Source organism: Isoptericola sp. NPDC055881 (genome assembly GCF_053615895.1).
Genome location: NZ_JBSHCR010000004.1, coordinates 47,138 through 102,420, shown reverse-complemented (window position 1 = coordinate 102,420; position 55,283 = coordinate 47,138). Strand labels below are relative to the sequence as shown.

Genomic DNA, 55,283 nt, shown 5'->3' with positions numbered 1-55,283 from the left:
CCACGGGGCCACCTTGCCAGCCTCCGGGCATCCTCTGGTGCGCCACGGCCCGGCAGGAGGGCGACGGCCGAGCTGTTGTCTCGGGCGTGCATTGACGCTATGGCCGGACTACCGTCCGAATGGGAGGCCAACCAGCCATCCCGTCAGATCGGAGGGAACGGGAGAATCGAATGAGAGATCACCTGCCCCGGGGCGTCACCGCATTGACCGCTCTCGGAACCGCGCTCGTCCTGGCCGGCGCGACAACGGTCACCGCCACCCCGGCAATCACAGAGACGCCTCCGACCGGCGTGCCCCCTGCGTCGGCGCCGACCGTCGCGACCACCGGCTACGACGCTGTCATCGACGGCACCCCGCCCGCGGAGGACCCTGACACCATCGGGTTCGCGGTCACGGGCGACACCACGATCGAGGACGTCGTCGACAGCATCGTGAAGCAGGAGGGGAAGCGGGCAGCCGCCGCCTTCTTCGACGAAGCGGCGGACCAGGGCCTCGCGTTCCCGGGCCTGAGCGCGGTGGACAGTACCGACCAGCTCGACGCCATCGCGGACTCCCTGACCAGCGACACCCCGCTCGACTCGGACGTCGCCGACCGGATCGTCGGCCCCGGTTCGGCACCCGTCGACGAGTTCGCGCCCGCGGAGCAGCCGACGGCCGTGGCCGCGACGTTCACCGACGCGCCGTCGTTCCAGTCGGACCCGTACACCTCGGGCGCCGCTACCACCATGGCGATCGGGCCTGGCGTGAAGACGAACCACGCCACCTCGAACGGGTACGCGTGGCTGATGAAGGACTACCTCGCGTACTACACCTGCAAGATCGGGGGCATCCTGTTCTGCACGATGCAGGACCGGATCGACTTCCGGTTCACGATCAACCCGGCAACGAGGACCACCAAGGTGGACGAGAACTTCAGGCGGGTGGGCAACCGGAAGATGAGCCGATACGTCACGGTGAAGGCTCAGGCCTACGCTGTTTCGAAGTTCCGCGGCACCGACTACGACGAGTGGCGCACCCCGGGCGACGCGATCCAGTGGGTCCGCACCTCCAGCAGCATGGGAGGGAAGAAGGTCAAGTTCAAGATGACCTTCACCGGCCTCACGCCTAGCGGCACGATCACCGGCAGCGGGTGGACCAACTACACCAAGCCGTGCAGCAAGAAGAACTGTCGCTGGCCCTCCTAGGATCAAAGCCATGACCCGTGAGGACGACCTGCGTGCCTGGGCGCGCTCCGCCGATATTGAACAGCGGTTCGCGGCCGCAGACGCCGATGACCTTCCTGTCGCGGTCATGCGCGAACTCCTGCACGACCCCGACCCGGAGGGACAAGTAGTGATGTCGCTGCTCGCGAACTACGCCGTCCCGCGCGAGGTGCTCGACGAGGCGCGAAATTTGCCCTTGAGCAGCGCGCGCATGGGGCAGATCGCCAACCATCCGAACGCGCCGTTCGACCTCGCCGAAGCGCAACCGCTGTGGAAGCACACCTACCTGTCCATCACCTCATACTGCGAGGGGAAGGGGCTCGGGGAGGACGTACGCGACCGCATCGCGGAGGTGTGGGCCGACCTCGTGCCCGGACAGGGCGGCACCCTCGCGGAGGCGGTCGCCGCCGCGCGCTGACGACACACGCGCGCGCCCCGCCCCCGCCGTTGCAGGGGACGGGGCACGCCCGGCCGGGGCTCGGTGGTCGGTGCTCGGGTCAGAGCTGTGTCGCGACCTCGCGGGCCACCAGGTCCAGGTGGTCGAGGTCGTGCAGGTCCAGCATCTGCAGGTACACCCGCTGGACGCCCTGGTCGCGCAGCGTCCCGAGCCGGTCGACGGCTTCCGCGACCGTGCCGGCGACGCCGTGCTCGCGCAGCTCGGCCGGCTCGCGCCCGATCGCCGCGGCACGACGCGCGAACTCTGCCTCGTCCTGGCCCACCGCCAGCACGAGCGCCACGGACTGCACGATCGAGTCGGGGGTCCGGCCCGCCTCCGCCAGGGCGTCGTCGATCACCGTGATGCGCGACGCCACGGTGTCGAGCTCGGGGAACGCCTGGTTGTACTCGTCGCCGAACCGTGCCGCGAGCGCCGGCGTCCGGCGGGGACCGCCGCCGCCCACGATGACGGGGATCTTCGCCTGCGCCGGCTTGGGGAGCGCCGGGGAGTCGGTGAGCGTGTAGTGCTCGCCCTCGAAGGAGTACGAGCCGCCCACGGGCGTGCCCCACAGCCCGGTGAGGATCTCCAGCTGCTCCTCCAGCAGGCCGAACCGCTTCGCGGGGAAGGGGATGCCGTACGCCTCGTGCTCGCGGGCGAACCAGCCGGCGCCCAGGCCGAGCTCGACGCGGCCGCCGGACATCTGGTCCACCTGCGCGACCTGGATCGCCAGCACCCCCGGGTGCCGGAACGTCGCGGAGGTGACGAGGGTGCCCAGCCGCACGGTGGACGTGTCGCGGGCCAGGCCGGCGAGCGTCGTCCAGGCGTCGGTCGGGCCGGGCAGGCCGTCGCCGCCCATCGTCAGGTAGTGGTCGGAGCGGAAGAAGGCGCTGAAGCCGAGGGTCTCGGTCGCCTGGGCGACGGCGAGCAGGTCGTCGTAGGACGCGCCCTGCTGGGGCTCGGTGAAGACACGCAGGTCGAGGGTCACGGGTTCGCCTCTCGGGTGGAGCGGTGGACGGCGGGGATGGCGCGCGGGTCAGTCGAAGGTCGGCGAAGAGGTGCGCGAGCGCTTGAGCTCGAAGAAGTCGGGGAACGACGCGAGCGCGACCGCTCCGTCGAAGATCCGCACCGCGTCATCGCCGCGGGGCACGCGCGTCAGCACGGGGCCGAAGAACGCGACGCCGTCGACGTGGATGGTCGGCGTGCCGACCTCCTCCCCCACGGGCTTCATGCCCTCCTCGTGCGAGACGGCGAGGTCGGCGTCGTAGTCCTCGGACGTCGCGGCGTCGGCGAGCGCGGCGGGCAGCCCGGCCTCCGCCAGCGCCTCCCGGGCGACGGCGTCGAAGTCCGTGCGTCCGCCGGGGTGGATGCGCGTGCCGGCCGCCGTGTAGAACGCGCTGAACGCCTCAGGGCCGTGCTCCGTCTGGACCGCGGCCGCGACGCGGCCGATGCCGCGCGACGCGTCGATCTTGGCCCGGTAGTCCGCCGGGAGGTCCCGGCCCTCGTTGAGCAGGTACAGGCTCATCAGGCGGAACGTGAGGCGCACGTCGCGGTGCTCGGCCACCTCCAGCGCCCAGCGGGACGTGATCCAGGCGAACGGGCACAGCGGGTCGACGTAGACGTCGACGACCGGCACGGTCGACGGGGCGGACGTGGTCTCGGGCGCGGTCTCGGGGGCCGTGGCGGTCGCGGAAGTCACGCCCGCCACCCTACCCACGCCCGCCCACGCCGCCCCGACACCGCCGCCCGGGCACGCGCAGCGGTAGCCTCCCCCCGTGCGCAACGTGCGGTGGGCCAGCGTCTGGACGGTCTTCGGCGCGTGCGTGGTCGCGGTCGCGATGCTCTCGATCGTCCTGCGCGGGCGGCTGTGGGCGTGGATCCCGTTCTTCCTCGCCGTCGGCGTCGCCGTGCGCGAGATCCGGTACCTGCAGCGCTCCCGCCGTCCTGCCGACGCCCGGTTCGACGAGCCGCGACGCGACCGGCGGGACGACCGCCGCAAGCACGGCTGACGCACACGGGCCCGGGGGGCGAGCGGACGTCCGCGGGTGGGGACGCGCCGCCGGAGTAACCTCCGTGACATGACCGCCGTCCGGACGCACACCCACGCCCAGGCCGTCGACGCCGCGATCGACCTCTTCTCCCGGCAGGGCTACGAGCAGACCACCGTCGAGGAGATCGCCGACGCGGCACGCGTCAGCCGTGCCACCTTCTTCCGCCGCTTCCGCTCCAAGGAGGACGTGGTCTTCGCCGACCACGAGCTGCTCCTCGAGGAGGTCGTGGTGATGCTCGCCGAGACGCGGCCCGAGGCCCGCGCGAGCGAGGAGTCCGGCCGCGCGCCCGAGCGGGCGTGGGACCCGGCCACCGACCCGTACCTCGAGGTGTGCCGGGCGGCACGGCTCGTCTTCGACCACCACGTGGGCCAGCGCGAGACGTCGATCGCCCGCCACCAGCTCCTGCAGCAGGTGCCCGCGCTGCGCGACCGCGAGCTCGTCACCACCCACCGCTACGAGCGCGCCTTCACCGCCTACCTGCGTGACACGCTGCCCCCGGACCGTTCCACCACGACGATGTCGATCGCGTTCGCCGCGTCCGTCGTCGCGGTGCACAACGCGATCCTGCGGCGCTGGCTGCGCCACCCCCACCTCGACCTGCGCCCCGAGCTGGAGGAGGCCTTCGCCGACCTGCGGCGCGCGGCGATCGCCCCCTTCCCGCACACGGACGAGCAGCTCGCCGCGGCGAGCGAGGTGCGTGCGGGCGAGACGGCCGACGCCGCCGACGCCGCCGACGCTGCGCCCCGCACGTCCGCGACCGGATCCGACGGGCGGCGCGTCGTCGTCACCGTCCTGGAGCCCGGCGCGGGGCCCGACGACGTGGCCCGCGCCGTCCGCGACGCGCTCTCCTGAACACGCCGGAATGACCCTGTGGCATCCTGCGTTGTGCAGGACGCCGCCGGGACCTCCGGCGGTGGAAGACACGCACGTACGTGCTCCGGGGTCGGTGAAATTCCGAGCCGGCGGTGACAGCCCGCGACCCGGCCTCCTTCGGGAGGCCGGCTGACCTGGTGAGATTCCAGGGCCGACGGTCAAAGTCCGGATGGGAGGAAGCACGTGCGGCACGCGCCCGGCCACGGGTGGGTGCCGCCGGGCGTCGTGTCGTCGGCGACGGCCGTGAGCCGTCCTCGGCGAGCGTCAGCCCTCACCCCGGACGCCCGCACGCTCGGACCGGGAGAGTGAACGATGGACGCGATCGACGCGTTCTTCAACGCCACGCTGACCATCGGCGACCAGCAGATGTCGTGGCGAGAGATCGTCGGCAACCTGTTCGGCCTCGCCTCCGCGCTCGGCGGCATGCGCCGCAAGGTGTGGGCGTGGCCCGTCGGCATCGTCGGCAACCTCGTGCTGTTCACCGTCTTCATGGGCTCGTGGTTCGGCGACTCCAGCCGCGCCGACATGCTCGGCCAGGCGGGCCGCCAGGTGATGTTCCTGATCGTGTCGATCTACGGCTGGGTGCAGTGGCGGCGCACGCAGCGCGCTGACCTCGACGTGCGCGCTGACGGCAAGGTTCCCGCCGAGGGTGGTTCGGCGGTGCACCCGCACTGGGCCTCCTGGCGGGCACGCGTGGGGATCGTCGTCGTCATGGTGGGCGGCACCCTGCTCCTCACGCCGCTGTTCCGCGCGCTCGGCTCCTACGAGCCCGTGTGGTCGGACGCCTGGATCTTCATGGGCTCTCTGGTCGCCACGTACGGCATGGCGAAGGGGTGGGTGGAGTTCTGGCTCGTGTGGGTCGCGGTCGACGTCGTCGGCGTGCCGCTGCTCTGGTCGGCGCAGTACTACGCGACCGCGCTGATGTACGTGTTCTACGGCGCGTTCACGCTGACCGGGTTCTTCGTCTGGTGGCGCGTGCACCGTCGCGAGCAGGCCCAGGCCACCGCGGCCGCCGTCGCGCCCTGACCATGATCGGAGCGGCAGTTCGTGTTCCGGGCGGCAGTTCGAACTGCCGCGCTGTGACCGAACTGCCGCTCTGACGCCGTCGGACGCGATACTGCGCGGGTGCGGATCACCCTGCTCCGGCACGCCGAGCCGGAAGTCACCGCGGACGCCCTTCCGGAGGCGTGGCCGCTGACGTGCGCTGGTCGCGAGGCGGCACGCCGCCTCCGGCTCCCGCAGGACGCCCGCGTCGTCGCGAGCCCCGAGCGCAAGGCGGTCGAGACCCTCGCCCTGGCCCTCGGCGTCGCCGACGTCCCCGTCGACCCGCGGTTCGCCGAGGTGCGGCGCCCGGCCGAGCCGGTCGCTCCAGGCTTCCGGACGGTGCGCCAGGCCTGGGTCCAAGGCGCGCACGACGGGCGTCACGACGGCTGGGAGACCACGGCCGAGGCGGCACGGCGGTTCGACGACGGCGTCCGCGACCGCGCGGGCGGGCAGGACCTGGTGGTCGCGACGCACGGCATGGTGCTGACCGCCTGGCTCGTGTCGGTGGGCCAGGTGGCGGCGGGCGCTCCGGCTGCCGCGTTCTGGGACGCCCTCGCGCTCCCGGACGTCGTCACGGTCGACCTCGGACCCTGACTCCTCCGCGCACGACGACGGGGACCCGCGCGGTTGCGCAGGTCCCCGTCGTGGTGCCGGTCGGGTCAGGTCAGGCGAAGGCCGAGACTCCGGTGATGTCGCGGCCGACGATGAGCGCCTGCATCGACTCGGTGCCCTCGTAGGTGTGCAGCGCCTCGAGGTCGGCGAAGTGCCGGGCGACGCGGTTGCCGAGCAGGATGCCGTTGCCGCCGAGCATGTCGCGCGCGATGGAGGCGACCTCGCGCGCCTGCCGCGTCGTCGTGTACTTGGCGAGGGAGGCCTGCTCGCCGGTGAGGGTGCCGGCGTCCGCGAGACGGGTGATCTGCGCGACCAGCAGCTGCATCTGCGTCACGAGCGACAGCATGCGGGTCAGCCGCTCCTGCACCATCTGGTTCTTGGCCAGGGGGCGGCCGAACTGGATGCGCTGCGTGGAGTAGGCGGCCGCGGCCTCGTAGCAGGCGACGGCGTGCCCGACGGCGGACCAGGCGACGGCGAGGCGGGTCGCGAAGAGGACGGCTGCGGTCGCCTTGAACGACGTCGCGCCGGGGAGGGCGGCGTCCGCGGGGACGAACACGTCGTCGAGCACGATGTGCGCCTGCCAGATGGCGCGCAGCGACACCTTGCCCTCGATGGTGGTGGCGGTGTACCCGGGGGCGTCCTGCGGGACGATGAAGCCGTGCACCTGGTTGTCGCCGTCGTCGCCGACGAGCCGGGCCCAGACGACGGTGATGTCGCCGCAGGAGCCGAAGCCGATCCACTTCTTCTCGCCGTCCAGGACGTAGCCCTCGACGCCGTCGCGGGTCTCCTTGCGGGCCGTGGTCTCCAGCGAGACCGAGTCGGAGCCGTGGGTGGGCTCCGTGAGCGCGAACGCGCCGAGGATCTCCCCGCGCGCCATCGGCCCCGCGTACCGCTCGACCTGCTCGGGCGAGCCGTGCATGACGATCGAGCGGAGCGCGAGGCCGCCCTGGACGCCGCAGATCGTGGCGACGGAGCCGTCGCCGCGGGACATCTCCATGCTGGCGAGGCCCTCGGCCATGAACGACACGGAGGGCCGGCCGGGCACGTCGACGCCGTCGCGCAGGAAGTCGCGCTCGGCGAGCTTCTTGACGAGGTCGAACGGCACCTCGGCGCGCTCCCAGTAGCCGTCGATGACGGGCAGCACCTCGTCCTGGACGAACTCGCGGACGGCGAGCTGGTGGGCACGCTCCTCGGGCTTGACGTCGGCGAACGCGCCCACGTAGTCGAGGTCCAGCGGCTGCGAGACGTCGTAGTCGGGGGCGGTCACGCCGGGCATGACGGGGGCGGTGCGGGTCATCGACGACCTCTCTCTGCGCGGGGGTCCGTCGTTCCGGGCCCGGGAGAAGGACGACCGGCGCCGCCAAGGCTGGTGGATTGGCGCCGCCGGTCTTCCCCCATCGTGACCCGCGACGGCGTCTCACGTCAAGCGATACTCGGTCTCAGCCTGTCTGGGCGAGGATGCTGAGGGCATGGCGACGACCAGCGCGGGCCTCCTGCTCTACCGGACCACGTCCGACGGAGGGCTCGAGGTGCTGCTCGGGCACATGGGCGGGCCGTTCTGGGCGCGCAAGGACGAGGGCGCGTGGACGGTCCTCAAGGGCGAGCTCGAGCCGGACGAGGAGCCGCACGCCGCCGCCCTGCGCGAGGCGGCCGAGGAGCTGGGCCTGCCGCTCCCCCCGCCGTCGACCCCCGACGTCGACCTCGGGGAGGTGCGCCAGAAGTCCGGCAAGCGCGTCCTCGCGTGGGCGCGCGAGTGGCCCCCGCCCGGGCCGGACCTGGACCAGGTGCGCAGCAACACCGTCGAGATCGAGTGGCCGCCACGGTCGGGCCGTCGTATCGAGGTGCCGGAGATCGACCGCGTCGCCTGGTTCGGGCCGGACGACGCGCGGCGCCTAGTCGTCAGCGCCCAGGCCGCTCTCGTCGACCGGCTGCAGTCCGCGCTGGAGGGCTGACTACCTCGGCACGGAGTGAACTACCTCGGCACGGCTCGCACTACCTCGGCACGACCTGCACTACCTCGGCACGGCTCGCACTACCTCGGCACGGCCCCAACTACCTCGGCAGGGCGGGGACTCCCTCGGGGTCAGGTGGTGAACGTGAGCCAGAGGAGGGCGACGTTGAGCGCGACGATGACGGCCGCGACCGCCCAGGCGGCGGCCTGGGTGGCGACGCCGTTGCGGAACCCGCCGAGCAGGCCGGCGTCGCGGGTGATGCGCACCAGCGGGACCATCGCGAACGGGATGCCGAAGCTCAGCACCACCTGGCTCACCACCAGCAGCCACGTGGGCGAGACTCCCGTCGCGAGCAGGATGATCGCGGGCACCAGGGTGACCAGGCGCCGGGCCAGCAGCGAGACGCGCACCCGCAGCAGGCCTGCCATGATCTCGGCGCCGGCGTACGCCCCGACCGAGGTCGACGCGAGCCCGGACGCGAGCAGCCCCACCCCGAAGAGCACGGCGACGGTCGGGCCGAGCGAGGCCTCGATGGCGGCGTGCGCACCCTCGATGGAGTCGGTGCCGGCGCGCCCCGGCAGGTTCGCGGCGGCGAGCAGCAGCATCGCGATGTTCACGCCTCCCGCCAGCACCAGCGCCGCGACGACGTCCCACCGGGTCGCCGTGAGCAGGCGGCGCACGGTCGCCGTCGAGGGCGGGCCCGGCTCGACGGCGTCCCCGTCCGCCGCACCGGCGGCCAGCAGGTGCTGCTGCCGCACGCGCGCGTCGTGCCGCACCCGGTCGCGCGCGAGCGAGGAGTGCAGGTAGATCGCGTGCGGCATCACCGTGGCGCCGAGCATGGAGGCGGCCAGCAGCACCGACTCGGGGCCGTCGAGCCGGGGCACGAGCCCGCCGAGCAGCGCGCCCAGGTCGGGCGGGGCGAAGAAGAGGCCCGCGCAGAACCCGACCGTCAGCACCACGAGCATCGACGTCACGACCGACTCGAAGACGCGCTGGCCGCGCCGCTGCTGCACGGAGAGCACCACCATCGACACGACACCGGTGATGAGGCCCCCGAGCACCAGCGGCACACCGAACAGCAGGTGCAGGGCGATGGCGCCGCCGATCACCTCGGCGACGTCGGTGGCCATGGCGACGACCTCCGCCTGCAGCCAGTAGGCCACGCGCCCGCGGCGCGAGAGGCGCTCCCCGAGCACCTCGGGCAGCGACCGGCCGGTGACCACGCCCAGCTTGGCGGACAGGTACTGCACCAGCACCGCCATGACGTTCGCGACGACGAGCACCCACACGAGCAGGTACCCGAACCGGGCGCCGGCCGTGAGATTGGCCGCGACGTTCCCCGGGTCCACGTACGCGATGGCCGCGACGAACGCCGGGCCGAGCAGGGCCACCAGCCGCGCGGGACGCACGCCACGGCCCGCACGCCCGGGCGGTGCCGGGGCGACGGCGGGGGCGGGCTCGGGCGGTCGGGTCACGAGGTCCTCCGGTCAGCAGGTTTCGGGTGTCCGAAACTCTAGACGTCCATCACCGTATCTCGCATCCTCCTCGCCGTTCCGGGGCACCGCCGAGGAGGGTCTGTCACCATGTCGCTCGTGCCACCCACGACGACCGCCTCCGCCCGCCGCGCCCCGGGTCCGCTCGGCGCCGCGCTGCGGTCCCGGTGGCTGCTGGCGCTCGGCTTCGTCGCCGTGCACGTGTGGGTGGTGCACCAGGCGATCCGCTGGGGAAACACCATCTACGGCGACGTCACCCTCTACGAGTGGTGGGCACGTCACGGCCTCACCACCGGGCAGTGGCCCGTGCTCGACTACGACTGGGTGTACCCCGTCGGCGCGCTCGTCCCCGTCACCCTGCCCGCCCTCGTCTCGGGCGGCCTGCTGGGGTACGAGATCGTCTGGACCGCGATGGTCGTCGTGCTCGACGCCGTCGCCACCGTCGTGCTCGTGCGCGCCGCCCCGCGCGGCGTGCTCGGTGCCTGGTGGTGGCTCGCCTTCCTCGTCGCGCTCGGCCCCATCTTCGTCGGCCGGCTCGACGGCGTCGTCGCGCCGCTCATCCTGATCGCCCTGGTGATCGCCTCCCGGCGTCCCGCGCTCGCTGCCGCCGTCGCCACCGCCGGGGCCTGGATCAAGATCGCACCGGGCGCCGTCGTCGTGGCCCTCGCCGCCACCCGCGCACGATGGCGCGACCTGTGGCGGCAGGTCGTCGTGCCGGGCGCGGCCGTCAGCGCCGTCGTCGTCGGCCTCGCCCTCGCCGGCGGCGCCGGGCAGCGCGCGTTCTCCGTCTTCGGCCAGCAGGAGGCCCGCACCCTGCAGGCCGAGTCGGTGTTCGCCACCTGGTTCAGCGTGGCGCGGCTCTGGGACCCGTCGGTGACGATCGAGTACAACGACGTCATCTACACGTACGAGGTGCAGGGCCAGGCCGCGCAGCGCGTGGCCGAGCTGCTGGACGTGCTGCTCCCCGTCGCCGTGCTGCTGCTCGCCGCCCTCACCTGGTGGACGGCGCACCGGCGCCCCGACCACGCCGGCGACATCCTGCTGCTCAGCACCGCCGCCCTGCTGCTCTCGCTCATCGTTTTCAACAAGGTCGGCTCGCCCCAGTTCGTGGCCTGGATCGGCCCGCCGCTGGCCGCCGCCATCGCCCTCGCCGGCCCGGGCACGCGCCGCATGTGGGCGCCGCCGGCCGTCGGGGCGCTGCTCGCCGCGCTCGGCACGCAGATCGTGTACCCCGTGGCGTACGGGGAGTTCCTCGCCGGAGAGCCCGGCATGATCACCGTCGAGGGCCTGCGCAACCTGACGCTCGTCGTGCTGCTCGCGGGCGCCGTGTGGCGGATCGTGCAGCTCGGGCGCGACGGTGTGCGCGAGCCCGTGCGCGCCGACCCGGCCGCCTGACACCCCCGCCGCCAGGCGTTCACCGGCAGTCCGGCGCCCGTTCACCGCCGACTCCCCCGGCGGTCATCCGTCCTCCCTACCGTCACCCCGACGGCGCGCCGCTGCGCGCCCCCGGCCGCCACGGAGGACCTCTTGCGCACCGCCCGCACCCCGCGACCTGCTGCCCCCCACCCCGCACCCGAGCCTGCCCGTCGTCGAGCCGTCGCCGGCACCTGCGCGACGGCGCTCGCCGTCGCGCTGACCGTGCCGGTCGCGCTGACCGCGTCGGCGCACCGTGACGCCCAGCCCGGCGCCGGCGTGGTCGCGCAGCCCGTGGTGCAGTCCGCCGACGGCGCCCGGGTCGCGCTCTCGCCGCTCGGCTCGTACGCCACGGGCGTCTTCGACCAGTCGGCGGCGGAGATCGTCGCCTACCACGCGCGCTCGCAGCGCCTCTTCTCGGTGAACGCGCAGGCCGGCGAGGTCACGGTGCTCGACGTCGCGACGCCGTCGGTCCCGCGCAAGCTCTTCGCCCTCGAGACCACCGGCGTCCGCGCCGCGGACGGCTCCACGGTGCCCGACGGCGCCGTCGCGAACTCCGTGGCCGTCCGCCCGGACGGGCTCGGCGTGGTCGCCGTCGAGTCGCCCGACAAGGTGTCCGACGGCTGGCTCGTGCTGTTCGACGCCGCCGGGAACGGTCAGGCGCTCGGCGCCTGGCGCGTGGGCGCGCTGCCCGACATGGTGACGGTCACGCCCGACGGGCGCAGCGCCGTCGTCGCGAACGAGGGCGAGCCCGCCGACGACTTCAGCGTGGACCCCGAGGGCTCCGTGTCCGTGGTCGCGCTGCCCGACCGCCTCCCCGGGAGGAAGCAGACGCCGGCCGTCCGGCAGTCCGCGGTGCGGACGGCCACCTTCCATGCGTTCGAGGGCGCCGCGCTGCCCGACGGCGTGCGCGTGTTCGGGCCCGACGTCGCCGGTCCGGACGGCTCGCTCGACCACCGCGTGTCGCGCAACCTGGAGCCCGAGTACGTCACGGTGTCGAAGGACTCCCGCACCGCGTACGTCGCGCTGCAGGAGGCGAACGCCGTCGCCGAGGTCGACCTGCGCGCCGCCCGCACCACCGACCTGTGGTCGCTCGGCAGCAAGGACCTCTCCGTGCCCGGCCAGGGCATCGACCCGTCCGACAAGGACGGGGTCGCCGCCGTCCGCGAGGTCCCGGTCCGGGGGCTGTACATGCCTGACGGGATCGCGTCGTACACGTCGCGCGGGCGGACGTATCTCGTCACCGCGAACGAGGGCGACGCCCGGGAGTGGGGCGACTACGCCGAGCCCGCGCGCGTCAAGGACCTCGGCAAGGGCGGGCTACCGCCGGTCTGCGCCGGCTCCCCCGCCTCCGGGCTGCGCGGCGACGCGGACCTCGGGCGGCTGAACGTCACCACGGCGTCCGGCCTGCGTGCCGACGGGTCGTGCTACGAGCAGCTCTACGCCTTCGGCGGCCGGTCGTTCTCCGTGTGGACCACCGACGGCGACCTCGTGTTCGACTCGGGCGACACGTTCGAGCAGGTGACCGCCCAGGCCCTCGGCGACGCGTTCAACACCAACCACACCGCGACGTCGTTCGACGGCCGCAGCGACGACAAGGGCCCGGAGCCGGAGAACGTCACGATCGGCGAGGTCGGCGGCCGCACCTACGCCTTCGTCGGGCTGGAGCGTGCCGGCGGGGTCATGGTCTACGACATCACCCGACCCGAGCGCTCCGAGTTCGTCACCTACGTCTCGAACCGCGATTACTCCGTGTCGGTCGAGGACGCGATCGACGACGGCGCCGACCCGGCCGCCGCCCTGTCGGGCGCCGGTGACCTGGGGCCGGAGGGCCTGACGTTCGTCGCGGCGGCCGACTCCCCCACGCACCGCCCGCTGCTCGCCGTCGCGAACGAGGTCTCCGGCACGACCACCCTCTACCAGGTCGACCGGCTCACCGGCCGCCGCTGAGCCCCGCCCGGCCGCGTCCTGCGGCGGGAGCGCGAGTACCGTGACCTCATGACGCTCTCTCGGTACCTCGACGAGTGCGCCGTCCGCGCCGCGAGCTCGCTCGACCACGGCGTGGAGGCGAGCGTGAGCCTGCGCGAGCACGGCATCTCGCTGAAGGCCGGGAGCAGCACTCCGGGGGCCGGGCGGTGCGACCAGGCCGAGGCCAGGGCCGACACCGGCCCCTGCATCGACGCGATGCGCCGCAAGACGGTGCTCACGACCGCGATCGCCGACGTCGTGCCCGGGTGGGACGCCTGGCGGGACGCGGCCGCGCACGAGGGGTTCGTCCAGGCCCTCGCCGTGCCGGCCGAGGTGGGACCCGGCGTGGCAGTCGCGATCAACGTGTACAGCCGTCACGCCGGGGACTGGCCGGCCGGGCTCGTGGACGCCGCCGTGGGCCACGCCGCCCTGACGGCCGACGCCGTGCGTCTCCAGCTCCAGTTCGCGGACCTGGGGGACGCCGTCGCCGGCCTGTACCGCACCATGTCGGACCGGGCGGCGGTGCAGCAGGCGGTCGGCGCCATCATGGCGTCCAACGACTGCCCGGAGGACGAGGCCCGGCGCACCCTGCAGGCCGCCGCCGACCGGCGCGGGCTCAGCGAGCGGGACGTCGCCGAGCTCATCGTGCGGACGCTCGTCCTCGGCGACGCGGGCGACACGATCGGTGGTCTGGACCGCTGAGGTTGCCGATCCGGGCACGGCGCCGTGTCGTGCATCGCGTATCGGTGGAAAACTGGCCGGACGCGACAGGACGGAGCGATCGGTGAACACCTCCGAGGTGCTAGGCCTGCTCGCCCGGACCCTGGCAGGCCTCGACGCCAAGTCGTCGGTCGCCGCACGGATGTGCCGCGCCTGCGCCACGATCCTCGGCGCGCAGGGCGGGAGCCTGACGCTCTCGACCACTCAGGGCGAGCGGATGACGGTGACCAGCACCGACGCGACGGCGGCGGGCATCGAGAGCATCCAGGACGTGCTCGGCGAGGGGCCCGGCCGTCGTGCGCTCGACGACGACCGGATCGTCTCCGCCTCCCTCGACGGTGTGCCCGACGACGACCCGTTCCCCGTGTTCTCCCAGCTCGCCGCGAACTCCGGCGCGCACGGGACCTGGTACGCCGTCCCGATGCGGGTCGGGGGCCAGCCGGTGGGCGTGCTGGGCCTCGTCGTCGCGCCCGGGGAGGTGCTGGGGCGGGACCTGGAGGACGCCCAGTTCCTCGCGGACGCGGCCGGGACCGCGCTCCTCGGCGAGATCGACCAGATCGGCTGGGCCGCCCGGGCGCGCGTGGACCAGGCGACGGGCATGGTGTCCGCGCAGCTCCGGCTGCGCCCGGCCGACGCCCTGGCCGTGCTGCGCGCGCACGCGTTCGGGCGCGGCAGCACGCTGGACGAGGTCGCCGAGGACGTCGTGGCGCGGCGGCTCAGCTTCGCGGACGACGCCGGCGCCGTCGAGCCACGGCGGTTCGAGGACGGCTGAGCCGCCCGCCCGTCACGCGGGCGGGCCGCCGAGGAGGCGGGCGGCCGTCGCCTTCCGGTCGATCTCCGGCCGGTGGGCCAGGTCGACGATCTGCCTCGCCAGGTCGCGCACCGCCACGTTGTGGTCGTTCGACGCCTTGCGCATGAGCTCGAAGGCCGGGTCGGTCCCCATGTCGTACAGGACGGCGAGCACGCCCTTCGCCTGCTCGATCACGCCGCGGGTCTCTGCCGCGGCGCGGATGTCCGCGAGCGCGCTCTCGCGCACCCGCTCGGCGACGGCGGACGTGAGGTCCACGAAGTAGCCGACCAGCGCGAGGGGCTCGGAGTCCGAGGTGGCCTTGCGGGGCCGCCCCACGACGGTGACGGTGCGCTCGCGCTCGGTGGCGGTGAGGATCCGGTGCACGCTCGAGAACGGCTTCCCGGCGCGCCCGGCGCGCGACAGCGTCTCGCGGACGGTCTCGCGGTCGTCAGGGTGGGTGTGGGTGAGCACGAGCCCGGTGGTGGGAACGACCTCGTGCGGCTTGAAACCGTGCAGGTCGTACATCTCGTCCGACCACGTCCAGCGGTCCACGGCAGGCTCAAGTCGAAAGCGGCCTACCAGGCGGGTCGGCCGGAGCGCCGACGGTTCGTCGACCTCTGGGGCGTCTGCGGACACGGTCGCCTCCGGCAGTTGGAGCAGACCAGCCACTTCTTGACCGGCGCCCACGACAATAGCAAGCACACCGCAGACGTCGACCGCTAGGTTGAGCGGATGCCGAGGCCGACGTCGCCCTCCTCCCCTGTCCTCCCACGCGCCGTCCCGGGTGTCCTGCTGGCCGTCGCGCTGGTGAGCGTCTCCTCCGGCTGCGGGGTGGTCGATGCGCTCGGGCCGACGGCGTACTGCCGCCCGAACGACCCGGTCGTGGTCCCGACGAGCGTCGTGCCGGGCGACGAGCTGGTCGTCCAGATCGACGGGGTGGGCCGGCACGAGGAGTGCTCGTCGGACCTGCCCCGCGGGGCCCGGTACGGGGTCTCGATCCGTTCGCGCGTGGACGGGACGGGCAACAGCGACGACGGCAGCCACTACTACTCGGCCGACCTGGTCATCCTCGACCCGGATGACGACGGCGCGGCGCACAGCACCGTGCGCGTCCCGGACGACATGCCGGTCGGGCCCGCGGAGATTTCCGTCGACCTGGAGGGTGCGTCGACCCTGTGCGAGATCGACCCCGCGATGTCGTGCGGCCCGGACCCCTTTGCCCTCATCGAGGTCGGCTGACGCCTCCGGGTCCGACCTCGGTGCCGCTGCTAGGTTGCCCCGGTGCGCAGGGTGTCGGTGGTCGGGGCAGCAGGGTCGGGCAAGTCGACGTTCACCCGGCACCTGGCGGCGCACCTCGGGGTGCGGCCGGTCGAGCTGGACGCCCTGTTCTGGGGTCCGGGCTGGACGCCGCGGCCGCGGGACGAGTTCCTGGCGGACGCGCGCGCCGAGCTCGCCGGCGACGCCTGGGTGATCGACGGCAACTACTCCGGCCTCCAGGGGGAGATCTGGGCGCGCGCCGACACCGTCGTCTGGCTGGACCTGCCGCGGCCGGTCGTCATCTCGCAGGTGTACCGGCGCACGCTGGCCCGAGTCCTGGACCGGACGGAGCTCTGGCCTGGCACCGGCAACCGGCAGCGGTGGCGCGACGTCCTGCTCCCCTGGCAGAAGGACTCCATCGTCCGGTGGTCGTGGGACCAGCTGCAGCGACATCCCGAGCGTTACGGCTCCGCGATGGCCGACCCCGCCCATGCGCACCTGGCGTTCCACCGCCTGCGGTCGCGCCGCGAGGTCGCCGCGTTCCTCGCTCGCTGACCCGCGGGGGCCGGTCAGAACGGCGCGAGCGCCTCGAGCAGGACGACGGCGGCCGTCGCGCCGATCGAGAGGGACACCACGATCGCGGGCGCCTTGCGCCGTCTGCGGAGCGCGCCGACCTCCGCGCCGGCCACCCCGACGAACAGCGCCGCCGTCGCCAGGTGCCACACGACCCCGCCCACCGTCGGGGAGTCGACGACGCGCTGGACGTGCCGCCACCACGCGCCGAGGAAGAGCCCCGCGACTCCCGCCTGGATCAGCGCGAGGCCCGCGACCGCCGCCACCCGCAGCAGACGCTCGGTGGGGTCGTCCGCGCTCGTGCCCGCGAGCTCGTGGCCGTCCGTCACGTGGCGCGTTCCCATCGTCGGTGTCTCCTGGGTCGTCGTGCGGCGCCGAAATACCGGCGCCCGGCCGCCAGTGTCCGGCGGGCCCGCCGGGGAAGTAAACCAGCAGGGGGTGCTGTCCACCGAGCCCGCCCACGACCAGTCGCACACCGCCACAAAGTTCGCCCGCCGCGTCGCACGGCCAGGGCGTTGCGCCGGGCACCTTTGCCGCTACTGTCTGCCTCGTGAGCGACGACGTGGTCGAGTTGAAGGTCCGGGTCCGACGCCGGAGCGCGAGGATCGCGGCCGTGGCCCTGGCGGCGCTGGTCCTCCTCGTCGGATGGTGGTTCGTCTCCGCGAGCGCCACCGTGGTGACGGGCTCGGCGTCGTCGACCGGCGCGGGGCACACCGACCAGTGCGCCTACCCGGACGACGACATCTGGGCGGTGTTCGCGAAGGACGAGACGCCCGTCGTCGTGCAGACCGTCCGTAACGACGGCCGCTGGCCCGTCGAGGTGATCAGCACCCGCCCGGAGGCGTACCGCTTCGGCCCCTTGGCGGCCGACCGTCGGGACGACGGCACGTTCCCCGACCCGGCGCTCGGCCCTCCCGCGGACGGCGAGACGTCGGACCGGGTGACCATCCCGCCGGGCCGCGAGGTCCCGATGTGGGTCATCGACCCGTTGCACCCCACGGACCCGCTCCAGGGCAGCGCCGCGCAGGTCGGCTTCAACGCGCGGGACGGCGTGGAGAGCGCGCCGGTGCGGGTCCGCTCGCTCGGCCTCCTGCACGACGCCGACATCCCGCTCTACTCCACCCTCTGGCAGAGCGAGCTCACCACCGACTCCCCAGACTTCCAGGACGAGCTCGCACAGCTCTGCGACGCCTGACCCGAGGCCCGATCACGTCGGGCCTTCCCACCTGCCAGCAGAAGGGCGATGCGGACATGGATCTGGTGATGGGTGGCGTGCGGGTCCGGGCCGACATCTCGGCGGGACCTGAACCGCGCTCCCTCGCCGTCGACATCGCCTGTTTCAAGGACGAGACGTTCGTGGCCGGAGAGAAAGGGCCGACGTCGATCGACCTTCCAGCACCGGTGGTGGGGTCGATGTCGGTCGCAGACTTCCCGGCCTACGGCTTCGCCTACGCGTGGGGGCTCTTTGCCTCAACCGTCGAGCAGATCACTGCGTCGCCCCGCTGCACGGTCGGAGCACGTCGGGTCATGCTGGCGGACGGCGTCGAGTGCCAGGTGTTCGTGGCGCTGGTGCTCGGTGGGGATCTGGCCGAGCGGCGTGCCGCGTCTCTCCGGCTCTGGGAGGCGGGCGCCGTCGTCCAGGAACTCCCGCTGCGCACGTGACGGGAGCCCGATCGCACCCGCAGTGCGAGGGCTCCTCTCGGCCCCGGCCCGGCTCGAACGGGCAGCCACCCTCACCAAGCTGCGGGCAGGACGCGCCAGTACCGGCTTTGGACGCGCCTTGGGCGGAGTGGGTTGAGCGTAGCGGGGCGACGGTCGGCGGACGAGACTTTTCGACGGCCTACGACGCCACGCGCGCATGACACAGAACAGTCTCTCGGTGCCGCTACTCTCGGCCTCGTGAGCGACGATGTGGTCGAGTTCAAGTTCCGGATGCGGCGCCGGAACGTCAGGATTACTGCCGGCGCCATCGCGTTGCTCATCGTCCTCGTCGCGTGGTGGGTCGTCTCCGGGACCGCGTCAGTGGTGACAGGCTCCACCACGTCGGCCGGCGCGGGCCATGGCGACCAGTGCCTCTGGGACGACGACCACTTCTGGGCGGTGTACGCGAAGGACGAGGCGCCCGTCGCCGTGCAGACGGTGCGGAACGAGTCTCGGTGGCCGGTCGAGGTGATCAGCACCCGTCCGGACGCGTACCGCTTCGAGCCGTCGGCTCTCGCATTGGACGAATCGATCCCCGACCCGAAGGCGGGCCCTCCTCCGGAGAGCGAGACATCGGACCGCGTCACGATCCCGGCCGGCCGGGAGGCGGTCATGTGGATCATCAACCCGTTCCGGGCGGAGGGCTCGACCGAGGCCGACCCTCCCATCGGTGACGGGGCACGAGTGGGCGTCAGCGATGCGCCGCTGCGTGTCCGATCCCTCGGCCTCGTACACAACGCCGTCGTCCCGTTCTACGCCACCCTCTGGAAGAGCGGGCTTCCCAGCGACTCGCCGGAGTTCCAGGCCCGGCTCGCAGAGCTCTGCGAGACCTGATCCGTCGCCGGGTACGCGGCCACAGGGATCGTCGGTTCGTCAACGCCTAGAAGTAGTTCAACCGGGCGGCCGCACGCTCCCGCGAGGACGCACCATGGCGTGCATCGCGAACGACTGCGGGGCAACGAGCCGGTAGATCACGGGCGCAGAGCGCGGGACTACGGCCGATCCCACGCGAGTCGGCACAGCTCGGAACCCGGCTTCTGCTGACCGTGCTCCACCTCGTACACGCAGTCGCCGCACACACCTTCGCAGTCGTTGCCCGAACCGGCGTGCTCATCCCAGCGATGGCCGCACTCGGGACAGTCGCCCGGGACTGCCGCCAAACGGGCCGCCCGGCGCGCAGCGATCCACCTGGCAAACCCCATGTCGGCAAGCCTAGGACCGGCGCTATCGGCAGCGAGAGCTTGGATCCGAAGCAGGCGGGCACCGCTGACGACGCAGGGGAACGATGAGCAACACCAACAGCGTGGTGCAGCTGCGGCGTACCCAAGGTTGCGGGGCTGCACTGAGGACGGTCTAGAAGAGCCCGACCCCCTCAAGGAGTACCGCGAAGACCAGCCCTCCGGTCGCAATGGCAGCGACGCGAACGGAGCGCATGCGGCGACGGACCAGCATGACTGCCTCAGTCACGACGATTCCGCCGTGAAGTGCCCCGGTGAACGCCCGGAAAATCACGGGGAACGCAGTGGGGGCTTCAGCGATGTTGCTGACATGCCACCACCACAACTCCAGGAAGAGGCCACCGATGGCCGTCTGGATGAACAGCAGGGAGCACACAGCGACGACCTGCAGGACACCCTTGGTCGATCGCGCGTCAGTCGGTACGGCAACCTGCCGATAGGGATCTTCCAGATCGTTCAACTCCACTCGGTTCGCCTCTCAGGGTGCTCGGGGTGGTTCGTCGGACGGGCCCGACTTCACTGAGCAAATTCTGACGGGCGCGAACAGCTCTCCGCGCCGTCACGGACACCAGACGACAAGTTCACCCACACACCCGACCATTGGGTGCCGCGTCACCTGCCTGCGCGTCGCGCTTCAGCACCTCGGTCAAGGGATGCGACCTCCGGTGGCGGTACCGGTGGGCTTCAAAACGGCGCGTTGGCCCACCCAGCTCGCTCGGGTCATTCTGGCATCTGACCTGGTCTTTTACGGCGCAACCCGTTGGATCGGGTTACACCTGCCGGCACCGGTCCGCCCTTCAAAACGGAGGCAATCCGGCGACCTGTCGGCACCTCGGCCGGTGGGGACACTCGGAGGCGCCGTACCGATGGCGGAGCACCAGGGGTCGGCAAAGGTCCGGGTCAAGGGTGGCCGCGGGCCATCGCGCAGCGACGCCGTAGGCGCCCTTGACACGGACCGGAGACGGCCGGATGCTCGGCTGTCGGTGCGGGGACGGGCTCAGTGTCACGCGGAGCCAACCGCACGCCATTCCAGCAGGGCGGGTGAGAAGCAGAGGATGACTTTGGTGAAGGTACTCTCGGGTTCGGTGAACAACGTCGTCGTCGTCACCGATGGCCGGAGGCTCCCCGGGCTGGTGGTTCAGGGCGACCGGCTCCACGAGTGGTTGAGGCTCGTCCAGGAGGGTGGTGCCGACTCGGTGGAGATCCTGGAGGAAGAACTACGGCTGTCGGTGGCTGAACTGGAACGCGTCAGCAAGCAGGAGGGCTATCCGGCCCCGTGAGCTATGCGGCACCTCGCGCCGGTCATCGAAACGCTGAACAAGACCCCGCACTGGTCGGCCCCGAAGGGATCCGAGGCCGTGTATCAGGACGTGATTGACAGTTCGCCTTCCATGGGCGAGCCCGTGTCGCGAGGAACGATTCACGCATCACCATGGGCCAGGCGCTAGACGTGTTCAAAGCTCGAAGGGTCGGTCGTTCGTCGACCTGGAACTGGACCTGTTTCAAAGCGCCGATGGTCGCGCCGGCATCGTCGACCAGGACGAGTTCGACGAGCTGGCCTTGTCCGGGTACCTCACCGACACCCTGGTGACGACCGCAACCGAGGTCGCACAAGCTTTGCTACCTCTGGTGCAGTCGGAGGCAGAGCCCTTCGCCGGCGCGATGAGAGCATGTCTGCGCCCGCTTCGCTCCTGACGGTTTCCGTCAGTCCCGCCGGGCTAACGATGAACCGCAAACGGAGTGAAAGGAGTGCTGGGAACGGCGAGCGGCCCCAACCGCAGCACTGCGGGTGAGGCCTTCGGGGGGCGGTAGCGGTGGGCTTCAAGACGGCGCGCTGGCCCACCCTGCTCGCCCGGGTCTTTCTGGCATCTGACCTGGCCCTTTACAGCGTCGCCCGTGGGATCGCGTTGCACCCGCCGGCACCGATCCGCCGACCAAAACGGAGGCAATCCGGCGACCTGTCGGCACCTCGGCCGGTGGGGACACTCGGAGGCGCCGTACCGATAGCGGAGCACAAGAGGTCGGCGGAGGTCCGGGTCAAGGGTGGCCGCAGGCCATCGCGCAGCGACGCCGCAGGCGCCCTTGATGCGGGCCGGAGTCGACCGGATGCTCGGCGGTCGGTTCGGGGCCGGACCGCACGTGAACTTTCGACCCGGCCGAAGCCGCACGCCTGCCCCTACGCTTCGCGTGTGACCAACGGATACGAGGAAGGTTCTGAGATCTGCTTCCTGACGGACGGGCGCATCTATGAGCCGCGAGGCAGCCGAGTCGGTGAGTACATCGCGGTGTTCGGAGAGCTCCGCTCGGGTCCTCGGTTCCGCGCCGGACTCGAGGTGCCGTTCACGGCGTGTCTCGCGCTCCCCACCGGCCCACGTCTGTACGCGAAGCTCGTCTCGACTACCCGGCCGATCCCGACCTGGTGGAGGAGACCGATTTCATGGTCTTGCTCTTCGGCCTCACGCCGGCGGAGATCGAGCGAGGCACCCTGATCACGTCTGTTGGCTAATCAGAGGGGCCGGAGCATGACACATAGACGCAGTTCGACCCTCGCCCCTACGATCACGGCATGCACACCTCCACGAAGGGACATGCCGCGTAGGCGCCCATCACAGCTGCGCATCGACGCGCTAGCGAGAACACAACCAGTTGCCCACCATCCGAGGCGCCGCCTCGGCGGAGGGAGGCTGTCAGGAACAGCCCGTAGCGCGGTCCTGCGCTACGAACGGCAGTACGGGCACTGGCGCGGTGATCAACTTGCGGCGCTGGATGCCTGGCTCAGTGCCAGTCGCGTAGCCATCGATCCCGACCCGAACTCCACCGATCTTCCGTGCTGCCCCAGGACCACCTACCGCCCCGCGCCCGAGACACGCGAGGAGATCGAGCGACTCCTTCGCTGGGTCCCACCGGAGGCGGGCCGCGAGTTGCGCAAGCTGGTGCGTGCGGCCGACGCCAGGATGGTCGGAACCGTCGACGGCTTCTGGTGGCGGGACCTGCGGTACGAGCCGTAGACCGCCGCAGCACAGGATGAGGCGGCCCCGGACTGACCCGGGGCCGCCTTCGCCTTGCGGTAGGGGAGGCCGGGTGGGGTGCGCGAAGCGAGCGCAGCGAGCGAAGCGCGGGGCCCCGACCGGTCGACCTACCAGCGCGGCGGAGCCGCGCCTTGAGTCAGTAAGGAAAACCCTCACCATCCTGAACCCGCAGGGTTGGTCCAGATAGTCCCGACCGGTCGCCACCAGCTCCGTCACCCGCATGGCGCCCTGACATACGGTATAACAAGGGTGTGCCAGAGACGGTTACCTCCCAGTGTCCCGGTCGGCGTGGACGAAATATACCCCGACCGCTTGTGACGCAATTGCTAGCGGAATCAGCGAACAGATGCCCAGCTCCCGACTGCGAAGCCCGGCTTTGGGTGCACGCCGGAGGCTCAACGGTTCGCCTCGCAGAAATTGCTCACATCATCGCAGCCTCGGAAGACGGTCCCCGGGCAGATGCAGGAGCGTCGAGCGAAAGTCTAATCAGCGAAGAGAACCTAATTGTAGTATGCCCCAATACCCACACGGTAATCGATAGGGCGCCCGACGATTTTCCCGTCGCTACCCTTCAAGCCTGGAAGGTTCTACACACCGAGCGCCTCGACGCAGCCTTTGGCGTCCGTCGATTCGACACCCGAAGTGATGCCAGGAACGAAATCGAACAACTACTAGAAGACAATCATGCAATCTGGGTCAACTACGGGCCCGAGTCTAAGGCCGCATCTCGGCCCGATTCCGAAGCCTATCAACTCTGGGTGGCTCGTGCACTCGACAGTGTTATACCGAACAATAGAACGATTCGACGGATACTAGACGCCAATCGGCATCTGCTAACCCCAAGCGAACGCATTATTGCTTCCGCGTTCCGACAGCACGAACGGGCGTTCGCCGCGCGCCACATATCGGCCGAGTTTGACCCGACCGGAACCCTCTTTCCGCGCGAGATGAATTCAATTCTACTGGACCAGTAAAGGCGAGATCGTGAAGATTGCTAGAAGCGAAAGCTGGAGTTGGCTGCTTGCCAGACTCCAGAATCACTCGGCAGTGGCAAGAGCAGAGCGGGAAGGAAACTATCTTGTCCGCATCGAGAAGACAAACGGTCGAGAACTTCTTGTCCTCTTCTGCAACGAATACATGGTGAGCCTCGAAACGCTCGACGATGCCCTCAACATTGCGCCAAACCTGAGCGCAATTGTGACGAGCAGCGCGTGGAATCGATACAGCAGAGAGGCCAAGGAAGAGGGGAAACAACTCGGAATTGGAGTCTTCCGTGGACCAGAGATTCTCGGGGCCCTGCACAAGGATGGCGGGGAATTCCTTGAACACCTGTCCCGTGATCAGCTCGATGCGATACGCCGCGGACATGATCCCTACTGAATGGCCCATCTACCTCTTCGGCAGCGCAAATGAATGCCGCGGCAGTTGCCTTAGAGTCAAGCCGCAGGATATCGACGTCATCGTGGTCTACCCGGACCAATGTCGAAGCGATGCGGGAGCGCTAGCACGAATGCTTCGACGAGACACTACCGCGGCACTACGGCTCGACGTCGTCGCGCTCTCCGCGTCAGAAGCGGCGGGAAGTTCATTCGTGAGCGACGTCGGCGCGAAGCCCATCCGCGCAATCTAAGGGCCCCTAAGAACCTCTTCACTTGACCAATGAATCGCGAGAAGAAGCGAACACCTCCGCGGCCGACCATGATTGCCAGTAGTTCTCAGCGTCCATGTTCGCGAGCGCAAAGTTAAACTTCGGCGAATCCGTGAGTGCCCGGGCCACTACCTGAGACTCCGCAATCTTTAGAAGGAGCGCAAGGTGGAGAACCCATTTTCCAGAAACCGCGAGTATATAGTACTCAGATATCTCGCACTCAAAGAACGTGTTCACCGCGTCGAGCTGGTGGCTTTGATCGTTGCGAATCCGCTTCATCGTCCGCACCCATGCATCTGGATCTGGCCCAACAAGTCCTGGCGCAACATTCAGAACCGGAACAAGCATCTCGGCGAGCCGTTCCGAGTAGCTCAACTGGTCCAGATGATTGAGTGTCCCGGAGACCCGCCTTGCCGCACCCTCTAAATCGCTCCAACCAGCGTCCTTTAGCACCGCTACCGCAGCTCGGCGCGCCGCGTCATGGACTTTGCGCATGCGGCTCTTCGACAGAGGAGCGAACGGTCGCGAAGAGGAGTACAGCCGGCGATGCGCGCCTTCAAGAGCTGTGGCGAGTACCAAGGCGCTGACCTGTAGAACTTCCTGCCCAGCTGTGGCGATATATGGCAGAGGGCCGAGTTCGTCGGCCAGTTTAAGCCACGACGCTGCGGTCTTGATCCGCAGGATGCCTGGACTCAGCAGGTCCGCTCGGCGCCATTCCTTGCCATCATGCAGCGGCGGGCTGTATCCATGCCATGTGTCGGCAGTGTCTGGCCTGATCTCGATACTGGATTGCCGTGCGGCATTGCCTGTCCACAGATGAACAAGTTGCGCGAGCGACCCAACCAAGACCTGGATCGCTTCCACAAGGACAAGTGGCTCGTCAGGCACAAATGAGAATCCCGGTGCGCCGCGATCCTCCCATGGGGAAATGGTGCCGGCTGTGGAGGGACCATCGACGCGCGCTGGGGCGTCGCTGAGCCATCCCGCTTGGCCAGCGGGAATGTCAAATGACACACGGAGTCCCGTCACAAGGGCTTGCGCGTTACAAAGGTGGACACCCATTACATACCGATGTCCATCAAATTGCTGCGCAAGCAATCTTCCGACGTCGACGCTCATTTGCGCGTCAAGAAGCGTTAGAGCGGTGCCATCGTTGAGCTCACCAAGAACCACTTGGGGCGCATAATCGGCCGCGATCCGGCTGGGCTCCATCTTGTGGATTGTTGTGGTTGATCCGTTCGCCGAATGGACTGACACCTGAGAGGCCGAAGTTATCCATTTGTCAACCAGGAGATGAAACGATCCCGGTCTCATATATGCGGTGCCTGTTGATGCGCGGTCGGGGGCGCCAGGCGACCAAAACGTGCCTTGGAGTTCTTGAGGATCTTTGCTCAACGCGGTTCCTATGATTCGAGTGAGCGCGAACGGCTATTGTCACATGACCTTCGCACCCTTTGCGCGGTTGTCTCGCCAGCAAAGCGTTTGAAGATTGTCGGGCGTGCTCAGACCGCCCCTCGACACTGGGACGATGTGGTCCACCTCCAGCAAGAGGTACGGGTGCTCGGAGAGTGTGATCCCGCACTGACGGCAGGCATAACCGTCGCGTGCCTTGATTTCGTTGCGGAGCCTCGCAGTCATCAGTGAGCGTTGCGCTGCCGCAGACTTTGCCCACTTGATTTTTTGGTCGAGTGTTGCTGACAACGCGTCGATCGTCTCCACGTTGAGAATGATGTCTGCGGCCTGGCCTGAGTTCCCGCCCGCCGAGGTGTACTGGAACCTGTATTCGGGATAGGGAATCGTGATGGGAGCCACGTGTGCGCCGAGCTCGGTCCAGAACAGGTCCTCGTAGTGCTTGGTGATGAATTCTGGAGGCTGAACCGAGCCCTTTATCGCCGCCTCTCGTCTGGCGAGGTTGTCAACCGCACCTTCCAGCCTCGAGATTGATTCTCCGAGTTGTTGCACGCCGCCAAGCGTTTCCTTATCGGCGGCAACGTTGAAGTACTTGATGAGATACTTAATTGGGTCCATACTCGCGTTTCGGACCACCTGGAGCGAAGCGTTGTGGACGTTGGGTGCGTAGACAGCAACGTTGCGATCCCTGCGATAGTTCCAGTTCGAGGTGTTCTCAAACGACGCCAGATGCGCGTATTGCCCGGTTGCTGACGCAAGCGTAAAAGCGCCAGATGCTTCGATCTCCTTAGCGTACCTGGTCATCTCATTATGCTCGGCTACGAACGACGCGATCTCGGCCTTCTTTGCGGCGAATTCGTCACCGCCAAAGTACTTCCGCATTCTGTTGTGCCGGACAATGGGTCCAACGAGAGGCACTATGCCCACAAGAAGGCTGATTACCGCGACGGGTGGCACGGCAAAAGCCCAAATAACCGTCCAGAGTAGGGACCAGGCAAGCCAACCCCAGTGGCCGCCGCGAATCTGTGGGCTGACGTCCGTGTAGCGCACCACAACTCTCCATTCTGGACTTGGGCCTTCGCCAAGCAGACGTGAACAGTACCCCGTGGCAACGTTCCCGACAACGGTCGTCCTGGGGGATTTATTGTCGCCAGCGGGTGATTTTCGAACGGTGTGACGGGTCACTCCGTTAGTGCAGTGACGGTGTCTGCGAGAGCGTCTGCCCCGGCGGCTTCAAGTTCTCGCCCGCGCTGTGGGGTCTTGGCGTAGCCGAGTGACCGGACGCCCGCAGCACGTGCCACCTCGACGTCCGAGACAGAGTCACCGAAGAGAACCGCTTCCGCAGGCTCGACCTGCGCAATCCGTAGCGCGGCTTCGACGAGGTGAGTGTTCGGTTTCATGAGCGCCGGTTCGCTCTCCGGTCTGCCGATGACACCGCGCACCTTGCCAGCAAGGTGCCACCGTTCGAGGTAGGTCAAGGCGGCCTCGGCGGCGTTGTTCGTGACGATGACAACGGGCACGTCGGCGCGGTGGAGCGCATCGATCAACTCGTGCGCACCCGGCGTCGGCCGCGAGATTCGCGCGGCCTCGACCTCTGCTTCGATGCACACAGCCTCTACGTCCGACAGCGCGTCGGGCGCGTGGGAGCCGGCCCAGCGGATGATCGCGAGGTGATCGGAGGTCTCGCGTAACTCCGCGGGTTTGATGCCGTGTCGGGCAAGGACAGCACGCGCGGTGTTCGCAGCTGGATGTTGAGCGGCGCGAGCATGAGCGGCGTGACAGGGCCGTCGAAGTCGAGCAGGACTGCGCGTGCTGACCAGAGCAGGGTGCGGGCGTGGGTCACTTGGCGTCCTCGACGGCGATGGTGTTCCAGACGCTGTCGAACCATGCCCTCGTCTCGATGACGAACTGGGAATCTACGGCTTCGATGTCGCCGTCGTCGGTCCAGTGGAACAGAACGGTGTCCTTGCCCATGGGGTCATAGATGGACACCTGGCGGCCGGAGGTTCGGACGTCATGCTTGACGACCGGGTAGTAGCCGAAGAAAGCATCCGCGCCGTTGATGACGTACGCCTTGAACATCGGCGCGCCCGCGAAGCGTCGCGTCTCGACCGTGGCGTCGGGGACCAGGCCGAGGTCTGCGAGCTCCTGCACCGCATCGGTGACACCGCCGATGTACATGGCACCAAGGTCGGCCATGCGCGCCCGGGCAGCAGCGGAGTCACGTTCGACGCCGTCTACTGCCACGGGCAGGGCGAGGGGCTGGGTCATGTCGGAGACGAGGACGCGGATCCGGATCGACTTCGGCGTGAGCCGACCCGCGCGGATCTTGTCGAGGGGTTCGGCGATCGCGCCGTGCAGGGTCTCGGCCGTGTAGCCGAGAAAGTCGATGCTGACCTCGTCGGGCTCGAACGCCTTCTCGATGTGGGGCCCCAGGCCGGCAGGCTTCTCCGTACGTTCGCGCGCGAAGACACCACTCCCCTGGCGGGAGACCACGAGCGACTCGTCCTTGAGGACGCGCAGCGCCTGCTGGATCGTCATCCGCGAGACGCCGTAGCGCTCGGCCAGCTCGTACTGGCTGGGCAGCTTGTCCCCCGGCTCGATCTTGCGCGTGAGAATCGCAGCACGGAGCGCCGTCGCCACCTGGAGGTAGGGCGGTCGCGGGTCGTCGGGATCGAGACTCGTGCCGTCCACCCCGGGACTCGTCGTCCACCCCAGTCAGCCAACATTGCCCGGTCCGCTGCCATGACTATCTGTGCCGTTCCGTCCTGAGCGAGGTGCCCCCATGACGAGTCAACCTAGTCCCGAGTCGGGCCCTCCCTCGATAGCACGCCGCGCTCCCTCGCCGGCATCCGCCACCAGCTCCGCGACGCCCAGGACGCCACTCGACCACCATCGCCCAGGCGACCGCGCTGCTCGGCCACGCCGACGAGGGCACCACCGTGCGGCACTCCGGTGAAGCGCACCCACGTGGCGCCAGATCTGCAGGTCGTCTCCGACCAGCTGGTCACTCAGGCGACAGCGGCAAGGTTGAGGCCCTCTGACCCGCGCCAATTCAATCGGGGCGAGGCGCGGTGAATAGGCTCGATACTGGCGCCATGACACGCATGAGTGCTGCTCAGCTCGCCGACGTCGACGATCCTGCGTGGCCGAGACTCCTGGAACGCATCAATGCTGTGCCCGGCGCGACGGCTCTGCCCATCTCGCGCGCCCAGGGGCTGCGCACGCTGGAGTCTCTGCAGGTCTCGGCTCGTTCAACTCTCGGCGCCCTCGCTCTCAACTGCGCTGCGGTCATTGCCGACCACGGGTGGTTCCGTCTCCTGGGCGGCGGCGGAGACGGCCTGCCGGACCTCGCAAGCAGCAACCGACTGAGCCCCGACACCCACCCGCAGTCACCCCCGTTCCTGCTCATCGGGTGGGACGCGCTGGGCGGCCGATTCGCCATCGACGGGGGCGGTCTGGGTGTGGCGCCCGGCGAGGTTTGCTACTTCGGTCCCGACACTCTGCAGTGGGACGGACTCGGGGGCGGACACTCTGCGTTCGTCGAAGCCGTGCTCAGCGGAGCGATGGGCGAGACGTTCGCCGACCTTCGTTGGAGCACGTGGCAGCGCGACGTCGAGACCATGTCACTCGACCAGGGGTTCAGCACCTGGCCGCCGCCGTTCAGCGAAGAGGGCCGCGATCTGGACCACGTCTCACGCCGGCCAGTGCCCCTCTCGGAACTCTTCTACTTCTACGACGAAGCCGCGGCACGTCTCGGACTCTCCGGCGAGTCACCCGAGCCTCAGCTCGCACCACCCTCGAAGCGGTCGGCCGGCAAGACGGAGTGACAACGGAGTACGGGGAACGGCGAAGGGCCCCACATCCGCAGTGCTGCGGGTGGGGCCCTTCGGGTGGCGGTAGCGGTGGGATTTGAACCCACGGTGGACTTTCACCCACACACGCTTTCGAGGCGTGCTCCTTAGGCCGCTCGGACACGCTACCTCGCCGGTCGGACCGGCCCACCGAGGATACCCAATGGAGCGGCAGACCTGAAATCGGGCTCAGGTGCCGTCGTTGCCGGGGTCGAAGACGCGCTCGTAGACCGCGGCCGCCTCGTCCACGACGGCGGGGTCCATGGACGCGACGGGGGCGAACGCGCCCAGCAGGGGTTCGCAGTCCGGCCCGCGGCCTGCCAGCTCGCCGGTCAGCACCCACGGGAACCGGTCGGGCGTCATGAGGTGGGCGTACTGGCACAGCTGCCGCGCCACCCAGTGCTCGGCCGGGCGGTCCCACCACGGCTCGGGGTCCAGCGGGTTCACGCTGAGCCCCGGGAGCACGCACCCGCTCTCGTGGTCGCGGCTCTCGGCGGCCGCGTCCGCGACGGGGCCTGCGCTGAACCGCACGTAGAGCGGCCCGACGACACCGAGCAGCCCGACGACGTCCCCCAACGTGCGCAGTCGGGGGACGTCGTCGAGCGTGGCCGGCGCGCCGGGCAGGTGCAGCATGTCGCCCCTCCGGTCCCGAAGGTGTCAGAACACCGGCTTGCCGCCCGTGACGCCGAGCACCGTGCCGGAGACGTAGCTCGCGTCCCGCGGGGACGCGAGGAAGACGAACGCACCCGCGAGCTCGGCCGGCTGCCCGGCCCGCCCCAGCGGGGTGTCCTTCCCGAACTTCTCGATCTTCTCCTCCGGCTGGGTCGCCGGCTGCAGCGGGGTCCAGATCGGGCCCGGCGCGACGGCGTTCACGCGGATGCCGCGCGGGCCGAGCTCGGCCGCCAGGTTCACCGTGAGGTTGTTGATGGCGGCCTTCGTCGACGCGTAGTCGAGCAGGGACGTCGACGGCTGGAACGCCTGGATGGACGAGTTGTTGATGATGCTCGAACCCTCGCCGAGGTGCTTCAGCGCGGACTGCGTGATCCACATCAGCGCGTACAGGTTCGTCTTGAGGACCCGGTCGAGCTCGTCGGTCGTGACGTCCTCGATCGACTCGCGGCGCGCCATCTGGAACCCGGCGTTGTTCACCAGGACGTCGAGCCCGCCCAGCTCCTGCGCGGCACGCTCCGGGAGCGCCCGGGCCGTCGCCTCGTCGGTGATGTCGCCCGGCAGCAGCGCCGCCTTCCGGCCCGCCTCGCGCACCCAGCGCGCCGTCTCCTGCGCGTCGTCCTCCTCCTCGGGCAGGTACCCGATGGCGACGTCGGCGCCCTCGCGCGCGAACGCGATCGCCACCGCCCGGCCGATGCCGGAGTCGCCGCCCGTTACCAGGGCGCGCAGCCCGTCGAGCCGCCCCGACCCGCGGTAGCTCTCCTCGCCGTGGTCGGGCGTGGGCGTCATCTCACCGGTCAGCCCGGGCGGCTCCTGCTGCTGGGCGGGGAACGACTTCTGGTCGTCGGTCATGCGGACCTCCTCCGTCGTGCGGTGTACGTCTGGCACGACCCCAGAGCACGGGGTCAGGTCAGGTCGGTCAGGTCGATCAGGTCAGGCGGCACGACGGCGCGCGAGCTGCGCCTCGTGCACGTGCGGACGCTTCGCGGGCTTCACCGCGGCCAGCGCCTCCTGCACGGCCTCGCGGGCGTCGGGGCCGAAGCCGTCGCCGGCCGAGAGGTGCGCCATCATCTGCGTGGCGGCCTCGCGGAGCGTCGCGCCGGACGCGCCCGCAGCCTCCGTCAGCATGCTCTCCGCCGCAGCGTCGTCCACGCCGTGCAGGGCCATGAGCACACCCTTGGCCCGCTCGATGGCGGCGGCGGAGACGAACGCGCTGTCGAGCGCGCGGCGCACGTCCCGCTGCACGGCCTCGCGCTGCACGGGCGTGACGTCGACGACGTAGCCGGCCACCTCGGGCGGGCCGTCGTCGCGGGACCGTCGCGCCTGCGCGGTGACGAGCAGGGTGCGCGTGCGGCCGTGGGCGTCGACGACGCGGCGCGCCGTCACGACGGGACCGCCGGTCGCCAGGGCGCGGGCGGCGCCGTGCACGGCACGGTCGCGGTCGTCCGGGTGCAGCCTCGCCTCGAGGGCCTCCGGGCCCGGCTCGACAGCGCCGGGCTGCTGGCCGAGCATCACGTCCACCTCGTCGGACCACCACCAGCGGCCCGTCGCCTCGGCCCGGTAGGACCCGGTGAGCAGGTGGGTGCCGACGGCGAGCGCCGAGGTGAGGTGATCGGTGTCGGCGGGAGTCGTGGTCGTCATCGTGACCTCCGAGTGGGGAGGGGCGGTGCCGCTTCCTGACGCCGGACCTTCACGCTAGCGCGCGCGACGACGAGGGGCCACCTGGGTCGCCGGGCACGTCGACGCGTGCCCGGGAGGAGGTCTCCCGGGCACGCGTCGGCGACGTCTGCGCGGTCTGTCACCCGGCGTCGAAGCGGTCCTCGCCCTCCTCGTCCGGGTCGTCCTTCGGCGCCTCGCCGGGGACGGTCTCGACGTCGGCGGACTCGCCGTCGTGCACGGCCCGCTCCCGCTCCGCCTGGTGGCGGGGGTCGTCCTCGTCGGCTCGCTCGCGGTCGGTGGGGATCTCGCTCATCGGTGCTCTCCTCAGCTCTCGGGGAACGGGGGTACGGGGTGCGCCCGCAGGGCGGTGGCCGCGGCGTGCAGGTTGTGCGCCATGAGCCGGCCGGTGCGGTGGGACCACTCGTGGCCGTGGTCGGTGTCGGGGTACTCGTCGCCGGGGCCGGGGCCCTGGTTCCAGTACGTCCATGCCTGGCCGGGGATGGTGTACCCGATGTCGGCCAGGCCGCCGCTGATCTCGGAGATGACGTGGTGCGCGCCGTCCTCGTTCCCGGTGACGACGACGCCCGCCACCCGGTTGTACGCCACCGGCGTGCCGTCCTCGGCGGTCTCGGACAGCATCGCGTCCATCCGCTCCAGCATCCGCTGGGCGAGGGACGACGGCCGGCCCACCCACGTCGGGGTGACGACCACGAGGATCTCGGCGTCGAGCAGCCGGTCGTGCACCATCGGCCACTGGTCGCTGCCGCCGAGGTCGGTCACGACCCCGGGCGGGACGTCGAGGTCGGCGAGCCGGACGTGTCCGACGTCGACCCCGCGCTCCTCCAACGCGCTGGCGACCACCTGGGCGAGCAGCTCGGTGTTGGACTTCTCGGGCGACTTCTTGAGGGTGCAGCTGACGAACAGTGCTCTCATCGATCTCTCCGCGTCGGCGGTGCGGCCCGATGCTGGACCGACCGCTGCCAACCTAACGCGCGTCGACGCTCCTCACCCGGGCGGGCGAAGGGCGGCGGCGTGCCCCGGCGAGCAGGCCGCGACAGCCCTACGGTCGAGGGTGCGGCGTCGAGACGTGGCGCCCGACGACGCCCTGAGGAGGCACGATGCCCGCCCAGCCCGCACCCTCGTCCCCTGACCTGCCGCTGCCGCACGTCGCCGCGCGGCTGGAGCAGGAGGAGCGCCTCGACCGTCTAGCCGGCCTGTACGAGCGGATCTCGAGCACCGTCGTCCCGTCGTCGGGCCCCGTGCGTGACGAGCTGCGCGGCCGGTCCGTCGGGCACCCGGTGCACAGCGTCCTCACCGACCTGCCGATCGGCCTGTGGGCCAGCGCCGTCGCGCTCGACCTCACGCGTCCGGACGGCCACGCCGACTCCGCCCGCCGTCTCGTCGGCCTGGGCCTGCTCGCCGCGCCGCCGACCGCCCTCACCGGGCTCGCGGACTTCCGGGCGCTCAGCCCCCGCGGCCGCCGGGTGGCCGCCGTGCACGCCACCTGCAACGGCGTGGGGACGCTGCTGGCGCTCGCGTCGTGGCGCGCCCGCCGCAGCGGGCGGCACGGGCTCGGCACGCTCCTCAGCCTGGTCGGCATGGGGGCGGTGGGCGCGGGCGGCTATCTCGGCGGTCACCTCGCGCAGGCGATGCGCGAGCCCCGGCACGTCCCGGGCCAGGACGAGGCGACCGACTAGCCGCGCCCTGCCCAGGACTGGCCGGGACCGGCCGCGCCTAGCTGACCCCGTCCGACGTGCCGGAGCGGAGCGTGAGCAGGTCTGCCAGCGCGCCGGCGACCAGCCGCATGTCGCCGTTGCTGCGCGCGGCGAGCTCGACGACTCGCGCGGACACCTCGCGCAGCGGCACGTTGGCGTGGTTCGACGCCTGGCGGAGCCAGCCGAACGCGCCCTCGATGTCGGTCCGGACGGCGCACATGACGATCGCCTTCGCCTGCTCGATCGTGGCCCGGTTGGCGGCGGACGCCCGGATGCTGGCCGTCGCCCGCGCGTCGGCGATGCGTGCCACCGCGGGCGTGACGTCGGTGAAGAACCCGACGAGCTCGGTCACCGCGCCCGCGTCGTCCGTGCGCCCCTCGCCCACCACCGCGAGCGTCCGCTCGTCGCCGTGGGCGTCCATGATGCGGTGCACGCTGCTGAAGGGCTCCCCCGTCACGCACGCCTGGTGCAGCACCTGGCTGACGCGGTCCCGGTCGTCGGGGTGCTTGTGCGCGAGGATCAGCTCGGTGGTCGGGACGACGTCGCCCGGCTCGAAGCCGTGGATGCGATACGTCTCGTCCGACCACCACCACCGGCCGGTGGCGAGGTCGTGCCTGTAGCGACCCACAGGGTGGCTCGCGCCGAGGGCGAGCGTGCCCTCGATATCCCCAACTGTCGTGTCGGTCATGTGGTTCCTCTCTTCGTGACGCACGTCATCCAAACCGTTCGCCCCCTGGAGATGAGCCGCCTCATGACTCCCCTCGACCGTAGCCCTCTTCGGTCCGAGGGGATAGTTGCCCGCTGTCCTTCCAGGTCACGCGCCCGCCCGCCTCGCCGCGGGAGCGCCGGGTGGCGACCATGCGAGAGCCCTGGGCACCATCGACGTGCGGCGCCCGCCTCGCGGTCGTCGCGGGCCGGACGTCCAGCAGCGCGGCGGCCGGTTCCCCCAGGAAGGACGAGCGGTGCGAGCACTCACGTGGCAGGGCAAGGAACGGGTCAGCGTCGAGGACGTTCCGGACCCGCACGTCCAGGAGCCGACCGACGCCGTCATCCGGGTCACGTCCACGGCCATCTGCGGGTCCGACCTGCACCTTTACGGCGTGCTGGGCATGTTCCTCGACGCCGGAGACGTGCTCGGGCACGAGGCGATGGGCGTCGTCGAGGAGGTGGGGGACGACGTCGGGAACCTCGCCGTCGGCGACCGCGTCGTCGTCCCCTTCGGCATCGCCTGCGGGCACTGCTGGATGTGCACGCGCGGGCTGCAGAGCCAGTGCGAGACCACGCAGGTCCACAGCCAGGACAAGGGTGCGGCGCTGTTCGGGTACACCCGCCTGTACGGGCAGGTGCCGGGCGGCCAGGCCCAGTACCTGCGTGTCCCGCAGGCGCAGTACGGGCCCGTCGTCGTCCCCGCGGACGACACCCCGGACGAACGCTGGCTGTACTTGTCCGACGTACTGCCCACCGCGTGGCAGGCCGTGGAGTACGCCGACGTGCCCGACGGCGGCAGCGTCGTCGTGCTCGGGCTCGGGCCGATCGGCCAGATGGCGGCCCGCATCGCCCGGCACCGCGGGGCGGGCACGGTCATCGGCCTCGACCCCGTCCCCGAGCGCCGGCTCATGGCCCAGCGGCACGACATCATCGCCTTCGACCCCACGGCGTCGGACACGCGCGACGCCGTGCGCGAGCTGACCGACGGTCGCGGGGCCGACGCCGTGATCGACGCCGTCGGCATGGAGGCGCACGGCTCGCCCCTGGCGCACACCACGCAGAAGCTGGTGGGACTGCTCCCCGACGCGGTCGCGGCGCCCCTGACCGAGAAGGGCGGGGCGGACCGGCTCGCCGCGCTCCTCGCCGCGTTCGCGCTCGTGCGCCGCGGCGGCACCGTCTCCCTCTCGGGGGTCTACGGCGGGGCGAAGGACCCGCTGCCGATGATGCAGCTCTTCGACAAGCAGCTCACCCTGCGCATGGGCCAGGCGAACGTGCGGCGCTGGACGGACGACCTGCTCCCCCTGGCGCAGGACCCGCGCGACCCGCTGGGCGTGCTGGACCTGCGCACGCACCGCATGTCGCTCGAGGACGCCCCCGAGGCGTACCGCACGTTCCAGCGCAAGGAGGACGGCTGCATCAAGGTGGTCCTCGACCCCTGGGCCGCCCAGGCGTAACGGGTCAGCAGCCGCTCAGTCCGTCGTGCGGAACGCGCGCCGGCGCGCGTGCTCGTGGAGCCGGTCCAGGGTCGCGAGCTGGTCCTCGGCCAGGACGCCGAGCTCGTGGAACTGGGCCGGGTCGAGGCCGAGCTCCGCGGCGTGCTCCTCCAGGGTCCGCCAGCCGCCGATCTTGCCGACGACGGCGGAGCGCATCAGCTCCGTCTCCAGCACGACGGACATCGGCGACCGGGAGACCACCCGCCCGTTGAGCTTGAGCCGCCCGAACCGCTCGCCCACGGCCGCGACGAGCTGCCGGTACGGGCGGCGGGGCAGGCCGAGGCCCCGCATCAGCCGGCGGTAGAGCTCCCGCTCGCCGCGGATCTGCTCCGCGACCTCGGCCAGCTCGGGGTGCAGCGGCAGGTCCTGGTAGTCGGCGACCATGCGCTCGATGCGGCCGAGCCCCGCGGTGGCCCCGGACAGGTGGTCGGAGAGGTACAGGCCCAGCAGGTAGCGGTCCACGCCCGGCGGGACGGCGGCCTGCTCCGCCCCGCGCGGTGCGGGCGAGAGCACGGGCGGTCGCGTCGGGGACGGGCGCATCGGCGCCGAGCCGACCCCGTCACCCTCGGACATGCCGCGCACGACGTCGAGCAGCGCCTGCGCCGCGGTGCGGCGCGCCGCCCAGCCCAGCTCGGCCTCGACGCGACCGGTGTCCATCAGCGGGGCGCCCATCGCCATGTCCACCCACCCGGGGTCGGCCGCGACCAGGCGCGCCTGGTACGCGAGCGCCACCGCCGCGCGGACGGCGAGGGGCGGCACCTCCACCAGCCGTCCGTGGTCGACGAGCCGCGCGAGGTCCTCGCCGCGCAGCACGTCCGGCGCCGCCACGTTGAACGCACCGCCCGCGCGGCGCAGCAGCACGCGGACGTACGCGTCGGCGGCGTCGTCGGCGTGCACCGCCTGCAGGCGCAGCCCGGCGGGCAGCGGGAGCAGCGGCGGCCGGCCGTACCGCAGCAGCCGCACCGGCAGCAGCCGGCCCACGAAGTACCGGGTCACCTCCGCCCCGGCGTCCTCCTGGAACACCAGCGCGGTGCGGAGCCGGGCGACCACGACCTCCGGGTGGTCGCGTTCGAGCTCGTCGAGCACGTCCTCCTGGGCGGCCTTGTCCACGCTGTAGTGCGACGTGGGCATCCCGTCGGCGGGCCAGTCCTCGGCGCGGGGGACGTCGTCGTCGACCGGCGCGTACGCCCCGACGGAGGACGCGACGACGAGGTGCCCCACTCCCGCGGCGACGACGGCGCGGGCGACGCGCCGTGTGCCCTCGACGTTGACGGTGCGCAGCAGGGTGCGGTCGCGGTTGGGCTGGACCAGCCAGGCGAGGTGCACGACGGCGTCGGCGTCCCGGAACAGGTCGGTGAGCCGCTCGACGACCTCCGCCTCGTCGCCCGCGAGGTCCGCCGCCGCCCACTCGGCGTCCCGGTACGGCTCCGCGTTGCGGTCCGGCAGCCGTCGGGCGACGCCCAGCACCGACGTCACCTCCGACTCGGCCACCAGGGCGCGCAGCAGCGCCGTCCCGACGTTCCCGGTCTGTCCCACCACGACGACTCGCATGCCCCTCACCGTGGCACCGGCCGCGGATGCCCGCAGGCGGGCCGCGTCAGTCGAGCGCCGGTGGCCGCTCGGTATAGCCCGGGGCGAGGCGCACGTACCGCGCCGCGTCATCGTCGCCCGCCGACGCGATCTCGGCCGTGGCGACGTCCTCCCAGCCCACCAGGAACGTCCCGCGGTGGCGCCGCCGCACGAGCTGCGGGATCGGCCACGGCGACCGCACGTCCTTGCGCTCGTAGCCGTGGAAGGAACCAGCGCCGCGGGGGCCCACGAGCAGCCCCACCAGGCGGGCGCGGCCGACGGCGTCGCGGCGCGCCCGCGCGCTCAGGGGCGGCTCGTGCTCGGCCTCCTCCCGGTCCTCCCCCTGGCCGGGACCGCCCTCGGGCTCGTCGACCACCTCGAGCGCCAGGCGCACGTCGACGACGACGCCGAGCACGGCGCCGTCGGGCCCGAGCACCCGCACGTCGAGGAGGTCGCCGACGTTCATCCCTCGGCCTCCGGGTCGTGCCGGCCACCCGGGATGCGGCCGATCAGGCGGTCCCGCAGCCAGTGCTCCACCCAGTCGGCGTCGAGCCGGTCCGAGGACACCGTGAGCTCGACCGCGGTGCCGACGTGCCCGACGTCGTCCCAGGCGATGCGCGGCAGCCGCGACGCCGGGACGCGCCCGCCGAAGAGCCGCGCCGCGAGCGCGGAGCCGACCAGGATCGCGGCCACGTGCGCCTCCTGGCCCGCCTCGACCGGGCCGCCGTCCGGGCCGGCCAGCTCCAGGTCGTCCACCGTGAGGACGGGCTCGCCGTCGTCGTCCAGCACCTGGCGGCTGAGCAGGTGCAGGCGGGCGTCCACGAGGCGTTCGGTCATGGCCCCGCTCCCGTCGCGATCATCAGGGGGATCGCCGCGACGGCCGCGACGACCACGATCACCAGGTACACCGTGCCCAGCGCATTCGTGACGCGCCCGTTGACGTGCTCGCCCATGTACTCCGGGTCGTTGGCGACGACGAGGATCGGCACGTACGTCAGGGGCAGCGCGACGGCGGAGAAGACCACGGACATCTCGGTCACCGCCACCGGGTCCACGCTCGTCATGAGGATCCCGACGGCCATCAGCAGCGCCACGATCATCGTGAGGTGGAAGCGCGCGGCCCGGGCGGGGCGGCGGAACTTGCCCCACGACCACCCGAGGTACTGGGCCAGCGAGTACCCGCTGGAGAGGGCGGTCTCGAGCGCGGCACCGAAGGTGGCGGCCACGATCCCGACGATGACGATCGCGAGCAGCAGCACCCCGCCGGCCTGCGCCACGGGCAGCACGATCTGCGACAGCGTGGACACCTCGATGCCGGCGGGCAGCAGCACGACGGCCGCGCAGCCGGCGATCGCGAGCGACAGGAGGCCACCGAGCGGGAACCCGATCAGCACGTTGGTGCGGTTGGTCGACAGGTCCTTCGCCGTCCACCGCTCCTCGATCGCGCCGGAGGAGAAGAAGAACACCTCGTACGGCGTCATCGCGGCGCCGAACAGCGCCACCGCGTAGTACCAGTACGACGCCGGCGACTCGGTCCCCGGCGGCGACGGCGGCACCGCCTGGCGCAGCAGCTCGCCCCAGTCCGGGCCGAGCAGGAACAGCGCGACGGCGAACCCGACGAGGAGCAGGCCCAGCAGGCCCGCGACGTTCTCCAGGATCTGGAACTTCACGCGCCACAGCACGAGCCACACCGCGAGCGCCGCGACCGGGATCCACAGCCGGGGCTCGACGCTGCTCGCCAGGCTCAGCGCGAGCGCGATGCCCCCGACCTCCGCGGTCAGCGTCAGCAGGTTGATCGCGAACGACGCGACGAGGTTCGCGCCGGCGGCGCGCGGTCCGAGGCGCTCGCGCACGATCTCGAACGTCGCGCGCCCGCTCACGGCCGCCACCCGGCCGGCCATGCTCGCGAACAGGCAGATGCCGACGATGCCGAGCAGCACGACCCACGCGAGCGACATGCCGAACCGGGACCCGACGACGGCGTTGGTGACGAGGTCACCGATGTCGACGAACCCGCCGATGGCGGTGAGGATGCCGAGGGCGGCGGCGAGCAGCTTGTTCATGGTCCGCCCGCCTCGGCCAGGACGGCGTCCGTCTTGTCGGTGGCGGCCGCGAGGTCGGCCTGCAGCTCGTCGGCCGACGTCGGCACGTCCTGCGCGCCCGCAAGGTTCCCGCCGGACCGGGCCGCCACCCAGGCGCGCGCCGCGACGAGGGCGTCCGACACGTCACCCATGGCCTTCAGGCCCGCCGTCCGGTGGTCCGAGGACGCCGTGTCGGGCGGCACGAGGGTGGTGAGCGCGGACTCGGCGTCGTCGAGGACGCGCAGCTGGTCCAGCAGGGCCGTGTCGGCGATCGGCCCGGTGATCCGTCCCTGGTCGAGCAGGCTGACGGTGAGGCTGGCCGTCTCGCCGACGGAGCCCGCCTGGGCGAGCGCGTCGGCGACGGCCGCCGTCGCCTGACCCGGTTCCTGCCGGCTCGCGACGCATCCCGCGCACGACGCGGCGACGAGGATCGCGGCGACGGCGACCGCTGTCCCGCGCGCGCCCGTCCGTCGTCCTGTCACGTGCCGATGTTGACCACGGGACGGCGTGTTCGCACGTCGGAGGCGCGCGCGCCTCTCAGCGGGCCTTCACGGCTCGCAGCGCATTCCCAGTTCTCCCCCAGTGGACGCCGGAGGCGGCGGTGTCCACTGGGTGACGTCCCCACCAACGGACCGGGAACGGTCCATCCACGACCCCGGAGCCCCCATGCCCCCCGTCGCCCTGTACGCCGTCGACCTCGTCGCCGTCGCGATCCTGACGTTCGCGCTCTACTTCCCCCGGCACCGCCGCCGCGACCTCGTGGTCGCCTACCTCGGTGTCAACGTCGGCGTCCTGGCCGTCTCGGCCGTGCTGTCGTCGAGCACCATCGCCGCCGGCCTCGGCCTGGGGCTGTTCGGCGTGCTGTCGATCATCCGGCTGCGTTCCGACGAGCTGTCGCAGCGCGAGGTCGCGTACTACTTCGCGGCGCTCGCGCTGGGCCTGCTCGGCGGCATGGGCACGTCGACCGGGTGGCTCGGCCTCGCCGGGTCCGCCCTGATCCTGGTGGTGATGGCCGTGGCCGACCATCCCCGCCTGCTGGCCCGGCACGCCGCCCAGACGATCGTGCTCGACCGCGCCGTCGTCGACCGCGACGAGCTCACCGCGCACCTGGAGGCCCTGCTGGGCGCCCGCGTGCACTCCGTGAGCGTGCAGTCGATCGACCTCGCGAACGACACGACGCGCGTCGAGGTCCGCTACGAGCTGCCCCGCCCCGGTGCCCGGCAGGTCGCGCCCACCGGCGCGCACGACCACCTGACGGTGACCCGATGACGGCGGCGGCCGTGGGCGCGACGGCGCAGGACGTCGTCACCCGCGGGCTGGCCGGTGCCCGTCCGGTCACGCTGGAGGAGGTCGACGCGACCGCCGCGCTCCAGACCCGGGTGGACCGCAAGTACGTGCTCACCCCCGCGGAGGTCGCGGCCCTGCTGGCGGCGCTCGCCGCGCAGGCCGAGCCCCGCGTGCTGGAGATCGGCGGCGACCGCGCCTTCACGTACGCCTCCACCTACTACGACACCGCCGACCTGCTCACGTTCCGACAGGCCGCGCGCCGCCGGCGCCGCCGGTTCAAGGTGCGCACCCGCACCTACGTCGACACCGGCAACACGACGTTCCTCGAGGTCAAGACGCGCGCCGCGCGCGGCGTCACCGTCAAGGAACGTTGCCCGTGGGAGCTGTCCGCCCCGCTCGGGGGCGCCGGCCTGGAGTTCGTCGACGACCGGCTCGCCGCCGCCCGCCTCGACGCACCGCCGTCGGCCGACCTCGTCCCCGTGCTCCGCTCGGTGTACCGGCGCACCACGGTGCTGCTGCCCGACGCCCGCATGACCCTCGACTCCGGGCTGCGCTGGCGGCTCGCCGGCCCCGACACCGGCCCTGAGACTCTGCACGGCGACCGCACGGCCGACGTCGGCGACCTCGTGGTCGTGGAGACCAAGGCCGGCACCGCGCCGTCGTCCGCCGACCGCGCCCTGTGGCGTGCCGGCCACCGCCCCGACCGCATCTCCAAGTACGCGACCGGGCTCGCCACCCTGCGACCCGACCTGCCCGACCATCCCTGGCGCCGCCTGCGGCGCGAGCGGCTGGGCGTCGTCTGACCTCCCTGCACCCTGTCCCCTGAGAGGACCCACCATGCGCATCCCCCGCCCCCGCACGCTCTGGACCCGGACCCTGGCCGCCGCGGCCGCCGGCACCCTCGCCGTCGGCGCGCTCGCCGCCTGCGACGCCGGCTCCGCCACCTCTGCCGCGACGGAGGACGCCGGCACGACCGCCGCCGAGATCTCCGCGACGGACAACTCCGGCCGGTCCGCGCAGGACGTCCTCGCCGCGAACCTGTCGTCCGACGACACCGCGGCCCTGGCCGACGCGACCTGGGACACGGCCGACGAGGTCGCGGTCTCCCTCGACGGCGACACCGCCTCCGCCTCCGGGGACGGGGTCACCGTCGACGGCTCGACCGTCACGATCACGCAGCCCGGCACGTACCGGGTCTCCGGCACGCTCGACGACGGCCAGGTCGTGGTCGACTCGTCCGCCGACGGGGTGGTGCGCCTCGTGCTCGACGGCGCGGACGTCACCAGCTCCACCGGTGCCGCCGTCGACGTCCAGGACGCCGACCAGGTGTCCGTGGTCCTCGCCGACGGCTCCACCAACCGCCTCGAGGACGCGCAGGAGTACGCGGACACGACGTCCGACAACGCGGCCAACGCCGCCCTGTACTCGACAGCGGACCTGGCGATCTCCGGCACCGGTGCGCTCGAGGTGGTCGGCAACGCGAACGACGGCATCACCGGCAAGGACGGCCTCGTCATCGCGGGCGGGAACATCTCCGTCACCGCCGCGGACGACGCGGTCCGCGGCAAGGACTACCTCGTCGTGTCGGGCGGCACGGTCGACGTCCAGGCCGGCGGCGACGGGCTCAAGTCCGACGCCGACGACGACGCGACGGCCGGGTACGTCGCCCTCACCGGCGGCGACGTGACCGTCGACGCCGCGTCCGACGGCGTGCAGGGCTTCACCGACGTCGCCATCACCGGCGGCACCCTCACCGTGACCCGTTCCGAGGAGGGCATCGAGGCCGCGACCATCGCCGTCTCCGGCGGCGACACCGACATCACGTCCACCGACGACGGGCTCAACGCGACCGTGAAGGAGGCGGAGGACTCGACGTCCGACACGACCGATGACACGGCGACCGACGACCAGCAGGCCCCGCCGCAGGCGCCGGCGGACGGACAGGCGCCTGCGGACGGGGGCCAGCCGCCCGCGGACGGCGAGATGCCGCAGGGCGGGGGCGGCGGCATGGACGCGGTGCAGGAGGGCGCGTCGCTCACGATCACGGACGGCACGCTGCACGTGGACGCCGAGGGAGACGGGCTGGACTCCAACGGCGTGGCGGCGATCAGCGGCGGCGACGTCGTCGTCGAGGGCCCGACGAACGGCGGCAACGGCGCGCTCGACTCCGCCGGCGGTCTCACCGCCACGGGCGGCACGCTGCTCGCCGTCGGCTCGTCGGGCATGGCCGAGGCGCCCGAGACGGACTCGACGCAGGGCTGGGTGGCGCTGACCGCCGACTCGACCCTGGAGGCCGGCACCGAGGTGGCGGTCGTGGACGCCGACGGCGCGCAGGTCGCCACGATCACGCTCACCAAGAGCGCCCAGTCCGTCGTCTACAGCGGCCCGGAGATCACCGACGGCGCCACGTACACCCTCACCGCCGACGGCACCGAGGTCGGCACCGCCACCGCCGGCGACGCCCCCGCCGGCGGCATGGGCGGCATGGGCGGCGCGGGCGGCGGCCAGCCGGGCCAGGGCAACCAGACCGACCAGTCGTCGTCGAGCACCACCACGAGCTGACCGCGAGGTAGTCCAGCACCAGCCGAGGTAGTTCCGAACATGCCGAGGTAGTTCACAACGTGCCGAGGTAGTGGACCAGTCCACTACCTCGGCACGTTCGCCACTACCTCACGGAGCCGAGGACTACCTCGCGAGGCCCGCAACTACCTCGCGGGCCCCGCAACTACTTCGCGGGCCCCGCAACTACCTCGCGAAGCCCGCAACTACCTCGCGGAGCTGGGAACTACCTCGGCAGGTGGGGTGGCGCGCGTGGGCCGGCGCTCCGCGTCGTACGCTCGAAGGCGTGCAACCCGTTCCCCGGCCGCTCGCCCCGACGTACCAGGACCGGCGCTGGGAGCTCCCGCCGGACGCGGTGGTGCACCACGGCACGGTGGACGACGCGGTCCGGCTGCTCCACGGCCGCACGATCACGGCGCTGACGGGCGCGGGCGTCTCCACGGACTCCGGCATCCCGGACTACCGCAGCCCTGACTCGCCGAAGCGCGCGCCGATGACGTACCAGCAGTTCGTCGCCGACGAGGCGTTCCGCCGTCACTACTGGGCCCGCAACCACGTGGGCTGGCAGGTGGTGCACCGGACGGAACCGAACGCCGGGCACCGCGCGCTCGCCACGCTGGAGGGCCGGGGCGTGGTGCGCGGCGTCATCACGCAGAACGTGGACCTGCTGCACGAGGACGCGGGCTCCCGGCACGTCATCGACCTGCACGGCCGCTACGACCGCGTGATCTGCCTGCAGTGCGGGCGCGTCATCAGCCGTGCGCACCTGGCGGAGCGGCTGGACGCGCTCAACCCGGGCTTCGTCGAGTCGGTGCTCGCCGACGGCGCGACGGTGGCGGACATCGAGACCGCCCCGGACGCGGACGCCGTCATCGAGCAGACCAGCCACTTCGTGCCCGCCGCGTGCGAGTTCTGCGGCGGGGTGCTCAAGCCGGAGATCGTGTACTTCGGGGAGAACGTGCCGCGGGAACGGGTGGAGCGCGCCTACGCGCTGGTGGACGACGCCGACGCGCTCCTGGTGGCGGGCACGTCGCTCACCGTGATGAGCGGGCTGCGGTTCGTGCGGCACGCGGCCAAGGCGGGCAAGCCGGTCGTCATCGTCAACCGCGGCGAGACGCGCGGCGACCCGCTGGCCACGCTCAAGGTGGACGACGGCGTCACCGAGACGCTCGTCACGCTGGCCGAGCACCTCTGACGGTTGGGCGAGGGAGGCATCGTGCTGGACGCGGTCGTGGTCGGGTCGGGCCCCAACGGGCTCGCGGCCGCCGTCACGCTCGCTCGCGCCGGGCTGTCCGTGACGGTGCTGGAGGCGAACGCGACGGTCGGCGGCGGCGCCCGCACCCTCGCACCCGGGGACGACGGCGACCTGCTCGCCGGCCTGCCGGAGGGCGTCGTGCACGACGCGTGCTCCGCCTGCCACCCGATGGCCTGGGCGTCGCCCTTCTTCCGCGCCTTCGACCTCGCCGCGCACGGCGTCGAGCTGCTCACGCCGGAGGTGTCGTACGCCCAGCCGCTGCCGGACGGCCCGGCGGGGGTCGCCTACCGCGACCTCGACCGCACGGTCGACCGTCTCGGCACGGACGGACCCGCGTGGCGCGCGCTGATGGGTCCGCTCGCCGCGCAGTGGGAGGCCGTCGTCGCCCTCGCGATGGGCGACCACCGGTCGGTGCCGCCCGGGGTGCTCGACGCCGCCGACCCGGCGCGTGCCGTCCTCGCCGCCGCCCGGTTCGGCCTCGGGCTGGCCGAGCAGGGCACGTACGCCTGGGACGCGCGGTTCACCCAGGAGGCGGCCCCGGCCCTGCTCACCGGCATCGCCGCGCACACGATCGTGCCGCTGCCGTCCCTCTCCGGCGCGGGCACGTCGCTGCTGCTGGGGGCGCTGGCGCACGCGACGCCGCGCCGCCCGGGTGCAGGGTCGGGTGCAGGGTCACAGGCGGGCTCCGCCGAGCTCGCGTTCGACGGCGGGTGGGCGATCCCGCGCGGCGGGTCGGGCGCGATCACGGCCGCTCTCGTCGCGGACCTGGAGGCGCACGGCGGCACGGTCGTGACGGGCCACCGGGTGCGCACCCCGGCCGACGTGCCCGCGGCGCGCGTCGTGCTGTTCGACACCTCGCCCCGCACGCTGCTCGACGTCGTCGGCGCCGCGGTCCCCCCGGGCCTGCGCCGCGCGCTCGAGGCCTACCGGTACGGCAACGCCGCCGCCAAGGTCGACTTCGTGCTCTCGGGGCCGGTCCCGTGGGCCGACCCGGAGGTGGGTCGCGCGGGCACGGTGCACGTGGGCGGCACGCGCGCCGAGCTGGCCGAGGCGGAGGGCGAGGTCGCGGCGGGGCGGCACGCCGCCCGGCCGGTATGCCTGGTCAGCGACCCGACCGTCGTCGACGCCTCCCGGCGCGTGTCCACGTCCGGCGGCGAGCTGCGCCCCCTGTGGACGTACACGCACGTGCCCGCAGGCTCCGACGTGGACGTCACCGAGACCGTCACCGCGCAGATCGAACGGTTCGCCCCCGGCTTCCGCGACGTCGTCGTCGCGTCCCGGGGTGTCCCCGCCGCCGAGATGGCGGCCCACAACGCGAACTACGTGGGCGGCGACATCTCCGCCGGCGCCGCCACGATGTGGCAGATGGTCGCGCGCCCCGCCCTGCGCGCGGAACCGTACCGGGTCGCCGGCGGCGTCTACCTCTGCTCGGCGTCCGCCCCGCCCGGCCCAGGCGTGCACGGGATGGGCGGCTGGCACGCCGCTCGCCGCGCGCTGCGCGACGTCTTCGGCATCCGGGTCACCGCGCTGTGACGACCGTCAGCCCGCGGCCCAGCGGGTGCTGCGCTCGCGCAGGTCGGTGACGCCGACCCGACCCGTGGGCGAGAGTGTCGCCACGCGTCCCCGCGGGCCGAGCCCCGACCGGTAGCGCTCGGCGAGCGCGGCCTCCGCGTCGGCGTCGCCGCCGTCGGCGGCCACGAGCAGCGCGGCGAGGGCGTCGGTGAGGGTGTCCCACGCGTCGTCCGACAGCGGCACCGCGGGCACGTACCCGGGCGGCGAGGCGGCGGCGAGCGCCGTCAGGCCCGGGTGGTCGGGCAGCGCGCCCCAGAGGTCCCACAGCAGCACCTCCTCGCGCATCCGGTGGGCGAGCTCGAGCAGCACGTAGCCGCGCACGAAGTCCTTGCCGCCCAGCTCGGGCAGCTCCGGGGCGACGCCGTACGACGCCGGGTCGACGTCGCCGGCGCGGATGGCGCGCCACACCTCGGCGGCGGTGGGGAACGGTGACGACGGGCCGGTCGGCATGTCGTGCACGTCGAAGCCCCAGGACCCGTCCGGCGTGAGCTCCGGGTCCCAGCGCACCCAGCGTCCCCCGCCGTCGTCGGTGGCCTCCCAGTGCTCGACGACCACGTGGTCGTGGAAGAACGGCGGGTTGAAGTACCCGGCGAAGCCGATGCGCGAGCGTGCCGGCACGCCGTGCCGGCGCAGCACGCCGAGCGAGAACAGCGTGTGGTCGCGGCAGCACCCGGCGACGAGCTCTCCCGGCTCGCGGCCCTGCGTCAGGGGTCCGGGGCGGCGCTCGACGGCGGCGTCGAGCGTCGACTCCAGCCACCGGCGGTCGATGTCGGCGCGCTGGTCGTCGCGCAGCGGCACCCCGTCGGCGCGGTAGTGCACGATCGTCGCGCACGCGGCCCGTCCGACGTCGGCCGGCACGGGCGGCACGGCGGCGAGCAGGTCGCCGTGCGGGCCGGGGTCGGAGTAAGGGCTCTGCCGGGCGTAGTCGGCGAGGGTGGGGGCAGCGGTGTCCATCCTGGTATGACCTCCGTCGGCGGCGAGAGTCGTCGCCGTCAGCGGCGGGACTCGAAGAAGTCTCGCAGGATCCGCCCGCACTCCTCCTCGCGCACGCCGCCGACGACCTCGACGGCGTGGTTGGCGCGCTGGTCGCGCACCAGGTCCCAGACGGACCCGGTGGCGCCGGCCTTCGGGTCCCACGCGCCGAGCACGAGGCGGCGCACCCGCGCCGCGACGAGCGCCCCGGCGCACATCACGCACGGCTCCAGCGTGACGACGAGGGTGCAGCCCTCCAGCCGCCACTCGCCGCGGGTCGCCGCCGCCTGCCGCAGCGCGAGCACCTCGGCGTGCGCCGTCGGGTCGCCGGTCTCCTCGCGGCGGTTGCGCCCGAGCCCGACGAGCCGACCGTCCGCGTCGAGGACCAGCGCCCCGACGGGGACGTCGTCGCTGGCGAGCGCGTGCGACGCCTCGTGCAGCGCCAGGCCCATGAGCGCGTCCCACACGGCGCGCCGACCGCTGACCGTCTGCGGGGGGAACTCGCCGTCGGCCCAGGGCAGCGCGAGACCGCGCGGCCCGCGCCCAGCGCCGTCGTCGGCCATGTCCCTCCCCCGTTGTCAGACCCACGCCAGCGTATAGAGCGACGTGGGTCTGACAACTCCCGGTACCGTGGGGCCCATGCGCCTGCACGTCGCCGACCACCCGCTGGTGGACCACAAGCTCACCGTCCTGCGTGACGAGAACACCCCGTCGGCGACGTTCCGTCTCCTCGTCGACGAGCTCGTGACCCTGCTCGCCTACGAGGCGACGCGCCACGTGCGCACCGAACCCAAGGAGATCCGCACCCCGGTCACCACGACGACAGGCGTGCGCCTCAGCGACCCGAGCCCCATCGTCGTGCCGATCCTGCGCGCAGGGCTCGGGATGCTCGAGGGCATGACGCGCATGATCCCGACGGCGGAGGTCGGCTTCCTCGGCCTGCAGCGCGACGAGTCCACCTACGAGGCCGTCACCTACGCGAACCGCCTGCCCGACGACCTCACCGACCGGCAGGTCTTCCTGCTCGACCCGATGCTCGCCACCGGGGGCACGCTGGTCGCGGCGATCGACTACGTGCTGGAGCGCGGGGCGCGCGACGTCACCGCCGTCTGCCTGCTGGCCACGCCCGAGGGCCTCCAGGTGCTCGAGAACGCCGTCGGCTCGCGCGTCGACGTGCAGATCGTGGTGGCCGCGGTGGACGAGCGCCTCAACGAGCAGAAGTACATCGTGCCTGGCCTCGGCGACGCCGGGGACCGGCTGTACGGCATCGTCTGACCGGTTCGGAAGATCAGGACCGGGCGGTCAGGATCTGATCAGGCGGTCAGGATCAGGCGGGCCCGCTCAGCGGTACTCGCAGTCCCCGATCCGCTCCCACCTGGCGTGGTACCCGCTGCTGCCGGCCCAGCGCCCGGCAGCCTGGTTCCCCTGGGAGTCCTGGCCGTTGCCGTTCCCGTTGCCGTTCCCGTTGCCGTTCGCGCCGTTGCCCTGGTTCCCCTTGCTGCCGGTGTCGGCAGCGGCCGCGTCGCCGGCACCCTGGCTACTCTCTCCGCTGTTGGCCTGCGCGCCCACGTAGCGGTAGTTGCCACCGCGCCAGGACGCGACGTCGCCCACCTCGTGACCGGTGCCCCAGCGGTGCGGTGCGGCGCACCAGCCCGAGGTGCCGGTGAACGGGTCGACGACGAGGTCGGAGGACCAGTCGCCGGAGCTCACGGTGAACGTCGCCCCGCGGGGGCCGTCGACGGTCCCGGCTTCCGCGCGCACGCTCTGCCGGGCGGGCACCGTCGTCGTCACGCGGGCTCCGTTGGTGCCTTCCACGACGAAGTCCTGCGGGACGGACGAGCCCGTGTTGTCGAGCACGACGGAGACGGAGCGGGTCGACGCCGACCGCCAGCCGTTCTTCGTGACCTGGACGTCGCCCGGCTCCTGCCGGGCCTGCGGGGCGACGACGACGCACGACACGGCGTCGTAGGCGACGGTCCGCTCGACGACGAGGTCACGTTCCTCGACGGTCCGCGTCAGCCGCACGGTCGCCGATCCGGCGTCGGCGTTCAGGCCCCCGACGGACGTGGTGAGCGTGGCGGCCGACCCCGCAGGGACGCGCGACGGGTCGCCGTCCCCGAGCCGCGCCCTCCACCCGACCGCTCCCCGGTTGCGCACGGCCACGGCGACCTGCGCCTGGTCGTCGACGCACTGGGTCGCGACGCTCAGGTCGACCGCGTCGTCGGGCCACGTCGCGGTGGCGCAGCTCTCGAACGCCGGCACGTCCACGCTGGTCAGGCCGCGGCCGTCGGCGGTCACCGCGACCTTCTTCGTGTTCCACGGGACCGACACCTGGAGCTGGCCCTTCGCGCCGGCCGCGAGGACGGCCGCGCGGCCCTCCCCGGTGCCTTCCGACGCGGCGAACCGCACCGGGAACGTGGACCCCGAGTTGTCCACGGGGATGGTCACCGTGCGCCACGAGGTGTCGGCCGAGGAGTCGAACCGGCACTCGGCCGCGGTGAGCGCCGCGGGACCGCCCACGGCCGGGGCGAGCGACGCCGCCTCGTACCGCTTGACCGGCGCCACGGCGGGCACCACGCCCTGCGCGGGCTCGTCGCCGTCGGAGTCCGCCACCCAGCGGTACAGCTGGAACTCGGCGGTGCCCGCGTCGAGCGCCGTGCGGTCGGTCGGCACGACGAACGTCGCGGTCTCCCCCGGCGCGAGGCGCTTCTGCTCGGTGACCCCGCCGGCGGCGGACATGCCCGCCCGCATCGGCTCGTCGCTGATGTTGGTCAGCGTGCCGCGCACCTGCATGCGGCCGTCGTCGTCCGTGACCACGGCGGTGCTCGAGACGTCCCAGCGCGGGTCGTAGCAGTCGACGGCCTGGTGCGGGCCGCCCGGCACGGTGGTGCGGTAGGTCTGGCCGCCCAGCGTGGTGGACACGGCCCACGACGCCGCACCCGACGGCACGCGCAGCCCGTCCGGCACGTCCGCGGTGACCGACTCTCCCGGCGCGAGCTCCCTGGACGTCGGGCCGGAGCTCCCTGCCGCGTCGAGCCGCACGGTCACCACCTGGTCCGTGAGGTTGACGTACGTACCGCGGACCGCGGCGTTCGCCATGCCCACGCCGCCGGACGCGAGGCAGAGCGCCTGGACGGACCGTGCCCCGCCGGCGGCCCCCGCCCACGGCTGGGCCACCGTGACGGCGGCAGCCCCGGACAACGTGTGGGTCGAACCCGGCAGCTGGGGCGCGGCGGCGACCGTCACCGCTCCCGGCGTGGCAGTCCCGTCCGCGATGACGCGCAGCCGCACCGACCGCTGCTCGCCCGGTCCCAGTGGCGCGGCGTCCGCGGCGGCGACGCAGGTCCAGACCGTGCCGTCCGCCGTCGTCCCGTCCGTCGGGGGCAGGCACGTCAGGTCGCCGTCGGAGGCGACGGGCCGCAGGCCCGGCGGCACGGTCAGCGCGACGGACCAGCCGACGGCCGCCTGGTCGCCCGTGTTCCGCACCGAGACCGGCACCCAGGCGGAGCCAGGGTTCGACACGGGGACGACGTCGCCCGTGGATGCCGTGAGCTCGGCGCCGTAGGGCAGCACGGTGGTGGGCGGCAGCGTGAGCGCCTCGGGCGCGACGCCGGCGGCCCACACCGACCCGCCGATCACGTAGGCCCCGCCCGCGCTCGCGCGCACCGGCAGCGACCCGGTGACGGACCCGCCCGCCGGGATCGTGCCGAGCGTGCAGCGCGCCGTGCGGCCGGTCGCGTCGGTGGGGTTGCAGGCCAGGGCGTCGGCGGCGATCGTCCCGACCGTGGTCGCCCCGACGGACGCGACGGGCAGCGCCAGGTCGACCCCGGCGGGCAGCGCGACCTCGACCACCGCCTCGTCGGCGTCGGCGCCGCCCGTGTTCGCGACCGTGAGGACCAGGGGCTGGCTGGTGCGCGGCTGGAGCGGCGTGGCCGCCGCAGAGACGGCGAGGTCGGCGACCGGCGGGAACGGCGTGGTGGGGAGCAGGTTCACGGGGTTCGTCGGGTCCGTGCTGGGGTCGTCGGCGTCGCCCGGCTCGTCCGTCCTGACCTCGCCGGGCTCGACCGCGACGTCCGTCGTGTCGCCGGGCGCGGCCCACGGCCGCCCCTCGACCGTCACCGGGGCGGTCGGGGCCGCCGCCGGGGGCTCGTGGCTGGTGCCGATCGCGTTGAGGACGGTCACGACGCCGACCGTCGCGACGGCGACGGCGCTCGCCGCGGCCGCCACCCCCGCCGTCGTGCCCATGACGGCGCCCGCGGCCGCCGCGGTGCCCGCCGTGGCCGCGGTGGCCGCCGACCCGGTGGCGACGCTCGCCGTGGCCGCGCCGGCCAGGGACGCCGCGCCACCCGTGGCACCGCTGGCGGCGGCCGCCGTCGAGCCTGCCGCCGCCCCGGTCGAGATGCTCGCCGCGCCGCCGGCGCCCGTGGCGCCGACGGTCGTCCCCGTGACGCTGCCGGTGACCGTGCCGACGGACGTCGCCCCGGCAGCCGCGCCGCTGCCGGCCGCCGCGCTGCCGACCGCTCCGCCCAGCGCGCCGACCGTGCCCCCGATGGGCAGCGCCCCCACGACGGCGAGGCCCGCCAGCCCGACGATGAGGGGCGCGACGACGGCGCGCATGCCGTGGGCGACGTCGCCGAGCTCGAGCACGAGCGAGCGGCACTCGCTGCACGACTCCAGGTGGGTGTCGACCTTCGCGACCTCGCGCCGCGCCAGGCCGCCGCGCACGTACGCGCCGAGCAGCGGGTTCACGGCCCGGCACCCGTCGGTGGGTGCGTGCGTGAGGTGCTCCTGCAGGTACCCGACCCGCAGTCCCTCGCGGGCGCGGTAGGCGAGGGCGGAGACGCCGTTGGGCGTCAGGCCGAGGATCGGCGCCACCTCGGCCGGCGTGCGGCCCTCGATCTCCGTGTACCAGAGCACCGCCTGCCAGCGCTCCGGGAGCGCCTGGTAGGCATTCTTCACGACGGACCGCTCGAACCCCTCGAACGTGGGGACGTCGGTGGAGTCGACGAGGCCGAGCGCGGCCTCGAACGTGCCGTCGTCGGCCGTGGGGCGGGTGCGCCGCACCCCGCGCGCGAGGTCGGCGGCGAGCCGCCGCACCACCGTCAGCAGGTAGGCGCGGAACGTGGCGTCGGGGCCGCCGCCGTGCTGCAGCACGTCGAGCACCCGGTGGAACGCCTCCGAGACGAGGTCGTCCGCGTCGGCCGCGGAGCGCACGTACTGCCTGGCCACGGCGCGGGCTGCCGGCACGTGCCGGACGTAGAGAGCACCGAACGCCTCGAGGTCGCCTCCGCGCACGTCCAGGATCAGCTCGGCGTCACTGCGTGCCGAGTCGTCCGACCCCACGTAGACGTCCGTCATGGCCGACCTCGCTCTGGCTCTCCCACGCGATGCTCCCGCGCAGACTCCCGTACTGTACGTGCGCGCAGCCGGTCGTTGAGGGGTGAACTTTCTCAAGAAAGACGCAGGATATCCGCAAGTTTCCGTGCCTCAGGCAGCGGAAAGCGCCTCCGCGACAGTTCTCGCCCGTGTCAGTGGGGCGCAACTGCGTCATGATGGCTGCCCATGGGGCTCCCATCATCATGAACCGGTCCACGAGCGGGCCCACGGACGCGCCCGAGCTCCCCTCCGAGGTGCTCGACCGTTGGCGCGCGACGAGCCTTGCCGACGTCTGGCTGCGCCCGGACGACTGGTACCACCCGGCGGTCGACGCGCTGGTCGAGGCGTTCGACGACGGCCGGTCGCCCCACGCCGCCGCCCACCGGCTGGGTGCCGCGCGCGGGCGCGCAGGCGTCGGGCTGGGCGAGACGCTGGACGACGTGGAGTGCCTCTACCGTGCCGCCCACCGCGCCCCGGACCCCGACGCGATCCGTGCGGTCGCCGTCGGCTGGGTCCGTGGACGCGACACCGAGCCGGCCCTGAGCGGGCTGCGCGACCCGGGCACCGGGCTGCCCACGCGGGCCTACCTCACGGAGCGGCTGCGGGAGACGTACGGCGCGGCCGTCGGGTCCGAGCACGACGTGCCGACCACGCACTGCCTCGTCGTCATCGACGTCGCCGTGGACGGGCTGGCGCCCTGGGACCGGGCCGCGCGGTCCGCGACCGTGGGCCGCGCCCTCGAGCAGGTCTTCGGGGAGGGCCACCCGATGGCGGCGCTGACCGACGGCGTCTTCGCGGTGCTGACCCGCCGCGACGCCAGGGTGAGCGACCTGGCGAAGACCACCCGCCGGGTGGTCGAGCGCAACGCCGCGCTCATGGGGATCGGGGACACGATGCGGCGCCCCACCCGGGTGTGGGTGGAGCGCCTGCCGACGTCGCACGCCGCGGCCGCGGAGCTGCTCACGCAGCTGACCCGCTGACCGTCACGCTGCCCCCCGCGCTGACCGCCACCTGGGTGCCGACGAGGCTCAGGGGTGCGAGTAGGTGAGGCAGTCGGCGTGGCTCTCGTCGTCCGGGCCGGGCCCGACGCGGATCGCGGCCGCCGCGCACTCGAGCTCGTGGTTGTGGACGCAGTCCCCGCGCTGGCACGCCCCCACGTGGGCGACGACCTTCTCCAGGCCGCCCTTGGCGCTCAGCGGGATGAACGTGGCGCACGACGCGTCTCCGGTGTGACCGGCGATCGTCACCGCACCGGCGTGACAGCCGTGGTCGTGGTTGTAGCCGCAGCCCTCGACGGTGCACTCGGTCACCTCGGGCATCTCCATCAGAGTGCTCATCGTGCGCTCCTCGCTGCTCGCCGTCGGCTCGCGCCGCCTTGAGCCAGGATAGGACTCACGCACGGAATATGCGATGCGAATTCGCCCTCGAATTCAGCAAGGAAAGCCTCACCTATTGCGACGGGATTTAGCGAAGAATTGCATGGCGAAAAGACGGCGGGCGGCGGCTCTCAGCCGCGTCGGGGCAGGGGGCGCCAGAGCACCAGCGCGCCTTCCGCGGCGTCCAGCTCGGACCGCTCGGCGCGCCGCACCCGCTGACCGCGGCGCACGACGACGACGTCGCCCGACGAGCCGGCGGCGAACACCCGGCCCCCGGGCTGCATCGCGAGCGCGGTGAGGCGTGCCTCGAGCTGGGCCACGTGCTCCTGCAGGTCGAGGATGCGCCGGATGCCGGCGAGGTTGATCCCCTCGACCTGCGCGAGCCGCTGGACCTCCAGCAGGCGGGACACGTCGCGCTGCGAGTACCGCCGCCCCCGGCCCGCGGTGCGGCGGGGCGTCACCAGGCCGAGCCGGTCGTACTGGCGCAGGGTCTGCGGGTGCATCCCGGCGAGCTGGGCGGCCTGGGACACGGTCAGCACCGGGGCGTCCTCGGTGACCATCGCTACCTCCCTCGCACGGTGCACGTCGCCCGGGCCGTCACTCCGCGGCGCGCTGCGCCAGCCCTGCCCGGACGTCCTCGTGGTCGCTCTCGGCGGCGAACGCCTCGAGCGCCTCCTTCGCCTTCTTGCTGAGCTTCTGCGGCACCGCGACCTGCACGGTGACGAGCAGGTCGCCCTGCGCCTTCGTCGTCCGCACGCCGCGGCCCTTGACCCGCAGCACGCGGCCGGACGGCGTGCCCGCGGGCACCTTGAGCCGCACGGTGCTGCCGTCGAGGGTGGGCACCTCGAGCGTGGTGCCGAGCGCGGCCTCCGTGAACGTGACGGGCACCGACATGCGCAGGTTGACGCCGTCGAGCGTGAACACCGGGTGCGCGGAGACGTGCACGGTGACCACGAGGTCGCCCGCCTCACCGCCGCCGGAACCCGGCCGCCCCTTGCCGCGGATGCGCAGCTTGCGGCCGTCGTTGACGCCCGCGGGGATCTTGGTCTTGACCTTGCGGCCGTCCACCGTGAACTCCACGGTGGCGCCCTCCACGGCCGTGCGGAACGGCAGCGTGGTCTCCGCCGCGACGTCCGGGCCCTTCTGCGGTGCGGTGAAGCCGGCGCGCCGGCTGCCGCCGCGGAAGCCGCCCTGGCCGCCGAGCATCGAGCTGAGGATGTCCTCGAAGCCGCCGGCGCCCCCGCCCTGCGGGTACTGCGTGTAGCGGGCGTTCGGGGCGCCTCCGCCGAACATCGACCCGAACACGTCCTCGAAGCCGTTGCCGCCGCCACCGGGGCCCGCCGCGAACCGGGCGCCGCCACCGGCCATCGCGCGCACGGCGTCGTACTGCTGACGCTGCTCGCTGTCCGAGAGGACGGCGTACGCCTCGCCGATCTCCTTGAACTTCGCCTCGGCCGACGCGTCACCCGGGTTCTGGTCCGGGTGGTACTGCCGCGCCAGCTTGCGGTACGCCTTCTTGATGGCCGCGTCGTCCGCGTCCTTGGGGACGCCGAGAGCGGAGTAGAAGTCCTTCTCGATCCAGTCCTGACCTGTCACGACGTCCTCCTTTCGTCACGGGGCGAGGTGGCGCAACCCTGCGCCGAGGGGGGGGGCCCCGCCGGAAATCTAAAAGGGGGCGGCCACCCCCCCCCGCGGGGGGCGGGGCACCCAAGATGCCGTAAGGTGAAACGG

General features: G+C 72.2%; 56 protein-coding genes, 1 tRNA gene and 1 riboswitch. Of the genes, 28 read left to right on the top strand and 29 right to left on the bottom strand.

The annotated features are described in order from the left end of the window. The first annotated feature begins 290 nt into the window (after positions 1-290). Positions 291-1,184, top strand: coding sequence for a hypothetical protein (locus ACWGKI_RS02420; protein WP_452184390.1), 894 nt, complete (start codon positions 291-293; stop codon positions 1,182-1,184). A gap of 10 nt (positions 1,185-1,194) precedes the next feature. Further along, entirely contained in the window at positions 1,195-1,620 is a 426-nt protein-coding gene (locus ACWGKI_RS02415) for a hypothetical protein (protein ID WP_380241430.1), read from the top strand. A 79-nt stretch (positions 1,621-1,699) separates the two neighbouring features. On the opposite strand, the gene ACWGKI_RS02410 is transcribed toward ACWGKI_RS02415, so the two are convergent. Further along, the gene (locus ACWGKI_RS02410; RefSeq protein ID WP_452184388.1) at positions 1,700-2,623 is read right to left on the bottom strand and encodes an LLM class F420-dependent oxidoreductase; all 924 of its coding nucleotides are present in this window, start codon (positions 2,621-2,623) and stop codon (positions 1,700-1,702) included. Positions 2,624-2,671: 48 nt separating this feature from the next. Further along, a complete protein-coding gene (locus ACWGKI_RS02405) occupies positions 2,672-3,271 on the bottom strand; it encodes a mycothiol-dependent nitroreductase Rv2466c family protein (protein ID WP_452184422.1) in 600 nt (199 codons plus the stop codon). Between the two features lie 139 nt (positions 3,272-3,410). Here ACWGKI_RS02405 and ACWGKI_RS02400 point away from each other — a divergent pair, with 139 nt between their 5' ends. The 4 genes from ACWGKI_RS02400 to ACWGKI_RS02385 all read left to right on the top strand — a co-directional run bounded on the left by ACWGKI_RS02400 (position 3,411) and on the right by ACWGKI_RS02385 (position 6,197). Beyond that, a complete protein-coding gene (locus tag ACWGKI_RS02400; protein WP_380241434.1) occupies positions 3,411-3,644 on the top strand; it encodes a hypothetical protein in 234 nt (77 codons plus the stop codon). A gap of 69 nt (positions 3,645-3,713) precedes the next feature. Beyond that, positions 3,714-4,538, top strand: a complete 825-nt coding sequence (locus tag ACWGKI_RS02395) for a TetR/AcrR family transcriptional regulator (RefSeq protein WP_380241436.1) — start codon at positions 3,714-3,716, stop codon at positions 4,536-4,538. Between the two features lie 77 nt (positions 4,539-4,615). Continuing rightward, a riboswitch (FMN riboswitch) is annotated at positions 4,616-4,745 on the top strand. A gap of 126 nt (positions 4,746-4,871) precedes the next feature. Further along, the gene (gene pnuC, locus ACWGKI_RS02390; RefSeq protein WP_380241438.1) at positions 4,872-5,585 is read left to right on the top strand and encodes a nicotinamide riboside transporter PnuC; all 714 of its coding nucleotides are present in this window, start codon (positions 4,872-4,874) and stop codon (positions 5,583-5,585) included. A gap of 99 nt (positions 5,586-5,684) precedes the next feature. Then, entirely contained in the window at positions 5,685-6,197 is a 513-nt protein-coding gene (locus ACWGKI_RS02385) for a histidine phosphatase family protein (RefSeq protein ID WP_452184385.1), read from the top strand. Positions 6,198-6,267: 70 nt separating this feature from the next. On the opposite strand, the gene ACWGKI_RS02380 is transcribed toward ACWGKI_RS02385, so the two are convergent. Beyond that, positions 6,268-7,512, bottom strand: coding sequence for an acyl-CoA dehydrogenase family protein (locus ACWGKI_RS02380; RefSeq protein WP_380241444.1), 1,245 nt, complete (start codon positions 7,510-7,512; stop codon positions 6,268-6,270). Between the two features lie 172 nt (positions 7,513-7,684). Here ACWGKI_RS02380 and ACWGKI_RS02375 point away from each other — a divergent pair, with 172 nt between their 5' ends. Further along, positions 7,685-8,167, top strand: a complete 483-nt coding sequence (locus ACWGKI_RS02375; RefSeq protein ID WP_380241445.1) for an NUDIX domain-containing protein — start codon at positions 7,685-7,687, stop codon at positions 8,165-8,167. A gap of 131 nt (positions 8,168-8,298) precedes the next feature. Here the strand turns inward: ACWGKI_RS02375 and ACWGKI_RS02370 are convergent, their stop codons facing one another. Continuing rightward, complete coding sequence (locus tag ACWGKI_RS02370) at positions 8,299-9,642, bottom strand: Nramp family divalent metal transporter (protein ID WP_452184382.1); 1,344 nt, start codon at positions 9,640-9,642, stop codon at positions 8,299-8,301. A 117-nt stretch (positions 9,643-9,759) separates the two neighbouring features. On the opposite strand from ACWGKI_RS02370, the gene ACWGKI_RS02365 reads away from it, so the two are divergent. From ACWGKI_RS02365 to ACWGKI_RS02350, 4 genes are all read left to right on the top strand, one after another. After that, on the top strand, positions 9,760-11,055 hold the full coding sequence (locus ACWGKI_RS02365) for a glycosyltransferase 87 family protein (RefSeq protein ID WP_452184380.1): 1,296 nt from the start codon (positions 9,760-9,762) through the stop codon (positions 11,053-11,055). A 132-nt stretch (positions 11,056-11,187) separates the two neighbouring features. Then, positions 11,188-13,023: a choice-of-anchor I family protein gene (locus tag ACWGKI_RS02360; protein ID WP_452184378.1), complete on the top strand. Its 1,836-nt coding sequence runs from the start codon at positions 11,188-11,190 to the stop codon at positions 13,021-13,023. A 48-nt stretch (positions 13,024-13,071) separates the two neighbouring features. After that, positions 13,072-13,743: an ANTAR domain-containing protein gene (locus ACWGKI_RS02355; protein ID WP_380241455.1), complete on the top strand. Its 672-nt coding sequence runs from the start codon at positions 13,072-13,074 to the stop codon at positions 13,741-13,743. Positions 13,744-13,825: 82 nt separating this feature from the next. Continuing rightward, on the top strand, positions 13,826-14,533 hold the full coding sequence (locus ACWGKI_RS02350; RefSeq protein WP_452184375.1) for a GAF and ANTAR domain-containing protein: 708 nt from the start codon (positions 13,826-13,828) through the stop codon (positions 14,531-14,533). Between the two features lie 12 nt (positions 14,534-14,545). Here the strand turns inward: ACWGKI_RS02350 and ACWGKI_RS02345 are convergent, their stop codons facing one another. Beyond that, complete coding sequence (locus ACWGKI_RS02345) at positions 14,546-15,103, bottom strand: PAS and ANTAR domain-containing protein (protein WP_452184373.1); 558 nt, start codon at positions 15,101-15,103, stop codon at positions 14,546-14,548. Between the two features lie 180 nt (positions 15,104-15,283). Between ACWGKI_RS02345 and ACWGKI_RS02340 the strand changes: the two genes are divergently transcribed. Then, positions 15,284-15,790: a hypothetical protein gene (locus ACWGKI_RS02340; RefSeq protein WP_452184371.1), complete on the top strand. Its 507-nt coding sequence runs from the start codon at positions 15,284-15,286 to the stop codon at positions 15,788-15,790. Positions 15,791-15,832: 42 nt separating this feature from the next. Further along, positions 15,833-16,363 carry a toxin gene (locus ACWGKI_RS02335; RefSeq protein WP_452184369.1) on the top strand — a complete coding sequence of 177 codons (531 nt, stop codon included), beginning with the start codon at positions 15,833-15,835 and terminating at the stop codon, positions 16,361-16,363. Positions 16,364-16,377: 14 nt separating this feature from the next. Here ACWGKI_RS02335 and ACWGKI_RS02330 read toward each other — a convergent pair whose 3' ends face one another. Continuing rightward, the gene (locus ACWGKI_RS02330) at positions 16,378-16,725 is read right to left on the bottom strand and encodes a hypothetical protein (RefSeq protein ID WP_452184367.1); all 348 of its coding nucleotides are present in this window, start codon (positions 16,723-16,725) and stop codon (positions 16,378-16,380) included. Between the two features lie 206 nt (positions 16,726-16,931). Here ACWGKI_RS02330 and ACWGKI_RS02325 point away from each other — a divergent pair, with 206 nt between their 5' ends. The 3 genes from ACWGKI_RS02325 to ACWGKI_RS02315 all read left to right on the top strand — a co-directional run bounded on the left by ACWGKI_RS02325 (position 16,932) and on the right by ACWGKI_RS02315 (position 18,916). Then, positions 16,932-17,576 carry a hypothetical protein gene (locus ACWGKI_RS02325; protein ID WP_452184365.1) on the top strand — a complete coding sequence of 215 codons (645 nt, stop codon included), beginning with the start codon at positions 16,932-16,934 and terminating at the stop codon, positions 17,574-17,576. Between the two features lie 56 nt (positions 17,577-17,632). Continuing rightward, on the top strand, positions 17,633-18,043 hold the full coding sequence (locus tag ACWGKI_RS02320) for a hypothetical protein (protein WP_452184363.1): 411 nt from the start codon (positions 17,633-17,635) through the stop codon (positions 18,041-18,043). Positions 18,044-18,280: 237 nt separating this feature from the next. Continuing rightward, positions 18,281-18,916, top strand: a complete 636-nt coding sequence (locus ACWGKI_RS02315) for a hypothetical protein (protein ID WP_452184361.1) — start codon at positions 18,281-18,283, stop codon at positions 18,914-18,916. Between the two features lie 519 nt (positions 18,917-19,435). Here ACWGKI_RS02315 and ACWGKI_RS02310 read toward each other — a convergent pair. Then, positions 19,436-19,786, bottom strand: coding sequence for a hypothetical protein (locus tag ACWGKI_RS02310; RefSeq protein ID WP_452184360.1), 351 nt, complete (start codon positions 19,784-19,786; stop codon positions 19,436-19,438). Between the two features lie 589 nt (positions 19,787-20,375). Here ACWGKI_RS02310 and ACWGKI_RS02305 point away from each other — a divergent pair. Both ACWGKI_RS02305 and ACWGKI_RS02300 read left to right on the top strand, forming a co-directional pair. Then, entirely contained in the window at positions 20,376-20,600 is a 225-nt protein-coding gene (locus ACWGKI_RS02305; protein ID WP_452184358.1) for a hypothetical protein, read from the top strand. A gap of 2,796 nt (positions 20,601-23,396) precedes the next feature. Further along, the gene (locus ACWGKI_RS02300; protein ID WP_452184356.1) at positions 23,397-23,729 is read left to right on the top strand and encodes a hypothetical protein; all 333 of its coding nucleotides are present in this window, start codon (positions 23,397-23,399) and stop codon (positions 23,727-23,729) included. A 268-nt stretch (positions 23,730-23,997) separates the two neighbouring features. Here the strand turns inward: ACWGKI_RS02300 and ACWGKI_RS02295 are convergent, their stop codons facing one another. The 4 genes from ACWGKI_RS02295 to ACWGKI_RS02280 form a co-directional block, all read right to left on the bottom strand. Next, positions 23,998-25,209, bottom strand: a complete 1,212-nt coding sequence (locus ACWGKI_RS02295) for a HEPN domain-containing protein (protein ID WP_452184354.1) — start codon at positions 25,207-25,209, stop codon at positions 23,998-24,000. Positions 25,210-25,431: 222 nt separating this feature from the next. Next, positions 25,432-26,457 (bottom strand): HNH endonuclease, encoded by a 1,026-nt coding sequence (locus ACWGKI_RS02290; protein WP_452184352.1) that lies wholly within the window; start codon positions 26,455-26,457, stop codon positions 25,432-25,434. Positions 26,458-26,588: 131 nt separating this feature from the next. Further along, entirely contained in the window at positions 26,589-27,227 is a 639-nt protein-coding gene (locus ACWGKI_RS02285; protein WP_452184420.1) for an HAD family hydrolase, read from the bottom strand. Between the two features lie 19 nt (positions 27,228-27,246). Continuing rightward, on the bottom strand, positions 27,247-28,101 hold the full coding sequence (locus tag ACWGKI_RS02280; RefSeq protein ID WP_452184350.1) for a GntR family transcriptional regulator: 855 nt from the start codon (positions 28,099-28,101) through the stop codon (positions 27,247-27,249). A gap of 404 nt (positions 28,102-28,505) precedes the next feature. On the opposite strand from ACWGKI_RS02280, the gene ACWGKI_RS02275 reads away from it, so the two are divergent. Continuing rightward, positions 28,506-29,237 (top strand): DUF2625 family protein, encoded by a 732-nt coding sequence (locus tag ACWGKI_RS02275; protein WP_452184348.1) that lies wholly within the window; start codon positions 28,506-28,508, stop codon positions 29,235-29,237. 64 nt (positions 29,238-29,301) lie between these two features. Here the strand turns inward: ACWGKI_RS02275 and ACWGKI_RS02270 are convergent. The 6 genes from ACWGKI_RS02270 to ACWGKI_RS02245 all read right to left on the bottom strand — a co-directional run bounded on the left by ACWGKI_RS02270 (position 29,302) and on the right by ACWGKI_RS02245 (position 32,522). Next, positions 29,302-29,391 (bottom strand) — tRNA-Ser (locus ACWGKI_RS02270). Positions 29,392-29,450: 59 nt separating this feature from the next. Further along, positions 29,451-29,894 (bottom strand): DUF6098 family protein, encoded by a 444-nt coding sequence (locus tag ACWGKI_RS02265; protein ID WP_380241488.1) that lies wholly within the window; start codon positions 29,892-29,894, stop codon positions 29,451-29,453. A gap of 24 nt (positions 29,895-29,918) precedes the next feature. After that, entirely contained in the window at positions 29,919-30,782 is an 864-nt protein-coding gene (locus ACWGKI_RS02260; protein WP_380241490.1) for an SDR family oxidoreductase, read from the bottom strand. Between the two features lie 81 nt (positions 30,783-30,863). After that, positions 30,864-31,571 carry a PAS and ANTAR domain-containing protein gene (locus ACWGKI_RS02255; RefSeq protein WP_380241492.1) on the bottom strand — a complete coding sequence of 236 codons (708 nt, stop codon included), beginning with the start codon at positions 31,569-31,571 and terminating at the stop codon, positions 30,864-30,866. Positions 31,572-31,728: 157 nt separating this feature from the next. Continuing rightward, positions 31,729-31,902: a hypothetical protein gene (locus tag ACWGKI_RS02250; protein WP_380241495.1), complete on the bottom strand. Its 174-nt coding sequence runs from the start codon at positions 31,900-31,902 to the stop codon at positions 31,729-31,731. An 11-nt stretch (positions 31,903-31,913) separates the two neighbouring features. Beyond that, positions 31,914-32,522 (bottom strand): flavodoxin family protein, encoded by a 609-nt coding sequence (locus ACWGKI_RS02245; protein WP_452184345.1) that lies wholly within the window; start codon positions 32,520-32,522, stop codon positions 31,914-31,916. Between the two features lie 185 nt (positions 32,523-32,707). Between ACWGKI_RS02245 and ACWGKI_RS02240 the strand changes: the two genes are divergently transcribed. Continuing rightward, positions 32,708-33,286: a DUF2231 domain-containing protein gene (locus tag ACWGKI_RS02240; protein WP_452184343.1), complete on the top strand. Its 579-nt coding sequence runs from the start codon at positions 32,708-32,710 to the stop codon at positions 33,284-33,286. A 37-nt stretch (positions 33,287-33,323) separates the two neighbouring features. Here ACWGKI_RS02240 and ACWGKI_RS02235 read toward each other — a convergent pair whose 3' ends face one another. Beyond that, the gene (locus tag ACWGKI_RS02235) at positions 33,324-33,992 is read right to left on the bottom strand and encodes a PAS and ANTAR domain-containing protein (protein WP_452184341.1); all 669 of its coding nucleotides are present in this window, start codon (positions 33,990-33,992) and stop codon (positions 33,324-33,326) included. Between the two features lie 274 nt (positions 33,993-34,266). On the opposite strand from ACWGKI_RS02235, the gene ACWGKI_RS02230 reads away from it, so the two are divergent. Continuing rightward, positions 34,267-35,466 carry a zinc-dependent alcohol dehydrogenase gene (locus ACWGKI_RS02230; protein ID WP_452184339.1) on the top strand — a complete coding sequence of 400 codons (1,200 nt, stop codon included), beginning with the start codon at positions 34,267-34,269 and terminating at the stop codon, positions 35,464-35,466. Between the two features lie 15 nt (positions 35,467-35,481). Here ACWGKI_RS02230 and ACWGKI_RS02225 read toward each other — a convergent pair whose 3' ends face one another. The 5 genes from ACWGKI_RS02225 to ACWGKI_RS02205 are packed head-to-tail and all read right to left on the bottom strand — an operon-like array spanning position 35,482 to position 39,637. Then, positions 35,482-37,056 (bottom strand): NAD-dependent epimerase/dehydratase family protein, encoded by a 1,575-nt coding sequence (locus tag ACWGKI_RS02225; protein ID WP_452184337.1) that lies wholly within the window; start codon positions 37,054-37,056, stop codon positions 35,482-35,484. A 46-nt stretch (positions 37,057-37,102) separates the two neighbouring features. Further along, the gene (locus ACWGKI_RS02220) at positions 37,103-37,540 is read right to left on the bottom strand and encodes a PRC-barrel domain-containing protein (RefSeq protein WP_452184335.1); all 438 of its coding nucleotides are present in this window, start codon (positions 37,538-37,540) and stop codon (positions 37,103-37,105) included. After that, a complete protein-coding gene (locus tag ACWGKI_RS02215) occupies positions 37,537-37,911 on the bottom strand; it encodes a hypothetical protein (protein ID WP_452184333.1) in 375 nt (124 codons plus the stop codon). The genes ACWGKI_RS02220 and ACWGKI_RS02215 overlap by 4 nt, the downstream gene beginning before the upstream one ends. Beyond that, positions 37,908-39,137 (bottom strand): NRAMP family divalent metal transporter, encoded by a 1,230-nt coding sequence (locus ACWGKI_RS02210; RefSeq protein ID WP_452184331.1) that lies wholly within the window; start codon positions 39,135-39,137, stop codon positions 37,908-37,910. Before ACWGKI_RS02210 ends, ACWGKI_RS02215 begins: the two co-directional genes overlap by 4 nt. Next, positions 39,134-39,637, bottom strand: coding sequence for a hypothetical protein (locus ACWGKI_RS02205; RefSeq protein WP_452184329.1), 504 nt, complete (start codon positions 39,635-39,637; stop codon positions 39,134-39,136). Before ACWGKI_RS02205 ends, ACWGKI_RS02210 begins: the two co-directional genes overlap by 4 nt. A 184-nt stretch (positions 39,638-39,821) precedes the next feature. Here ACWGKI_RS02205 and ACWGKI_RS02200 point away from each other — a divergent pair, with 184 nt between their 5' ends. The 5 genes from ACWGKI_RS02200 to ACWGKI_RS02180 all read left to right on the top strand — a co-directional run bounded on the left by ACWGKI_RS02200 (position 39,822) and on the right by ACWGKI_RS02180 (position 45,789). Next, positions 39,822-40,424, top strand: a complete 603-nt coding sequence (locus ACWGKI_RS02200; RefSeq protein ID WP_380241516.1) for a DUF4956 domain-containing protein — start codon at positions 39,822-39,824, stop codon at positions 40,422-40,424. Beyond that, a complete protein-coding gene (locus ACWGKI_RS02195; RefSeq protein WP_452184327.1) occupies positions 40,421-41,245 on the top strand; it encodes a VTC domain-containing protein in 825 nt (274 codons plus the stop codon). Before ACWGKI_RS02200 ends, ACWGKI_RS02195 begins: the two co-directional genes overlap by 4 nt. Before the next feature lie 34 nt (positions 41,246-41,279). Next, positions 41,280-43,004, top strand: coding sequence for a carbohydrate-binding domain-containing protein (locus tag ACWGKI_RS02190; RefSeq protein ID WP_452184325.1), 1,725 nt, complete (start codon positions 41,280-41,282; stop codon positions 43,002-43,004). 283 nt (positions 43,005-43,287) lie between these two features. Then, positions 43,288-44,196 (top strand): NAD-dependent protein deacetylase, encoded by a 909-nt coding sequence (locus ACWGKI_RS02185; RefSeq protein WP_452184323.1) that lies wholly within the window; start codon positions 43,288-43,290, stop codon positions 44,194-44,196. Between the two features lie 21 nt (positions 44,197-44,217). Continuing rightward, entirely contained in the window at positions 44,218-45,789 is a 1,572-nt protein-coding gene (locus ACWGKI_RS02180; protein WP_452184321.1) for a phytoene desaturase family protein, read from the top strand. 6 nt (positions 45,790-45,795) lie between these two features. Here the strand turns inward: ACWGKI_RS02180 and ACWGKI_RS02175 are convergent, their stop codons facing one another. Both ACWGKI_RS02175 and ACWGKI_RS02170 read right to left on the bottom strand, forming a co-directional pair. Beyond that, a complete protein-coding gene (locus ACWGKI_RS02175) occupies positions 45,796-46,782 on the bottom strand; it encodes a hypothetical protein (protein ID WP_452184319.1) in 987 nt (328 codons plus the stop codon). Positions 46,783-46,820: 38 nt separating this feature from the next. Further along, the gene (locus tag ACWGKI_RS02170; protein ID WP_452184418.1) at positions 46,821-47,252 is read right to left on the bottom strand and encodes a nucleoside deaminase; all 432 of its coding nucleotides are present in this window, start codon (positions 47,250-47,252) and stop codon (positions 46,821-46,823) included. Between the two features lie 187 nt (positions 47,253-47,439). On the opposite strand from ACWGKI_RS02170, the gene upp reads away from it, so the two are divergent. Further along, a complete protein-coding gene (gene upp / locus ACWGKI_RS02165) occupies positions 47,440-48,075 on the top strand; it encodes a uracil phosphoribosyltransferase (RefSeq protein WP_380241530.1) in 636 nt (211 codons plus the stop codon). 66 nt (positions 48,076-48,141) lie between these two features. On the opposite strand, the gene ACWGKI_RS02160 is transcribed toward upp, so the two are convergent. Continuing rightward, a complete protein-coding gene (locus ACWGKI_RS02160; RefSeq protein WP_452184317.1) occupies positions 48,142-52,158 on the bottom strand; it encodes a sigma-70 family RNA polymerase sigma factor in 4,017 nt (1,338 codons plus the stop codon). A 221-nt stretch (positions 52,159-52,379) separates the two neighbouring features. Here ACWGKI_RS02160 and ACWGKI_RS02155 point away from each other — a divergent pair, with 221 nt between their 5' ends. Continuing rightward, positions 52,380-53,156, top strand: coding sequence for a hypothetical protein (locus ACWGKI_RS02155; RefSeq protein ID WP_452184316.1), 777 nt, complete (start codon positions 52,380-52,382; stop codon positions 53,154-53,156). Between the two features lie 48 nt (positions 53,157-53,204). On the opposite strand, the gene ACWGKI_RS02150 is transcribed toward ACWGKI_RS02155, so the two are convergent. From ACWGKI_RS02150 to ACWGKI_RS02140, 3 genes are all read right to left on the bottom strand, one after another. Next, on the bottom strand, positions 53,205-53,513 hold the full coding sequence (locus tag ACWGKI_RS02150; RefSeq protein ID WP_380245475.1) for a DUF1540 domain-containing protein: 309 nt from the start codon (positions 53,511-53,513) through the stop codon (positions 53,205-53,207). Positions 53,514-53,683: 170 nt separating this feature from the next. Continuing rightward, positions 53,684-54,112 (bottom strand): heat shock protein transcriptional repressor HspR, encoded by a 429-nt coding sequence (locus ACWGKI_RS02145; protein WP_380245476.1) that lies wholly within the window; start codon positions 54,110-54,112, stop codon positions 53,684-53,686. A 37-nt stretch (positions 54,113-54,149) separates the two neighbouring features. After that, entirely contained in the window at positions 54,150-55,148 is a 999-nt protein-coding gene (locus ACWGKI_RS02140; protein WP_452184313.1) for a DnaJ C-terminal domain-containing protein, read from the bottom strand. Between the last annotated feature and the right edge of the window lie 135 nt (positions 55,149-55,283).

Excerpts from the sequence above, each read along its gene's own strand:
- ACWGKI_RS02305 (WP_452184358.1), top strand. The coding sequence starts at position 20,376 with ATGACTTTGGTGAAGGTACTCTCGGGTTCGGTGAACAACGTCGTCGTC.
- ACWGKI_RS02210 (WP_452184331.1), bottom strand. The coding sequence starts at position 39,137 with ATGAACAAGCTGCTCGCCGCCGCCCTCGGCATCCTCACCGCCATCGGC.
- ACWGKI_RS02240 (WP_452184343.1), top strand. The coding sequence starts at position 32,708 with ATGCCCGCCCAGCCCGCACCCTCGTCCCCTGACCTGCCGCTGCCGCAC.
- ACWGKI_RS02200 (WP_380241516.1), top strand. The coding sequence starts at position 39,822 with ATGCCCCCCGTCGCCCTGTACGCCGTCGACCTCGTCGCCGTCGCGATC.
- ACWGKI_RS02380 (WP_380241444.1), bottom strand. The coding sequence starts at position 7,512 with ATGACCCGCACCGCCCCCGTCATGCCCGGCGTGACCGCCCCCGACTAC.
- ACWGKI_RS02415 (WP_380241430.1), top strand. The coding sequence starts at position 1,195 with ATGACCCGTGAGGACGACCTGCGTGCCTGGGCGCGCTCCGCCGATATT.
- ACWGKI_RS02395 (WP_380241436.1), top strand. The coding sequence starts at position 3,714 with ATGACCGCCGTCCGGACGCACACCCACGCCCAGGCCGTCGACGCCGCG.
- ACWGKI_RS02245 (WP_452184345.1), bottom strand. The coding sequence starts at position 32,522 with ATGAGAGCACTGTTCGTCAGCTGCACCCTCAAGAAGTCGCCCGAGAAG.
- ACWGKI_RS02295 (WP_452184354.1), bottom strand. The coding sequence starts at position 25,209 with ATGGAGCCCAGCCGGATCGCGGCCGATTATGCGCCCCAAGTGGTTCTT.
- ACWGKI_RS02170 (WP_452184418.1), bottom strand. The coding sequence starts at position 47,252 with ATGGGCCTGGCGCTGCACGAGGCGTCGCACGCGCTCGCCAGCGACGAC.
- ACWGKI_RS02175 (WP_452184319.1), bottom strand. The coding sequence starts at position 46,782 with ATGGACACCGCTGCCCCCACCCTCGCCGACTACGCCCGGCAGAGCCCT.
- ACWGKI_RS02190 (WP_452184325.1), top strand. The coding sequence starts at position 41,280 with ATGCGCATCCCCCGCCCCCGCACGCTCTGGACCCGGACCCTGGCCGCC.
- ACWGKI_RS02160 (WP_452184317.1), bottom strand. The coding sequence starts at position 52,158 with ATGACGGACGTCTACGTGGGGTCGGACGACTCGGCACGCAGTGACGCC.
- ACWGKI_RS02195 (WP_452184327.1), top strand. The coding sequence starts at position 40,421 with ATGACGGCGGCGGCCGTGGGCGCGACGGCGCAGGACGTCGTCACCCGC.
- ACWGKI_RS02260 (WP_380241490.1), bottom strand. The coding sequence starts at position 30,782 with ATGACCGACGACCAGAAGTCGTTCCCCGCCCAGCAGCAGGAGCCGCCC.
- ACWGKI_RS02265 (WP_380241488.1), bottom strand. The coding sequence starts at position 29,894 with ATGCTGCACCTGCCCGGCGCGCCGGCCACGCTCGACGACGTCCCCCGA.
- ACWGKI_RS02275 (WP_452184348.1), top strand. The coding sequence starts at position 28,506 with ATGACACGCATGAGTGCTGCTCAGCTCGCCGACGTCGACGATCCTGCG.
- pnuC (WP_380241438.1), top strand. The coding sequence starts at position 4,872 with ATGGACGCGATCGACGCGTTCTTCAACGCCACGCTGACCATCGGCGAC.
- ACWGKI_RS02355 (WP_380241455.1), top strand. The coding sequence starts at position 13,072 with ATGACGCTCTCTCGGTACCTCGACGAGTGCGCCGTCCGCGCCGCGAGC.
- ACWGKI_RS02255 (WP_380241492.1), bottom strand. The coding sequence starts at position 31,571 with ATGACGACCACGACTCCCGCCGACACCGATCACCTCACCTCGGCGCTC.
- ACWGKI_RS02215 (WP_452184333.1), bottom strand. The coding sequence starts at position 37,911 with ATGACCGAACGCCTCGTGGACGCCCGCCTGCACCTGCTCAGCCGCCAG.
- ACWGKI_RS02145 (WP_380245476.1), bottom strand. The coding sequence starts at position 54,112 with ATGGTCACCGAGGACGCCCCGGTGCTGACCGTGTCCCAGGCCGCCCAG.
- upp (WP_380241530.1), top strand. The coding sequence starts at position 47,440 with ATGCGCCTGCACGTCGCCGACCACCCGCTGGTGGACCACAAGCTCACC.
- ACWGKI_RS02250 (WP_380241495.1), bottom strand. The coding sequence starts at position 31,902 with ATGAGCGAGATCCCCACCGACCGCGAGCGAGCCGACGAGGACGACCCC.
- ACWGKI_RS02320 (WP_452184363.1), top strand. The coding sequence starts at position 17,633 with ATGGATCTGGTGATGGGTGGCGTGCGGGTCCGGGCCGACATCTCGGCG.
- ACWGKI_RS02225 (WP_452184337.1), bottom strand. The coding sequence starts at position 37,056 with ATGCGAGTCGTCGTGGTGGGACAGACCGGGAACGTCGGGACGGCGCTG.
- ACWGKI_RS02235 (WP_452184341.1), bottom strand. The coding sequence starts at position 33,992 with ATGACCGACACGACAGTTGGGGATATCGAGGGCACGCTCGCCCTCGGC.
- ACWGKI_RS02150 (WP_380245475.1), bottom strand. The coding sequence starts at position 53,513 with ATGAGCACTCTGATGGAGATGCCCGAGGTGACCGAGTGCACCGTCGAG.
- ACWGKI_RS02330 (WP_452184367.1), bottom strand. The coding sequence starts at position 16,725 with ATGGGAACGCGCCACGTGACGGACGGCCACGAGCTCGCGGGCACGAGC.
- ACWGKI_RS02375 (WP_380241445.1), top strand. The coding sequence starts at position 7,685 with ATGGCGACGACCAGCGCGGGCCTCCTGCTCTACCGGACCACGTCCGAC.
- ACWGKI_RS02155 (WP_452184316.1), top strand. The coding sequence starts at position 52,380 with ATGAACCGGTCCACGAGCGGGCCCACGGACGCGCCCGAGCTCCCCTCC.
- ACWGKI_RS02340 (WP_452184371.1), top strand. The coding sequence starts at position 15,284 with ATGCCGAGGCCGACGTCGCCCTCCTCCCCTGTCCTCCCACGCGCCGTC.
- ACWGKI_RS02220 (WP_452184335.1), bottom strand. The coding sequence starts at position 37,540 with ATGAACGTCGGCGACCTCCTCGACGTGCGGGTGCTCGGGCCCGACGGC.